Genomic DNA, 57,671 nt, shown 5'->3' with positions numbered 1-57,671 from the left:
ATTTTTAAATGGGTACGAGAATGATCGTAACGAAACTAGGTATTTTGAGGCAGCGAAGGATATCTTTCAATTTATCTTAGAGAATGTTCATGACAAAAGAACAGGTTCTGAGTGGTTTTGGGAAGTTGATAAAGATGGGAATCCATATAGTAAAAAGCCAATCGTGGAACCATGGAAATGTCCATACCATAATGGTAGAATGTGCTTTGAAATCTTAAGAAGAGATTGTGTAGGATAACGTTGTAATTTAATTCAGAACAGCCTTGAATTGTTGAAGTAATCTGTGTTAGTATAGTATGGTAAAAAAGGTGCTATATGTTAAGCGAAAGATTACTATCCTACAAGCGGTAGAAACCTTACGCTATCATTACGCACTTGCTTTGTAAGATAGGAAGTTTGAAAGAAAATTATAAATTTTCTTTCGAACGGATATTTGTGCCTGCGTCGTCCTCGGCACAAATATCAGCCTACTGAGAAGAATGATTTCAAGTGTGAAGAGAAACCAACTGAATGCAACGTATTTAACCAGCAGGTTTGTGTCTGCGCTACAAACTTGTTATTGCAAAAAAACATGCGCAGGTATGGAGTAAAGTGTGAAGAGAATTTCTAAGGTGTCAAAAAACGTTACCTAAGAAACTCTAAAACTTCACACAGAAGTTTGCGCTGCGCAAAACTTGAGCTATTAGCTGCTCCTAAAAGATAGTCGCAGCATGGAGGCTAACTATGAATTATTTGGATACCTACCGCTTTTGGTGTGAAGATGCGTACTTTGATGAGAAAACAAAAGCTGAATTAAAAAATTTAGAGGGTAACGATATTGAAATTAAAGATCGTTTCTATAAGAGTTTAGAATTTGGTACTGGAGGCTTACGTGGTATTATTGGAGCCGGTACAAATCGTATGAATTTATATACTGTTCGTAAAGCGACACAGGGACTTGCTAATTTTATTAAGAAAGAGCATGGAGAAGATCGTGGTGTAGCAATTGCATACGATTCCAGAAATATGTCCATAGAATTTAGTGAAGAAGTAGCACTTTGCTTATGTGCAAATGGAATCAAAGCATATCGTTTTGAATCCCTACGTCCGACTCCAGAGCTATCCTTTGCTCTTCGTACGTTAAACTGTATCTCTGGTATTGTTATTACAGCAAGTCATAATCCGCCAGAATACAATGGTTACAAGGTTTACTGGGAAGATGGCGCTCAGATTACTTATCCAAAAGATGAGCAAATCATCAATGAAGTAAATAATGTTACAGATTTTAATACAGTGAAAACAATGAATAAAGAGGATGCAATCGCTGCAGGCCTTTATCACATAATAGGAAAAGAAATTGATGATTTATATATCGCAGAGCTAAAAAAGCAAGTAATTCATCCAGATGTGATTAAGAAAGTCGGAGGAGACTTAAAAATTGTCTATACTCCACTTCATGGTACGGGAAATATACCAGCACGCCGTGTTCTTAGTGAGCTAGGATTTGAGAATGTTTATGTAGTACCAGAGCAAGAACTTCCAGACGGTAACTTTAGTACCGTTGGCTATCCAAATCCAGAAGATCCAAAGGCATTTAAACTTGCTTTAGATTTAGCTAAAAAAGTGGATGCTGATTTAGTATTAGCAACGGACCCTGACGCGGATCGTCTTGGAGTTTACGCAAAGGATTCCAAATCAGGAGATTATATTTCCTTTACTGGTAATATGTCTGGAATGTTAATCTGTGAGTACTTATTAAGTCAAAGGAAAGAGAAAGGCACAATAGCGAAAGATGGTGCTCTCATAAAAACAATCGTTTCCACTAATATGGCTGATAAAGTGGCACAGGAATACAATATTCAGCTAATCGAAGTACTTACTGGATTTAAATATATTGGAGAGCAGATTAAGCTCTTTGAAGAAACAGGCAAAGGAACGTATGAGTTTGGTTTTGAAGAAAGCTATGGTTGTCTTATTGGAACTCATGCAAGAGATAAGGATGCAATTGTAGCTGTTATGGCACTTTGTGAAGCAGCAGCTTACTATAGCACAAAGGGACTTACTCTTTGGGATCAGATGTTAAATATCTATAAGAAATATGGTTACTTCCGTGAAGGTCTTGAGACAATGACCTTAAAGGGTGTGGAAGGTGCAGAAAAGATAAAGGAGATGATGGATGGCTTCCGTCAAAACCCACCAAAACAACTTGGAAATTATAGAGTAGTATCTTTCCGCGATTATGAAACGGATAAAGCAATCAACCTTGATACCAATGAAGTTTCAAAGACTGGTTTACCTAAGTCAAATGTATTATATTTCGAATTAGATAATGATGCTTGGGTTTGTGTTCGTCCTTCTGGAACAGAGCCAAAAATCAAATTCTACATTGGTGTAAAAGGCACTAGTACTGAGGATGCAAACGAACAATTAAAATCCTTAACAGATGCTTTAATGAAGTTAGCTTAATTTACAAGATTATAAAGTACAAGATTATAAAGTGTAAGACTAGAAAGTGTAAGAGTATAGAGTGCTTACGGTATATTACGTTATTGTTTCATTAATGACAACAGGGCAAAACTAATATTTTACTAAATCTATCCGATATAACTCATATGAAAGGAGGGAATGTATATGACGATATCCACAAATTACTATAACTATTCATCATCGTTGTTTTCTTCAACATCACAAGGTTCTTCTAACGGAAGTAACAATATCCTTGGCCAGTATATGAGTATTAAGAATGGAAGTTATAAGAAGTTACTTTCTGCGTATTATAAAAAGATGGACGCCGAAGAGGCAGGATCTTCAAGTACTACAGGTGCAACTTCTGAAAAATCCAAAATGCTAGCTACAAAAAAGGATGCTGACTCCTTAAAAGAAGCAACAGATAAACTTCTTAATACCGGTAAAAACTCCATTTGGGAGCAGGTTGAAAAAGAAGTTAAGGATGAGAAAACAGGCCAAATGGTTAAGGTAAAGGACTACGATTACGATCGTATTGCAAAAGCAATGAATGAGTTTGCTTCGTCCTATAATTCTGTTTTGGAATCTGCTAGCAAACAAAACGACCTTTCTGTGCTTAAGACTACTGCTTATATGACTGGTATTACAAAGTCAAACAAGGTAGCTTTAGGTAAAATGGGTATAACAGTCGGAGCTGATAATAAACTAACAGTTGATGAAAGTAAGTTAAAAGCAGCTGATATAAGCAGCTTAAAATCTTACTTTACTGGGAGCAGCTCCTTCGCAGGCCGTATTCAAGGAAAAGCTTTTGACATTGGTAAGTCTGCTATGAATGCTGTAAATTCTCTTAAAACTTACAACAAAGGTGGAAATATCAATCAGTCAGGTGATCTTGGAAACTGGTTTGATATGGTTTGCTAGTGTATCTTCGTAACAAGTAACGAGAAAACTCGTAACACATAACGAGAAAACTCATAACACGTAACGAGAAAATAAGCAGGGGTAATTGGTACTTATAGAAATGTAAAGTCTATAAGATATCAATTACCCCTGTTTTTGGGAATGCACTTTGTTATTGTTCTATATTTTTCTTCCAATCCGGTAGCAAACCATCTGTAACGGCATGGAATAGTCTAACCCTAGCGCCTGGATGTTCTTGATTTAACTGTTTCACGAGATTTTTAGCATACTCCCTCTTGGTATAGCCATCAATTGGGCAAGGATTCTTTAAGACTGGTAGATTAAAAGCTTTTTGAAATCCAATCACATCTGCTTCATCTACATAAATTAATGGTCGAATTAAAGTAATATCCATACGATCAAGATAAGTAATTGGCGAGAATGTATAATAACGCCCTTCAAATAATAGTGACATTAATGTCGTTTCAATTACGTCATCCTTATGATGAGCATAAGCAGATTTATTGCACCCAAGCTCTTTTGCCTTATCATTAAAAGCACCTTTTCTCATCTTTGCACAAAGAGAGCAAGGGTTGGATTCTTTTCTTGTTTCAAAGATAATTGGAGCAATATCAGTATTCACAACGGTATAATTCACATCAAGTTCTTTGCATAAAGCTGCTATTTTAGTCGTGTCAAAAGGTTCAAAACCTAGGCTTACTGTAATCGCTTCTAAGGTAAACTTCTTTGGGTAAAACCTTCTAAGGCCCGCAAGTGCATATAATAAGGTAAGACTGTCTTTTCCACCAGAGATACCGATTGCTATTTTATCTCCATCCTCAATCATCTGATAGTCGTCAATCGCTTTTCTTGTATAACTATATAATTGCTGTAATTTCAACTCTTTCCGTCCCTTCTATATCAAAATAATCATGCGTCCCATTATAACATAAACAAAGATTGGATGGTAGTTTTTTTCTTGAACTAAACTCATATAAAATTTTAGAAAAGCTATTTAACCTCATCAGGGAAGTTCTCCGCTTCTTTAAGCGGGGGTATGGACTTGTCTGTTTTAAAATGCCACGTAGAGCAAGTAGCGTAAGCGGAAAACTTGCCTGTAGGCAAGTGGGAATATCCGCTTCGAATAGAGCAAGAAATGAAAATAGCACCGCAAGTACGCGGAATGAGTTTTTTTATTTCATTGCTATAATAAGAGATAACATATAGATATTTACTAATAAAAACCATTCAGTAACCTTATTTCAGGTTAGGTAAATGGTTAGTAATGGGAGGAATTATGAATCAGCAAGAAATCGTAAGAATCTGGGAAGAAGATGTTGTGATTCCAACTTATTTGGTTGGAGAACCTGATAAAAATCCTATGTTTCTAGAAAAGAGAGTTTATCAGGGGAGCACTGGTAAAGTATATCCTTTACCGGTGATTGAAAAGATTCATGATGAATTGGTCGATAAAACATATCGAGCAGTGTATCTTGAAAATGAGTATCTAAAAATTATGATACTACCGGAACTTGGAGGAAGAATTCAACGTGCTTATGATAAAACAAATCAGTATGATTTTGTATATTATAATGAGGTGATTAAGCCTGCTTTAGTTGGTTTAACTGGGCCTTGGATCTCCGGTGGAATTGAGTTTAATTGGCCTCAGCATCATCGCCCGACTACATTTTCCCCAGTACAGTACACACTTGAGGAAAATCATGATGGCAGCAAAACCTTGATTGTTAGCGAAACCGATACGATGTATGGAACCAAAAATATAGCACGATTTACTTTACATCAAGGGAAGGCCTATATTGAGATAAAAGGACAGTTATACAACAGAACCTCCATACCGCAGACATTTTTATGGTGGGCAAATCCGGCGGTTGCGGTGAATGAGCATACTTATTCCGTATTTCCTCCGGACGTACATGCTGTTTATGACCATGGAAAGCGAGATGTTTCTACATTTCCGATTGCAACAGGCACATATTATAAGATGGATTATTCAAAAGGTGTTGATATTTCCCGGTATAAGAATATCCCTGTACCTACCTCTTATATGGCATATCAATCGAACTATGACTTTGTAGGCGGATATGACGAGGAGAAAAAAGCAGGATTGCTGCATATTGCAGATCATCACATATCACCTGGGAAAAAACAATGGACTTGGGGATGCGGTGACTTTGGTAAAGCATGGGATAAAAATCTTACGGATGAAAATGGACCATATATCGAGTTAATGACAGGAGTATATACGGAAAACCAACCAGATTTTACTTGGCTAAAACCAATGGAAGAGAAAGAATTTACACAGTATTTCCTTCCATATAAAGAAGTTGGCATGGTAAAATCAGCGCAGATTTGTGGGGCTTTGGGAGTAGAGTATACAGATGACTCTCAACATACAGAGATTACTTGTACTCTTTATATGACTTCAGAATATGAAAATCTTAGCTTAAGGGTATATGAAAATAATTCTCTAATTTGTGAAAGAGCAATTCAAAAACTATCGCCCCTCATAACTTATAAGGAGACTTTTCCGGTTGAATTAGGCTCTAAATTGGATGAGACTAAGAAGGAAAGTACTAATTATCTTAAAAACTTATATGTGCAGTTGCTAAATAATAAGGGAGAAGTACTGCTTAGTTATGCACCTGAGCAAGGGGAAGAAGAAATTCCAGAGCCTGCAAAGCCTGTATTAGAGCCGGAAAAAGTAGAGGACTTAGAAGAGTTATTCATGATTGGTATGCATTTAGAGCAGTATCGACATGCTACTTATGAACCAGAAGCCTATTATTTAGAAGGTTTGAGGAGATCACCAAAAGATATTCGATTGAATACTGCTTATGGAACGTTATTATTTAGGCGAGGACTATGGAGTGAGGCAAAGAATTATTTTACAACCGCAATCGATCAATTAATGAAATATAACAAAAATCCATATGATTCCGAAGCTTTATACTTAAAAGGTATCTGTTGCTTTTATGAGGAATCTTACGAAGAAGCTTATGCATTATTTAGAAAAGCAGCATGGAGTAAAGAACAACAGGAAAACAGTCTCTATTATGCTTCTGCTATTTTAACAAGAGAAGGAGAATATAAGAAAGCATTAGAGTTAGTGGAACAGGCTTTAATCTTCAATTCACACAATCATAAGGCTAGAGGACTAAAAGCTACTTTATTACGCTATTTGGGAAATTATACTCTGGCAAAGGAATACATTGCGGACACGTTAGAGATAGATCCTTTTGAGTATCGAAGTTTGTTTGAATTATATTTGATTGATAAAGAGTGTAATAATACAATAGATGACAATACACGAAAGGGCTCAAATGAGGTACTAGATGATTTCTTAAGAAAGATTTCCTTCGTACCTAATCTATATTTAGAATTAGCTTATGATTATGCAGAAACAGGATGCAATGTGGAGGCACTTAATGTCTTATCCTATTATCATTTGGATCATCCTATGATACTATATTCTTCTGCCTATTTTTCTTATCAACTACAGGATATTGCTAAGATGAACGAGTATCTTTTAAGAGCAGCGACTTGTTCTTCGGATTATTGCTTTCCAAATAAGCTATATGAGAAAAAAATACTCACCTTTGTTACAAATCAAAATCCAACGGATGCTATGGCATGGTACTATCTTGGGATTTTATGGTATGATAAAAAACAATATGATCAAGCAAAAGACTGTTATGAGAAGTCCATTGAACTAGATGGTACATTTCCAACGGTATATCGTAATCTTGCTCTATATTATTTTAACAAAGCACATAATGGTGACAGAGCAAAAGCTTTGATGGAGAAGGCATTTGCTTGTGATAATTCAGATGCCAGAATATTACTGGAGCTAGATCAGCTATATAAGAAATTAAATGTTGACTTTCAGCATAGACTTAGGCTGTTAGAGAATTATCTTGAGTTAGCCGAGAAAAGAGATGACCTCTACATCGAATATATTACCTTACTTAATCTTGCAGGAAGATACGAGGAAGCTTACAACTGTCTTATGGAACATCGTTTTCATCCATGGGAAGGCGGAGAAGGGAAAGTTACAGAACAATATGTATTTTCCTTGTTGCAAATGGCTAAGAGAACCTTGTATAATGAGAAGGCAACAGTAGAAGAATTTAAAAGTGCTGTTATCTTACTACAAAAGGCAAAGGTTTACCCTGAAAATCTTGGAGAGGGAAAACTTATGCAAGCTACCGATAATCACATTGATTATTATCTTGGGTGCCTTTATGAGCGAATTGGTGATAAAGAGAACGCAAAGCAATGCTATCAAAAAGCTGCTATCGGTAAGTTTGAGCTTGGAACTGCAATGTATTATAATGATCAGCCGGCAGACCGCTATCTTTTTTATGGTCTTGCAAAACAAAAGTTAGGTGACACTAGTGAGGCGAATCAGATATTTAATCAGCTCTGTGATTTTGGTTTATCTCATTCTGAAGATGAGGTGAAAATTGATTATTTTGCAGTTTCGTTACCTGATTTTCTAATCTTTGATGATGACTTAACTAAAAGAAATCAAATCCATAGCATTTATTTGAGCGCATTAGGAGCAGTCGGATTAAAAGACTATGATACAGCAAGAAAACTTTATCGTAATATTCTTGAAAAAGAATGTGCACACCAAGGAGTTCATCTTTATCATGACTTATTTTATTCTATTGGTAATATAAATGATTGATGAAAATGTAAAAGAAAGACTATGATTTATTAAAGAGTATAGGGAAATAATAGGAGGACAATTATGAAGGCAATGGAATCCGGAATAAAACGAAATTCTGAACTATTTTTTACAACGCCAAGTAATTTAGCTAAAAATACCTTCTTTTATGTAACTTGTACCGGACATTTTTATTATGAACCAACCTATCAGCTTTCCAGAGATACTTATAACAGTTACTTAATTATGTATATAAAACGTGGGAAAGCCAAGATTTCATATCAGCAGAAGCAATATATAGCAAAAGAAGGAGATATCGTTTACATAAACTGTTATTATCCTCATGCTTATGAAGTTGTGGAAGAACTTGAGACGATATGGTTTCATTATGATGGAATTGCGGCTTCAGCATATGATAGGGCATTGCTTGAGAACAGCAATGGAATATTTTGTTTAGAGGACTCATTTCCTTGCATTACTTATATAGAGAAGATTTATCGTGCATATCAAAAATTAACAGAAACAAACGAAGCTGTAATAACCACTTACATTACGATGGTGCTATCTGAATTGCTTCGACAGGGCAGCAGAGAAAGCTCAGAAAACTCAAATAGGGTTTCCAAAATAGCTATGAGATACATTCAAGATCATCTAACCAAAGATCTTAGTATCAAAACTCTTGCAAAGCAGGTAGCTTTAAGTGAATATTATTTTGCTAGAACGTTTAAAAAAGAATGTGGTTATTCTCCGCATGAATATATTGTGAAAACACGAATAACAAAGGCGAAAGAATTGCTTAAAAGCAGTCCTTACGCTCAGAAAGAAATTGCACGAATATGCGGTTTTTCTAATGAATCCTGTTTTGTTACATCATTTAAGAAAAATACAGGTATGACACCTGGTGTGTTTCGTGATACTATCGTTTAATCAAAAATCCGGTACTGGTTTTCGCAGTACCGGATTTTTATCGTACCAGACATATTAGGGATAAAATTCCGATGATATGACAAAAGTTTTGAAAATTTATGACACAATTATAACAAAATTACTATGTATTCTATTATTGCAGACCAAAGAAGAATGTAATTTGGCTCAAAAATGAAATACAGTAGGTGAATTATGAGAAAAAAAGTAAAAAACTATAAGAAAATGTGCGTATTGTTAATTGTTAGTTTATTAATAAGTTCTGCCCCTGTCGATCAGGCACAAGCAGCAAGCGGACTTAAAATTTACAATTATACAACAAGCTCCTCGATGACAATAACTGACGAGACCATCTCTTACGTATATAACGGGAAATCCATTCCACTAGGGAATAACCCAGGAATCCTATCAAGCAATGGAGTAGCCCTAGGGCCATATGTTAAAGTCTTCCGTGATACACTAGGGCTTAAGACGCTTTATAATAAGGAGAAAAAAACAGTTACAATTAGAGATGACAAGACTACCCTCGTGTTAACTTTAGGTAGTAAGACTGCAATAGTGAATGGAAAATCCGTGACCATGAATGCAGCACCAATCTCCATTAAGTATTCCAAGGCAAATGAAACTGCCATATTAGTTCCAACAAGATTTGTTGCAGAGACCTTCGGTTATTCCTATAACTGGGATAGCTCAAGCTCCACGGTTACCATTACGAAGCCTTTAAATTTGACTTATGATAATCAGACTGTTGGTTATACTGGGATTCAAGGAAGTGTAAAATTTGATGGCAAAAGCGTAAATGTTTCTAACCTTCCTAGTATCTTAATTGCAAACACCGCTATGGCTCAGGCATACAAAGTATTTGCAAAGAGCATGGGTGTAACTTACAAGTATTCCGAAAGCAAAGGAACTGTTTCCTTTACCAAAGGTGATATTAATTTATTAATGGAATTAGGTAGCAATCTCGCTTACTTAAATGACGAGTTGGTAGATTGTGGTGTAGCACCAAAGCTTGTATTTAATGAAGATAATGGCGAAGTAGCAGTATTAGTACCGGCACAATTCGTATCAAAAGCTCTAGGCTACGATTATAACTGGAATTCAGCTACGAAAACATCTGAAATCACAACGACAAAAAAGGTCGGTAAAGAGCCAAACATAACGTTACCTCCGGTTTCACCAAGCATTCCAGGGGATGGTGACTATAATGAGTTAGAATATTTTAATTGGACTACAAAAGAAAGTTACAAAGCTGTATTAGAAGAAGCAAAAAATGCAATGAATTCTGAAAATTCTATTGATACTGGTAATGTAAATAGTTCTCAATTTTTAAAACTTGATACGGACCAATTAACGAAGAATAAAGAAAAATACCAGCTAAGTTTTAATCAGACATTTTCTAATGTAACTGCCTCAAAAGTAAACGATGAATTAACATTAACTTTCAACAATATGATTGCTACAGACAGTATAGTTACCTTCGGAAATGAATTAGCCAAGGAAGCAAGAGTAATCTATGATGCGGTGAAGAATCAAACAGATGTTATCTTCACATTATCATATGCTTCGGTAAATTATGCTATGACATCAGAGAATGATGGAAAGGGCTTATCTTTATCTCTTTATTCAAATTATTTAACACAAATAAGTGCAGGTAGGGATGAAAGCGGTTTGGAGTATTTATCAATTACCGGACTAAAAGAAATTAAGCCAATTGTTACAGAAGATGAAGACAGTATCTATGTGTCTATACCGAATGCGATAAATACAATAGGTGATTATAATTTTACTAATCAGGAAGATAAAACTTCTATGGTATATGTGTCATTAAATTCTACATCACCAAACAACTCGTTTTTGATTATAGAAAAACCGTCACCAGATGTAACTTACGAAATCCATCAAGATGGCTCTACTTATACTTTAAACTTTGAGCAAGAAGAGGAAATTCCAGTAATTAATAATACACCACTTAATATTCAATTACCAAGCGGAATTCGTTTATCGGATATTTCTTCTGAGGACAACTACCATAAAAAGCAGATTTCTATATTTATAAAAGGTGATCATCGTGCTTTCTTTGAGCAAAACCCTATTGCAAATACGTATGAAAATGTTTCGAACATAAAAGTTTCTTATTCCTCCAGTAAAGGTACTGAATTACTTATTAATACAAAAGTGATACAAGGATTTCAATATACTATAGTAGATGGTAAGCTACAAGTTACGATTGATCGGCCTAATGCAATCTATGATAAAATTATCATTCTTGATGCAGGACATGGTGGGAGAGATCCTGGTGCGATGAAAGGTACGACAAAAGAGAAAGAAATTAACTTTAAGGTACTAAATGAATATGCAAAAGAATATTTTACAAACTCAGGTATTAAGGTTTATTACACAAGAGTTGATGATACATTAATCGCACTTGCTGACCGAGCTGCATTTGCAAAACAGGTCGATGCAGATTTCTTTATCAGTTTACACTGTAACTCAGCAACTACCTCAGCTGCTCGTGGTACCAGTGTATATTATAGTAGTATAAATAAATCAAAAACATCGAGTGGATTAACAAGTAGTATCTTAGCAAATACCTTGGTTAACAATCTATCCAAATCATTAGGAACAAAGAATCTTGGAATCATTGATAAGGGCTTTGTTGTTGTTCGTGATAACTCTGTACCTGCTGTTTTAATTGAGTTAGCATTTTTAACAAATCCAGATGATCTATCCTTATTAACAAGTTCTACCTCTCAAAAGAAAGCTGCAAAAACAATCTATGATACTGTAGCTAGCTTATTTGAAGCTTATCCTACGAATCGATAATAAAAAATAGTAAGATAAAAAGCCCCAAAATAGAAACTAGCCATATGCTAGAAGAAAGAAAGGTTGAATACAATGTTTAAGAGAAAATGGAAATTTATCTTAGCCTGGATGTTATTGTTTGTATTTGCTATAAATCAAGCTGTGCCAGCTATGGCAGCAACGGAAGAAGTTACTGAGCCTACGATAAAAGCAACATATCGTGTGCTAAATCAAAAAGCAACGGTAACATATGAAGTCAAAAGTGAAGCAAAGTTAAAATCCGTTACTTACTTACAAGGTCTTGTTACCTTAGAAAATAGTATTCGGTGGTCAGTATCCGGAAAAAAATTATCGGAAAGCGGTTCTTTTGATGTAAAAAAATCTGGTTACTATACGTTGCGTGCAGAGGATGTCAATGGAGGTGTAACATTGCAGAACATTTATGTTGATATGGAATTTAAGGCAGTTTGGATTTCCTATCTTGAGTTTAAGAGTACAGGATATACCAAAGATGAATTTGAAGCTCAAATTGATGAAATGTTTGATAATGTTGTTGATATGGGGATGAATGCTGTTATTGTTCATGTTCGCCCATTTGGAGATGCTATGTATGATTCCAGTTATTTTCCTTGGTCTAAATACATTAGTGGTACGCAAGGAAAAGATCCTGGGTTTGACCCATTAGAGTATATGGTGGAAGCAGCCCATGACAGAGGACTTCAATTTCATGCATGGTTAAATCCATACCGTGTTACAACAAAAAATACGGATGTAAAAACTTTGGCAGCGAATAACCCTGCAAGAAAGTGGCTAACAGATAAGAAAACAGCAAATGACCGTAATGTATTGTCCTTTGATGGAAATCTGTACTACAATCCTGCAGTAACTGAGGTACGTACACTAATTCGTAATGGAGTACTTGAAATCGTTCAAAATTATGATGTAGATGGAATTCATTTTGATGATTATTTTTATCCAACTTTAGGTTCGAATTATGAAAAGATATTTGACGCACCAGAATATAAGACATATGTTGCATCTTGTAAAGCACATGGTGAAAAAATTCTTCCAATTGATGAGTGGAGAAGACAGAATGTTAACTTATTAGTAAAAGGTATTTACTCTGAAATTAAGAACGAAAACCCAGATGTTGTATTTGGAATCAGCCCAGGAGGATTTCTTGATACCCTACGTATGAAAGATCGTTATTATGTTGATGTTGACCGTTGGTTATCTGAACCAGGTTATGTAGATTATATCTGCCCTCAGCTGTATTGGAGTTTTGAACATAAGCAATATCCATTCGATGGAATTCTAAATCGTTGGTTAGAACTTCGTAAAAATACAGACGTAAATGTTTATGTTGGTATACCTGTTTATAAATCAGCTTCCAATGATGAACCTGATTTTAAGAAAAACGCAAACATATTAGCGGATATGATTAAAACTTGCCGTGACACTAAATTAGTTGATGGTTATATGTTCTTCCGTTATGATAATTTCTATAGTAACACAGCACAAAAAGCAGTAAATAATTTATTGAAGGTTCTTAACAAATAACTGTTCTATTCATAAAAAAAGTAGTAGCTAATACATTGGCTACTACTTTTTTGCTTTTTGCGGATTTTGGGCTGGGTTCCTTAGAATTCGCCTATATTGGGTGCAGAACTATGTTTTGATTCTGCAAAATTTCTTTTATTATTGGATAGCGTATTTTAGTAAAACAACTTCATGAATTAGTTTATCCTCTCGAATAGTAATGATGAATATGCAAACAATAGTAAGAACAAATTTACCAGCATGGAGGGTTTTATGACAACAATAGCGATTATATCAGATACTCATGGCATATTACGTCCAGAAGTATGTGAACATCTAAAACAAGTAGATTATATACTTCATGCTGGTGATATTCATACGAAAGAAATTTATGATGAGTTATTAACCTATGCACCGTTATTTGTAGTTCGAGGTAATAATGATAAGGAGTGGGCTGAGTTTTTGCCATCTGCTTTAACAATCGCAGTAGACAACATTACCTTTTATCTAATTCATAACAAAAGAGAGATAAAACAACTACCACCAGAGGTTAACATTGTTGTTTACGGTCATTCCCATAAATACTCCTTAGAGAAAAAAGAAGAAATTCTATGGTTAAATCCAGGTAGCTGCGGTCGTAAGAGATTTCATCATGATGTAACGATGGCAATTCTTACGGTAGAAGATGACCGATATCGAATTTATAAAATAAATTTCAATACAGCATTTAGTAAACATATAAGTAATATTTAACTATACCAAGAATGATATTTAACCTCATCAGGGAAGTCCTCCGATTCTTCTTCTTTATCATTAACAACTTAAGCATCAATCTTACATTTTGATTCTATGTGTGATAAAATATAATTACGATTTATTACTTTATTTAGTACAAAGGAGAGTAAAGAGATGAATACTACAATGTCATACACAGAAATCATAGAAAATGCAAAGAAGAACATAGGTCCATATTGTAAAGCGTGTCCTGAATGTAATGGAAGAGCATGCAGAAATCAAATACCTGGACCAGGTGCAAAAGGGATTGGTGACACAGCCATAAGAAATTATGATAAATGGAAAGAAATTCGTTTGAACATGGATACGCTTGTAGCAGCATCCCATATAGATACGAAAAGGACTATTTATGGAAAAGAATTTGCTTATCCATTCTTTGCTGGTCCTGTAGGTGCTATTAACCTCCATTATGGGGATTCCTACAATGATCTTACTTATAATGAAGTATTGGTAAAGGCTTGTGCAGATGCTGGAATCGCAGCTTTTACAGGAGATGGTGTTAATCCTGAGGTTATGAAGGCTGCTACAGACTGTATCAAATTAGTAGATGGTTTAGGGATACCTACCGTAAAGCCATGGAACATAGATACTATAAAGGAAAAATCTCAACTTATTAAGAATAGTAATGCATTTGCTGTTGCCATGGATGTGGATGCTGCCGGATTACCATTCTTAAAAAATATGCAACCGCCAGCAGGAAGAAAATCAGTCGAAGAGCTACGAGAGATAATTCAGGAGATAAATCTACCATTTATTGTGAAAGGCGTTATGACTGTAAAAGGTGCTGAAAAAGCTTTAGAAGCTGGAGCCTCAGGCATTCTTGTGTCAAATCATGGCGGACGAGTACTTGACCAATGTCCATCTACTGCTGAAGTTCTAGAAGAAATAGCGAAAGAGTTTAAAGGAAAGATGACAATATTCGTAGATGGAGGTATTCGTTCTGGAGCTGATTTATTCAAGTCTTTGGCTCTTGGTGCAGACGCGGCTATAATCGCAAGACCATTTGTTACTGCTGTATTTGGTGGTGGCTATGATGGCGTAAGATCCTATATTCAAAAAATTGGTGCTGAACTCATTGATGCTATGGAAATGTGTGGAGTTACATCCTTAGATGAGATAACACAGGAATGTATTTGGAAAAAATAAAGTTAAGTTTCTATAAACAATCAGTACAAATAAGAGAATTTTGGTAAGATGACTTGATACCCAGTATTTAAATCAAATATGGATTGATTATTTTTTCTGTATTTCCATATTTTATTTTAAACTGGGTTTCTTGTATTCTGGATTTCTTGATTTAATTGTTGTTTTATAGTAAAATATAGTAAGGTTCGGAAATAAATTCCTTGCCAAATAAACGGGAAAGGGTGAATTCGATGAAGAAAACAATAGTAATCACAAAGAAAACTACAGGAGGGATTACTATACTATAACCCTCCCTGATTATTTATGAGGAATTTATCTTGGATATTATTATCAGAGAAACGAAAAAAGAAGATTTATTAAATATTATGGAGTTGTGGAATAGTGGAGAAGTAATGCATTATGTTGGTTTTCCTAATGGATTAGGTATTAAGCTAGAGGATTTAGAACGCTGGCTTAGCAGAGTAAATCAACATGAGCTCCGTAAGCACTATAGTATCTATACAGATGAGTTAGGATACTGTGGTGAAACCTTTTATGATATTGATACGCTACATGATCTTGCAACTCTAGATATTAAGCTACTACCAAAAGCACAGGGAAAAGGTATCGCAAGCTATGCGTTATCATTTGCCATAACTCAGGTTTTTGAGCAAAATTTGGCTACTAGGGCATATGTTGATCCAAACCCGGAGAATAAGAAAGCTTGGAAGCTGTATGATAAATTGGATTTTATCCGTAAACCAAGACCTGATTTTTTAGAGCCATATGAAATATATTTAGAGATAACAAAAGAAGTATGGGGTAAAAAAGAAGTACAGAAAGAAACAGAATAAATGAAACAGAATAATAAGTAATATAGATTAATAAGAAGTTTGTAATTGAAATAGAATTCATAAGAAATTCGTTCCTTCATAGAGAGAGTACGAAAGCACTCGTTACTTTCGTACTCTCTCTATTGCTGCATAAGCAGAGCCAGGCAGCTTTGTCATGGCAGCGTTAGCCATTCATCTAGTCATTGACGAAGGCGGTAATACTATTTACCCTCTACATATTTTTCCTGAACAAAACCGAGTTCATTTCCGTCAGGGTCAATAATAGTAAATTTTCGGTTACCATATGGCATTGTTTCAATCGGTTGAAGAATAGTTACTTTGTCTTTTAAACTTTTCCATAGTTCATCAACATTATCAACTAAAAAGTTAAATCTTGCACTAGAATTTCCCCGTTCACTTACCATGATTGCAAACGTAGCACCCTCGCCGCACTCAAAATCTGCATATGCCCATCTTTCGTTAATGTCCGCCCCTGTACATTCAAATCCAAGCATACTTTCATACCATTCTATAGCTTTATGTAAATCGGAAACATTTGCTCTTACATGAGTTAATCTTGTCTTCATAATAGGCCCTACCTTTCTTTTATTTAAACTGAATTCATAATGTATTGATTTTTTTAGGATATTATACCATAATATACCACGTGTTTCTACACGGCGCATAGACGTTATATAGTATCAAAATACTTAAGCACTTCACCATGTAATGTTACACTATTTTATCGCCACGTCAGGAGGAATCTACTAACACCACTATATAATGTGATGCCGAAATGGGTACTCTTTCGAACAAAAGCGAGAGGGTTAAACTATTAATATGTAAAATTGCACAATTAAAATATGAAAAACACATAGATAATAATGCATGTTGACATATGTGAAAGAGGAGTATATGATAAAAGTAAATTCAATTCAATTTGATTTCATATAATATAGCAGCAATAGGAAGCTGCTATATATCGTTTCATCAATGAATATACCCAAAATATCTGAAATACAGATTGATACATAGAAATGGCATGGAATAGAACTAAAAATTACTATAAAGATTAAATCTAAACTTAGTACTATATAGACTAACCGAAAACTAAGGAGGATGTTATGTATACCATAGTAGTAGCTGATGATGAAGAAGAATTACGGAGTGCTATCATTCGTAAAATGGACTGGAATAGCATCGGATTTCAAGTAGTGGGTGAGGCGAGTAATGGAATTGAAGCCTTAGAGATGGTAGAAAAAGAAGAGCCTGACTTGTTATTAACGGATATTCGCATGCCGTTTTTATCAGGAATAGAACTAGCAAGACAAGTAAGAGAAATAAGACCTACGACACAAATTGCATTTTTAAGTGGTTATGATGATTTTTCTTACGCACAACAAGCGATACAATACAATGTAATTAGTTATCTGCTAAAACCAATCAGTATGTCGGATTTAACACAGAAGTTATTAGAAATTAAGGATAAGCTGGATCATTTATTTGAGGAATTTCATATTCTTAGTAAAGTTCTAAAAGACAGTCAAAGTTTTGTTGTTCCGTTGCTTCTCGATGAATGTTGGGAGCGGGATAATCAGGCCAGAGAAGAATTGTTATTGGAGCAAGCAGTTGCATGTGAACTAATACAAAATAGTAAAACATCATATTATTATACTGTTATGGCTGTGAAAATACGTGATCACTCAGGTGAGAACCGAACCGATATGGAATTGGTTCATTCCATTGACATCATTTTAAAAAAGTATATAAAACACAATAGCTTTTATACCGAGGGAAGGGTAATTAGCTTATTAATTGGTACGAAATCGACCTTCGATAAATATCTCCATATTATTGTCGGTGAAATCATGCAAAGTATAGAGAGAATCCTTGGCATGTATTGTGATATCGGAATCAGTAGAATGGTGGAACGGCTAGGATACTGTCATGAGGCATATCGAGAGGCAATGAATGCTTTAAGTTATAGTTTATTAGGCAAAAGCAATGTGCATTACATATCGGATGAGGAACGTGCCGATTTTGATTTATCCAAGGTCCCGGATATTGTTATGGAAATCGAAAATTTACTTCGTGGTGGAAGCAAAAAAGAGTTAGCGGGTTATTTAGATAGTATGTTCTATAGTTTTCTTAACATAAAAAATTATCAAATTAAGATGAAGTTAGTCTTAATTCAGGTGTTTGCTTCAGTTTGTAAAACAGTATACGCTGTTACGGACAGTGATGATAGAAAAGAAGCTTGGGATGATACTTTAGTAGACCAGATGAATTTCTTTGAAGGTACCTTTCAAGAAACGAAAGAGAGATTCATGGAGTTATGCCAAAAGGCAAGAGAACTTGTAAGTTCGGGAAGAAAAAAGAGCAGTGAAATATTATGTGACCAGGTTTTATATATTATCGAAAAAGAATATGCGAATCCTGAGATGTCTTTGGTTAGTGTTAGTAATCAAATCAATGTGAGTCCAAATTACTTGAGTGCATTAATGAAAAAGCAGACAGGACAGAGTTTTGTAGATTTACTTACCAAAAAGCGATTAGAAACTGCCAAGGAGCTACTATTGTACACTCCAATGAAAATTCGAGAAATAACGGAAAAGTGCGGGTACAATGACCAGCATTATTTTAGTTATTGTTTTAAAAAATTCTATGGTTTATCACCCAATGTACTTCGTCAACAAAACGCAGAGGCCGGGGAAATAGTTTAGCTTTGGGGGGAGATACGTGAGAAAAAAGAAAATATCGTTATCCGCTATTATCGTAAGTTTGGTGGTAAGTTTTGTCGCTTTTATATTAATTTGTGCACTCCTATTATTCTTTAAAATTTATTTATCCAGTATGGAACAAAATGCAATTACCAGTAGTGAGCAAGCTGTTGTACAAGTATCCAATACCGTAGGTAATTATTCAGATGATATGAAGGGTATTATGGATATCATTAAAGATAGCTATAATCTAAGCAAGGATGAGCGGGAAGATACACTCAACACATTAATGAAAGTGCGTACTGACTTGGTTGCAGTCTATGTATATGATGAAAATCAAAACATGATAAGCAGTTATACTGGTGAGTATCAATTAAAAAAAGAATATTTAAAAAATCTATCGTATGTGGAGAAGGAAAATTATAAGACCGGGGAGATTTACATATCAGAACCACATGTAGAAAGTCTTTTGGAGAATTATTACCCTTGGGTAGTAACGATTTTAGAGGAAATTGAAAATGAAGACGGTAGTAAGAGCAGAGTAGTATTTGACATTAGTTTCTCAAAGATTGCAAATTATGTGGATGATGTCGGAATTGGACAACATGGTTATTGTTTTATTATAGGTACGAAGGGTGAAATAATTTACCATCCGCAGCAACAACTTATCTTCTCTGGGTTAAAGGAAGAGAAAACAGAGGATATTGCAGATCAATTGGATGGCTCTTATCAGGATTCTAATGTGATCTATACCATTAAGTCACTAAATAATAGTGATTGGCGAATTGTTGGTGTAAGCTATATCAATGAATTGATTGCCAGTGAAGTAATCAGTGTAGTTAAAACACTGATTATTATGCTATTTTTAATTATGATTGTTGCTATGATTAGCAGTTATGTGATGTCAAAAGTAATATCGAAACCGATTCAAAAATTGATGAAAGCAATGGAAGATTTTGAACAAGATGCAGCTGGGTACTCCTTTCAATCGGTGGGAGGTACGACAGAAATTCAAGCTCTATCGCAATCGTTTGATCATATGGTTGTGCGAATTCAGGAATTAATGACTAAGGTACGTCAGGAAGAAATAACGCTTAGAAAAACAGAGTTAAAAGCATTACAGGCACAAATTAATCCGCATTTTCTTTATAATACATTAGATGCCATAGGCTGGTTATGTGAAGAAGAACGAAGCCAAGATGCTGTGGAAATGGTCAATGCACTGGCTAAGTTGTTTCGTATTAGTATCAGTAAAGGCCATGAATTAATTACCATAGAAAAAGAAGTTGAACATGCCAAGAGTTATTTAAAGATTGAAAACTTTCGTTACAAAAATCAATTTGTTTACGAATTTATCGTGGAGGAGGAATGTCTCCCGTATTATTGTAATAAAATTACCCTTCAGCCAATTATAGAGAATGCAATCTATCATGGGCTTAATAGAATGGTGGATGATGGTCATATCGGCATACATATCTATGATGAGGAAGAAGATATCGTAATGGAAGTAATTGATAATGGAGTTGGTATGACGCCTGAACAGATCCATAGTATTTTGTATAAAGAGCCTGGGGATAAGACGGGCATAGGAATTAAGAATGTAAATGATAGAATTAAAATCTATTTTGGAGAAAAGTATGGAATTCTGATAGAAAGCGAATTAGATGAAGGAACTTGCGTCAAAATACGTATGCCTAAGATAGAGAGGGAAAATTATGAGTACATTTAAAAAAATAGTTATATGGATTCTAACGGGAGTCATGTTACTAACCCTTGTAGGCTGTAGCAATAAAGATAATAAGAAGCATTACGTCGCGATGATTACGAAATCTACAAAAAGTGCTTTTTGGCAGTCTGTATTTGCTGGAGCAAGTGCTGCAGCTACGGAATATAATCTATCCATTAGCTACGATGGTCCTGAATTAGAAGAAGATTATGAATATCAGAATAATTTAATCTATCAAGCAATTGAGGATGGGGCAGAAGCCATTATATTCTCTGCAGTGGATTATAACGCAAATGCCAAAGCGATTGAAGATGCTTCTAAAAAAGGTTTGAAGGTAATCATCATTGATAGTGACGTAAACAGCAATCAAGTAAGCTGCCGTATTGGAACCGATAATTACGCAGCTGGTTGTATGGCAGGAGAGGCAGCCCTTGCAAGTAATGAGGAGAAAATCCATATAGGAATTGTTAACTATGATATCAATTCTGCTAATGGACAGCAAAGAGAAGATGGCTTTCGAGATACAGTAAGTAAGGATAGCAGAGTGAAAGATATTGTTACGATTAATGTAGTATCTACTACAGAAGATGCTAGAAAAGGGACAAAACAACTCTTAGAAGAACATCCAGAGATTAATGTGATAGCTACCTTTAATGAATGGACTAGTTTGGGGGTTGGTTGGGCAATTCGTGATTTAAACCTCGCGGATGAAACAACGGTAGTAGCATTTGATTCTAATGTGGTATCCGTGGGGATGTTGGAAACAGGGGAAGTAGATGCATTGATTGTACAAAATCCTTATGCTATGGGATATCTTGGAGTTGAGAAAGTCGCAGAATTAATTCGTGGGCAAAATATTGAAAAAGGTACGATCGATACTTCAACAACTTTAATTACAAGGGATAATATGTATGATGCAGAATATCAGAAGATATTATTTTCATTTCATTAAGAGAGTGATTAAGCAATTAAGGTATTATAATCAAACAGCCCACTACGCGTCCAAGGATTCTTCTTTGGCCGAACGCTTAAGAGAATTTGAAAAAAACCAGAAGTAACATTAATATAAATTCGAATTTAGGAGGTACTATATAATGAAAGCCATAAAAAATATGTTATTAGGAATAGCCATTATTTTGGCTGTAATTATTTTTCATCTGTTTATCGAAGCTGGGCTTTGGACGGATTTTATCGCTGTTATAGGAATTATATTGGTTTTAGCAGGCTATAACTCTAAAGATGAGTAAGATGGTAAGTTCAATTTGTGGACGTTGGAAGATTTGAATTTGTAGTGATTAGAAAATTTTGAATGGTGAAGAAACATGATGCAATTATCTGATAGATTTACAGATAGGAAGTTGTTATAGTATATATGTCATAGAGGACGAGGAGATTTATATATGGAGAGGATAGCATTGGTTTATGATGTAGATGTAAACTATGTTTTGATTGGACATACACATCTTCCTTTATATGCTGTTCATTGGAATTGTAAGCCCATACTAAATCCAGGTTCTATTGGCTGTGGTAAAGATGGTATAGCTAGATTTGCTATTATAGAATTAGATGACGGACTTGTTAATGTTACATATAAACAACTAGAATATGATAAAGAAAAATTAATTCGCGATTACAGGAAGAATTCTGTGCCATATGGCGAAAAATTTATCTCCATGTTTTACTAGGTATTATTTTACTCAAATTCCAAGTTGTCGAAGAATTGACTGATTCGTTATCTCTCTATTGTGAAACAAATGGAGGTTAAGGAATGAGCTAATTCTTGAGATAATTGACAGTGAACGATATCAGAAAATTACGGCTTAGCTGATTCAACTCATTTTCGTATCGGTAGTCTTTACTTTTCGTTTAAAAACAGCTATAATATAGGCAACAGGAAACATAAGTATAAAAACTTATGCTAACCCAAGTTGAGATAAAAAATGATTATCCGTTACTTTGGAGGTTCGGGATAATCATTTTTTATTGTGCATTTTTATTAATACAACAATAAATGTGAGTAACGCTATGATGAGCATACCGAAACTTATCATTAAAGATAAGGCATCCGAAATAGTTATCATAAGGTTCACTTCCTTTCTATGTAATATAGTGAAAGAAGTTTCACCTCCTCCCATATAAGTATAGAAGGGCAAGCACTCGAGATTATCCTACGTTCCTGTTACCATGAGGATAGTGTAGCATAAAACATGGAAAAAGTCGAGAAAAACGAACACACGTTTGCAAATAGAGTCAAATATTTTAAGCAAAGTCGCTCTTGTCAAACTTATTTCATTTCATTGATATAATAAGGATTAATAGAAAACAACATAAAGTGAAAGTAATTGACCAGTATATAAGTTTTCTTAATGATATTTTATAAAAACCTCTACATAAAAAGTTTTTATTTGCTTTGTTCAAATGATACACCTGTTAATATGCACAAAATACAGTGACTAAACTATATTTAATTGTGCAATATAATAAAATATTGTACCCTTTGTGTAAGATATTGTATATATTTTTTAACCTACCTTCCATATAATAATTATTGTAACTAACAAAACTACTCAGTTTTGTACAACAATTATGATTGGGAGGTATTTTTATGAAAAAGTTTTGGTCACTCATGCTAGTAGTAGTTATGGTGTTTAGCCTTTCTGCTTGTGGAGGAAGCAAAGGCACATCAGGTAAAGGATCTTCTTTAAATGTAGGTGTATTTTACTATACATATATTTCAAGTGTTCGTACTGCACTTGATAAATCACTAACAGATGCAGGTATCAAATATCAGAATTATGATGGAAATAGCAATCAGACTACTCAGAATGAGCAGATTGATACCGCAATTAGTCAGGGAACAAATTTATTGATTGTAAATATTGTAACATCTGGTTCTATGGATGCATCTAATTCAATCGTAGAGAAAGCAAAGGCTGCTAAAATTCCAGTGATTTTCTTTAACCGTGCAGTAGAATCTGATGAAGATGAAGGCAAAGTGTTAGGAAGCTATGATAAATGCGCATTCGTTGGAACAGATGCACCGGAAGCTGGACATATGCAAGGACAAATGGCAGGCGATTATGTAGTAAAGAACTTTGATGCTATTGACTTAAACGGTGATGGCAAAATCAGTTATGCAATGTTCATGGGTCAGTTAGGTAACGTAGAAGCAATTTTCCGTACTCAGTTTGGTGTAGAAGATGCGGATAAAGTAATCACAGCAGCTGGAAAGCCTGCATTACAATACTTTGATTCATCAAACTCTGATAAATATCAGGTTGACAAAGATGGTACTTGGTCTGCATCAGCAGCAAATGACTATATGACAACAAACCTTGCTCAATACAGTGAAGCTACAAATAATATGATCGAGTTAGTTATCTGTAACAACGATGGTATGGCAGAAGGCGTTATCTCCGCACTTAATGATAAAGGATATAACTTAGGGACTGCTGATTGTAAGACTATTCCAGTATTCGGTGTAGATGCAACAGATGCAGCAAAACAGTTAATCGCAGATGGTAAGATGACTGGTACGATTAAACAGGATGCTGTAGGTATGGCAGATGGAATCGCTTATCTTGCTAAGAATATTCAGAATGGAAAAGATTTAATGGCTGATACAAGTAACTTTAACATTTCTCCTAAAGTAAGCAACAAAATTTACATCCCATATGCTGCTTATATCGGTGAATAATAAAATCTACGTGAGAAGTAGCTGCTGCTTAGGCGGCAGCTGCTTTTTGCAGAGTAAGTAAGGAGGATGCCAATGGAACATAATGTGCTATTACAGATGACAGATATATGCAAAGAATTTCCTGGCGTAAAGGCACTGGACCAAGTATCTCTCACCGTTAAAAGTGGAACCGTACACGCACTCATGGGGGAAAACGGTGCTGGTAAATCTACTCTGATGAAATGCTTATTTGGAATGTACAATAAAGATTCTGGTTCCATTAAACTGGATGGAAAAGAAGTAAATTTTAAGAGTTCAAAGGAAGCATTGGAACATGGTGTAGCGATGGTGCATCAGGAATTAAATCAAGCCCTTAAGCGTAGCGTTATGGATAATCTCTGGCTTGGCAGATATCCAAAAACTGCTGGACTTATAGTAAATGAAGAGAAGATGCTAAAGGAGACCAATGAAATATTTAAAGAGCTTGGAATCGATGTAAATCCTAAGAAAATCATGAGTACAATGCCGGTTTCCCAAAGACAGATGGTAGAAATCGCAAAAGCAGTTTCTTACAAGAGTAAGATTATTGTATTTGATGAACCAACATCATCGTTAACGGAGCAGGAGGTAGAACATTTATTTGAGATTATCAATATGCTACGAAACAGAGGTTGTGGCATCATCTATATCTCTCATAAGATGGCAGAAATTCTAAGGATTGCGGATGAAGTAACTGTTATGAGAGATGGTACCTGGGTTGCTACAGAACCAGCAAGTACACTGACAACAGAGAACATTATTAAACTTATGGTAGGTCGTGAACTTAAGAATCAGTTTCCACCAAAGACAAACACTCCAGGCAAAGTGGCATTGGAAGTTGAAAATCTCACAGCAAGATATTCTTTGCTAAATGATGTATCATTTCAGGCAAGAAAAGGTGAAATTGTAGGATTAGCTGGATTAGATGGAAGTGGAAGAACGGAAACGTTAGAGAATATATTTGGTATCGCTACAAGAAAAAGCGGCGTAATTAAAATAGATGGAAGAGAAGTTAGTAATAAAAATGCAAGAGAATCTATTAAAAATGGGTTTGCTTTGTTAACGGAAGAAAGAAGAGCTACTGGTATCTTTGGAATATTAAATATTCGTGAAAATACGGCTATCTCAAGTCTTAAGAAGCATAGAAAAGTTTGGTTTTATTTAAGTAATAAATCGATGGAAAAGGATACGAAATGGTCTGTAGATTCCATGAGAATTAAAACACCTTCTCAGCTTACGAAGATTCGTTCCTTATCTGGTGGTAATCAACAGAAAGTTATCTTAGGCAGATGGCTTTTAACAGAGCCAGAAGTATTAATGCTTGACGAACCGACGAGAGGTATTGATGTTGGCGCAAAATATGAGATTTACCAGTTAATCATTGACCTAGCAAATAAGGGAAAAGTAGTTTTGATGGTGTCCTCTGAGATGCCGGAGTTACTTGGGGTTTGTGACAGAATTCTTGTTATGAGTGGTGGTCAGTTAGCTGGAGAAGTAGATGCAAGAAATACAACACAAGAAGAAATCATGGCGCTTGCTGCAAAATATGTTTAGAGGAGGTTCAAGCTTATGAATCCTATACAACGTTCCATCGGAAATATTAAACAAAATTATTCAGATTATAAAAACTTAGAACGTATTGAAAAAATAAACTACTGGAAGGAAGCACTATTAAATAATGCATTATACATATTGTTAATTATTGCAATTATTTATACTTACATTAAGAATAGTAACTTCCTTTCCGCACCATCCATTGTAAATATCATCAGCCTTTCCGCCGCAAATATACCAATTGCTTGCGGTATTGCTGGATGTATTGTACTGACAGGTACTGACCTTTCGGCAGGGCGTGTGGTTGGTCTTACCGCATGTATTTCAGCTTCCCTGTTACAAGCGGTAACTTATGCAACAAAAATGTTTCCAAACTTACCAGTGCTTCCTATACCACTAGTTATACTAATTGTTATGATTGTTGGTGGGCTTGTCGGTTGGGTTAACGGATTTTTTGTTGCTAAATTTAAGCTTCATCCATTCATTGTAACCTTGGCAACACAGCTAATCGTATATGGTCTCTTATTAATGTACATTATGATTAATGGTAACAATGGGCAGCCTTTATCTGGTTTGGACAAAAGTTTTACGGACTTCGTAAAAGGAAATTATATATCGATAGGAAGCGTTGCGATACCAAATTATGTATGGTTTGCTTGTGTTGTAGTTATCGTTATGTGGTTTATATGGAATAAGACCACATTTGGTAAGAATATGTTTGCAGTAGGATCAAATCCAGAAGCTGCAAATGTATCAGGTGTTAATGTCGTGAAGACTACGATACTAGTTCATACATTAGCAGGTGTTATGTATGGTATTACTGGATTTATTGAATCAGCACGTATCGGTTCCAATACCGCAAATACTGGTTTAAACTATGAGTGTGATGCGATTGCAGCTTGTGTTATCGGTGGTGTATCCTTCGTTGGCGGTACCGGTAAAATAAGTGGAGTTGTCATGGGTGTATTCTTATTACGAATCATCTTCGTGGCATTAAATTTCTTATCAATTAATATGAACATGCAATATGTCATTAAAGGTTTAATCATCTTAGTCGCATGTGCGATTGATATGAGAAAGTATTTGGTACGTAAATAAAGATGTAAGAATTGTTTGATAGATTTCTTGGTAGTAGAAGTATGTTAGATCCGTTTTAGATAGCAGATGATAAAAATAATAAAGTAATTAAGGCGTTAAATATATAAATTAATTAAAATCCTAAATATATAAATTAATTAAAACGCTAAATATATATAGTTATTAAATCGATTGAGCATAAATCAATATAGCTTTAAAATTTATATAGTCTATAAAATTGAACAGCTTTAAGTCATTATAGTTAAAAAAGGATATTTAAAACTGTAATTATATCAAGATATCGGTAACAACCTCTTTCACCTAGCAACAGGATACTTATCTATGATGAGCATCCTGTTGCGCAATTTAAAAGGGAGAAAAGCAAGAATATGGGAAAACATAAAGAAGATAGACATCAAGAAGAAAATTATCAAGAAGAAAATCAAATTCCTGAAGCAGTTACGCCAGAAGTGGCACGCAAAAAATGGTTTGGAAGAGGAATCTATGGTAGCAAGGATGTACCAATCCGTCTATTAGATGGCCTGATTGCGACATTTATCATAGCAATTGTTGCTATGGTTTTTTACTTTACTATGAATGGTGGGTATACGGTTACGTTTCATACTTTTGGCGGAAGTGAAGTAGCTTCACAGAAACATCGTTATGGCGAATTGGCAGCAGAGCCTTATGTTCCAATTAAACCGGGCTATCAGTTTGAGTACTGGTATCAAGAGGAAGAACCCAATATGATATGGAACTTTTCTGTGAATAAGATTGGTGGCGACTTAACACTTTATGCACATTGGGTACCAGCAAAGATCCTAGTAAAGTTTGATTTGAATGGCGGTACAACTACAGAAGGTATGGAGGTACTGGAACCAAAGGAAGTAGTGTTTAATGAAACTTATGGTGAATTACCAACTCCAGTCAAAGAAAGAGCAACCTTTTCAGGCTGGGAGTATAGTGGAGCCATAATTACAGCGGATTCTACTGTCTGGATGACAGGAGAGCATGTACTAAAGGCGGTATGGAATGAATAAGAAGTGTGAAATAAAAGCATTTCACACTTCATCTGAAATGATTACTTAAGATAAATTCTTCTTTCTATACTTCGTTGGAGAGCAGCCTTTTATTTTGGCAAATACTTTGGAATAATAGTTAGAATCGTTAAATCCAACAAAGTTTGCTATCTCAATAATAGAATACTGAGGATCAGCTAGATAATTTAAGCTTTTCTCAACTCTGTATTGTAAGACAAATTCAAATAAAGAAACTTTCATGTATCGTTTAAAAAGTCTACAACATTCACTTTTACATAGATGGATGTGTTCCGCAATATCTTCCAGGGTTAATTTCATAGTGTAATTATTATCCACATAAGAAAGTATACTGCGAATCCTATCATAATTCCGTTTATCATAAGCTGTCATTGTAGGAGCTGAGTTATTATGTAAACATAATATTTTCCAAAACTGCTGAAGTCTCATTAGGATGTCTAATTCATAAGAGGCTTCCTTGTTCTGTCCAATCGCAATAATTTCCTTTAGGATCGCAATAATATCGTTATTCCATACTTTTGAAAAATCAAAATGAATTGCTGGTAATGAAAAGTTTTGAATGATAGGTTCTACGTACTTACGATAAACTATGCTATTCTCATATCCATAGATTAGTTTTGGATCAAACGTGATGGAGATATACTCGCAATCTCTATTTTCAAATTTAGTACCTGTGTGGAAGGAACTTACATTACCAAACAAAGCTTCTCCCTCATGAAGATGATAAGGATGATCATTCACCGTATAAATCATCTCGCCTTTTACTATTAATGTGAGCTCGATTTCAGGATGCCAATGCCATAAAAAGGATCCTGACTCATACTTTGATAATCGTTCATAGCTAATCAAAAATGGAAAATGATCATTGCCATGTTCTTTCATTTCTCTATGAAATTTGTTCGTAATAATCTGCATAAGAACCCTTCCTTTGTTATTCCCTTTGTTGTTCCAACAATCAATATATTACTGATTACGCAAAATATAATAGCATATACTTAGGTAAATCTCAATATATTACTTTTTTATCGTATTTTCTTTAAGGATTTTTCATTTAAAAATATTATAATGATTTCAAGGTAATAAATAAAATATTTATCCGTAAGCAAACCTCGAAATGAAGTGGTAAATTGGCGCAAAATAAGGTAAGATAAAATTATAAATCTACGACGTTTTGTATAATAAGCGTCAGAGCGACAATTTAAAACTTGAAAGGTGGCAAAGGGTGTGTTACTCAAATTGAAACGAATTATGGAAATAGTTATATGTTCTGCTGTTGGTGTCTACTTAGGAAGAATTATTTGGATTTGGATAGATTACCGAAATAATCCGGGCATATATGCCTTATATTCAGCACCATGGTACACACAAATTATTATTAGTTCAGTTATATCAGGTTTGATTATATTTATTGAATTGATTTTATATCTATTTATTCGTTATAAAATTAAAAAAGATAAAAAACTTAAGTAAAGGAGATTTTGAGTATGAGACTTCCTAGTTTAGAAATACTGAATAAAGTCTATGGAGAAAGCGAGGCTAGCTTAAAGCGTTACGAGGATTTATTACAACAGTTTAAGGAACATTTTAATAGCGAACAGATGGAATTCTTCTCCGCTCCAGGAAGAACTGAAATCGTTGGTAATCATACGGATCATAACGGCGGGAAAATTTTAGCTGCAAGTATTACATTGGATACTATAGGTGCCGCTTATCCAAATAATTCAGATATCATATCAATTTTTAGTGAAGGTTATGAAGATGAGATTCGATTGGATTTATCAAAGATAGATGAGGTTCCTATCAATCAAGGTACACTTTCCTTGATCGCAGGTATGATGAAAGCAACAGCAAATGCAGGTTTTAAGGCTGCAGGTTTTAACGCATACATATCGACCAGTGTAATTAGTGCCGCTGGAGTAAGTTCATCAGCTTCCTTTGAGATGTTGATTTGTTCTATTATAAACTACTACTTTAATGACAGTAAAATGAGCTATATTGACTATGCAAAGATTGGTCAATACGCAGAAAACAAGTATTGGAGCAAAGCATCTGGCTTAATGGATCAAATGGCATGTGCAGTTGGCGGAACGATTTCCTTAGATTTTTCAAATGATGTGAAGTATGAAAAAGTGGACTTCTCATTTTCAAAGATAGGATATGACTTAATCATTGTAAATACAGGAAAAGGTCATGCAGATCTAAGCCATGAATATTCTGAGATTCCTATGGAAATGAAAGCAGTAGCTAATAAGCTAGGTGGTACTCTGCTTTGTGATAGCAACTTACAAAACTTTTTGGAGCAATTTACGGAATTAGAAGAAAGCCTTGAAAATGATAGAGCATTACTTCGTTCCATGCATTTTTATGAAGAGAACCGTAGAGTAGAGGAAGCGATACAAGCGGTAGCAGATCATAACGAGAAGCATCTCTTAAAGATTATTGAGGAATCTGGTAACTCTTCATGGAAGTGGCTGCAAAATTGCTATGTTGCAACAGATAACAAAGATCAAAAAATCAATTTAGCACTTGCCTTAACAGAAATTTTCATAAAGAAAATAGGAGATGGCAGTTGCCGTATTCATGGTGGTGGATTTGCAGGTGTTATTATGAGCATTATTCCAAAAGCAGAAACTTCTAATTATATAGAATATATGTCTAAGTTCATTGATGAGAAAAGTATTTATCCAATGAATATCAGGGAATATGGAGCTATCCATTTAGGATAAATATGAACTTGTTATATAATAAATATATCAAATATAGATATATCAAATATAAATAAATCAAATATAAATATATTAGAGGGTAAAAGTGCTTGCTGCTTTCACCCTCTTGATTAATTCACTAGCAGTGGTAGAGTGTCATCTCGTCAATGGCTGTGTAGCCGTCTATCTTGTCATTGACGAAGGCTGCTTGTTCTGCTATCCCCGGTTCGGAAGTGCGACGTAATATGTATCATTTACTGATTGTTCGTATATTTCCACCAAGTTTCATTTTGGATAGGGTAAAAACCAATACTATAATAAAACTGCTGTGATGAAAGTACAAGTGCATATTTTGCACCAAGTTTACCACAGCGTCTTACACCCTCAAGCACCGCTGCTTTTCCTAATCCCATTTTGCGATATTCTGGTAAAGTGAAAACGGGTTCCACATACGCATATTCGCTACCAGGTATACACCACATTCCACAATGTGAAGCATAATCACCATTAGGGGCTACAACCATTATCCGCAAGCTTCTATCAAAATATGGAGCATCAAAACCTTCTCTTTTTTTCATGCTTTGAATTTCAATCTCATTGCGTTCACGCTGATTATCAAACCCTTTCCATATTGCTGCATAGTACTTATCAACATCGAATTCTTCATCTTCAAAACTGATAATTCTATATCCATCAGGTAAAGTAAAATTAATATTTGCTGTATCAATTCGTGCAACAGAGGTCTTTTCATTTGTAGCACAAAACCCTTTATTTAGAGCGGACTGCTGATATCCTAAATCGCCGTCTGGTAAAGATATTTTAATTTTTCCATTGTTGCTAAGGTTATTCACAGCATAATCAATTAATTGATGTTTCAAGTACTCATACTTTTCGTCTAGACAAAAATAAGCTTCACCTATATTGCTCTCGTATGTTATCAATCCGACGATATTATCATTATCTTCAAATACTCCGATTTTTGATAAGTTGATCATACTCATATATGGTCCAAACTGCCACACCCATCTCGCCCACAAATAATGAGGCGTAATTACCTTATTTTGATTTATGCGTATTAAAAAATCACACACATTTCTAAAATCAACAGAATATCCTGCTTCGTCATTATAATTTCTTATTCTTATAGCCATAATCATTCTCCATTCAAATAAATAAAACTGCATTATTGTATATATGATTTAATGTAGCATATTTTTAACTGATTTTCCACTTAATTCCGGTGGTGCTAATAGATGATCATTTTACATAGAATTGAGAGTGTTTAGGAGATTTCTCAAACAGAATTTTTTCGGAAGTGGGGTCACATCAAATAAACATCATATTTGTTTGCCAGAAAGATAATCCGATTTTTTTGTTCCTTGTATAAGACACGCCTAAAGGATTATGAATGCGAGGCATAAGGTAGAAAAACTTTATATCTCTGGTACGGAAAAGTTCTTGTATCAAATGTTTATCCATAATACAATGTAATTAGAGAGCAGGATGGGTTGCTGTTTCACAGCAAGATAGATACTGTCTGCAATTTTAGAAAAAAGGATGACTATTATGAGAAATTCTACAAAAGCCTATTTAGCTATTACACTTCAATCACTAATTATAGGTTTTTCGTTCTTTTTCGTTAAGGTTGCTTTGAACAGTACAGATACAATAGGATTATTGGCACATAGATTTACAGTGACCGCTATATCCGTTTTGTTATATAAGCTATTTAAACCCAATAGCATAAGTGTTAGTTTTTCAGATTGGAAAAAGGTAGCTCCCTTTAGCCTTGCTTATCCAGTTGTTTTCTTTTTGTTCCAAACTCTTGGTCTGACAATGATATCTTCTTCGGAAGCGGGGATTGTATATGCAATTTCTCCTATTTTGACATTCATTGTTGCAAGAATTGTGTTAAAAGAACGTGCCAATAGGCCGCAAACTGTTTTCATGATTTTATCTGTGTTAGGTGTTATTTTTATCAACACAATGAAGGGATTTAACATAGGAAATTACAGTTATCTTGGATTCCTATTTATTTTAATGTCTGTTGTGTCATTTTCGATTTACAATGTATTTATTAAAAAGCTATCTAAAAGCTATTCTGCAATGACGATTGTATATGTTGTAAGTATTTGTGGTTGTGTTATTTTCAATTTAGTTTCAGTCATTCAACATTTGGTGACGGGCAGCCTTGAAACATATTTTAAACCATTTACAAATTTATCGTTTGTTTTGTCAATCTTATATCTGGGTGTTATTGCTTCTTTCATCTCTAGTATTCTTTCCACGTATGCGCTGGGAAAATTAGAAGCAACAACGGTAGGTTTGTTTAATAATGTATCAACGGTTGTTAGCATTTTGGTTGGAATTGTGTGTTTACACGAGCAATTATACTATTATCATTATATAGGAATTATTGCGATTTTGGTTGGAACAATCGGATTCAATTTATTAAAATCGCCACCTTACCATGATGGTGGGATATAACATAAAAATTCTGTCCACAAAAATAATTATATTTCAAGAAAAGAAATATCACTATAATATATACTTTTAGAAAAAAGTATATTAAAATTAATTATTAGAGGAGTTGATCTTAATTGGAGAATTATGATTCATTAGAATTAATAAAACAATCAATAGATAGCAATAATATGGTTTTGATTTATTTTGGAAATAAAACCTGCGGAGTATGTACTGATTTGAAACCGAAAGTAGAAAAAATGTTAGAGGAGTACCCTAAGATTAAAAGCATTTATGTAGATGTAGAAAAATCACACAATATAGCAGTGTCCTATAACTTTTTTACCATACCTGCTATTCTTGTATTTGTTGAAGGGAAAGTGACAATTAGAGAGGCTAGATATATAAGCGTACGGGATTTAAGTAATAAGATCGAAAGGTATTATAATCTATTAAATAAATAAACAATTAGAACGAAAGGGAGCACTGTATCTACGCGATGGTAAAACGGTGCTTCCTATGTTTGTAGCTATTGGATTTATATAAAGCTTTAGAACACTTAAGTCTACTGAAGAAACATGAAATTGATATTACTCTATGACTGTGTTTGTCTTCTTAAGTGCCTGCTTAAGTCCATAAGCTAATCTTTCAGGATTATCTACAGCCCAAAAATGGAGGAAAAACAATCGGGGTGATTCATAAAGCATATGATTGTGGATTGCTGTAACTGTAATACCATATTGTTTTAGTGTCTGGACGACCGGATTCACCTCATTGGCAGTTAGGACAAAGTCCCCTGTAGTAGCAGCTTTTTGACCTTCAAACTGAAAATTAATTGCATGAGAAATCCCCATACTCGGTGGTATTATTACCCCAAACTCTTTTATATTGTCTGCTCGAGGAAATGAAAACTGGATTACCTTACCGACACGGTTACCTTTCTTTCCCATTATTTCTTCAACTGTGCTCCAATACTCCTGTGGTAAGGTCTGGTTTGCTGTATGACCTGTAAGGGGAGTTTGGGTTACAGAAAAAACATTTATTAAGCCTTGTGCTAATTTTACTGCATCTCCAATACCTGAGATGTGTAAATACATAATCCGGGGTAATTCATAAAGCAGGTGATTGTGTAAAGCAGTGATTTCAAAACCATTTGCAATTAGCTGTGAAATAACCGGATCAATTTCACTCTCTAGAAGGACAAGGTCACCCATAACCATACTGTGATTACCTATCTGGTGAAAAGCCATCCAAGAAGTAAGTGCAAGCTCTGGCTCTATAGAAATTGGCCCTATATTTACTTTCAAGTCATAGCGTGGAAATGTGAACTTTAAAACACCATCCTGCATTGAGCCCTTTTTTTCAAGAATTTTCTCAACGGCTTCTTGATCTATGGTTTTTGGATCTTGATTTGCATATCCAATGGCTGGTGTGTGGTTAGTTCCTACTAATGGATTATGAGGAGCTACTCTATTTATTTGTTGAAATTTTCTTTCTACGGGGATAATCAATTTTTGTCCGGCATAAATGAGATATGGAGAAAAAATGTTATTCATTTGGGCCAATTTCGGTAAAGTTGTTCCAAACAGCTGAGCTATATACGGTAGCGTATCACCAAATTGTACTGTATATAAAGTTGACATTTTCTTACCTCCAGGAAAGCTTTAGGATAATTACCTCATTCATTGTATGATAAACTGATTTAAATGGTTACTTGAATGTAAATAGCTTTACAGCAATATCACTGACCTCAAGTTTACCGTAGGTAAGCATTCTGGTTTTGTCAAAGGTATTGGTATCTACCTTACCAATCTTTTCTAAAGTTTCGCCCGGTAGCTTTTCATGTTAAAGCACTTTCCGAATTCAGGTTAAATTAACATATGTCATGAGATGCACAGGTTGCCGGATTAAGCAGAGCCATGTGCTATATTTTTTTGGTTTTTTAACTGTTCTGTAATGGAAAAGTAAATATGTTTGAAAAAAGATATGAAACAGTGTAATATGGAATATATTACCTTACAAAAAAATTGGTTTTAGAAACGCTAAGCTAACATTATCAAGACAATACGAAATACAAATTATTTATTAAGAGATGATGTCTAACAGGATTTTGTTGAAGGAATTATGATAACCATAAAGTGAGCTGAAGTAAATTTATATAAAAAGAGAGGATAAGACTATGGTATATGAAATTATACATTTACCAAAAGAAAAATGGAAGGGAACTATAATTCCAATAAAGTATAAAACAGATAAATATTATGATGTTGTAGTAAATAAAACAGAGAAAGGATTTACCATTGAGATAGAAAAGAAAGACTTTACAGAACCAGTCACTCATACAACGAAAGAATATAATTTCCTAGATAAATTATATGAAGATCATTGGGAGAATTCTTATGCGTGGGGAGTGTTAGTTCATGATGAATTAGTTGCTGCAATGGAGACTGACCAAGAAATATGGTCTAATCGTCTAAGAATTACAGAACTATGGGTAGACGAAAAATACCAAAAGCAAGGGATAGGTCATGCGTTAATTGAAATTGCAAAAGAACAAGCAAGGAGAGAGCGTCGTCGAGCTATTATACTGGAAACACAATCTTGTAATGTTAATGCAGTCGACTTTTATCAGCATGAAGGCTTTCGCTTAATTGGTATGGATACTTGTTGCTACAGGAATAACGATTTGCAAAGAAAAGAAGTAAGGTTAGAATTTGGATGGTTTCCAGTAGAAAAGAAAAGATTAACTCATGAAGATATAGAAATTAGAATGGAAACAAAGGATGATTGGTACAATGTAGAGTTAATGACGCAGCATGCGTTTTGGAATAAACATCATCTTGGATGTGACGAACATTACCTAGTACATAAATTACGACAAGATAAAGACTATCTTCCAGAACTAAGCAGAATAGCAGTAAAGGATGGAGTTGTAATAGGATGTATTATGTATTCAAAGGCGCGCGTTGTTGATAGTGCAGATACACATGAAATTATAACCTTTGGACCTCTGTGTGTAGAGCCTAGATGGCAAGGATCTGGAGTAGGTGAGCTGTTATTAAGAGAAACAATGAACTTAGCTGCTAATAAAGGGTATAAGGGCATTGTAATTTTTGGTGAGCCGGATTATTATCCTAGAATAGGATTTAAAACATGTGACAACTTTCACATTACAACGGCTGATGGTAAAAACTTTGATGCATTTATGGGAATTGAATTAGTAGAGGATGGTATGAAAAACATAAAAGGAAAATTCTACGAATCAAAAGTCTTTGAAAATCTTCCAAGGGAAGAAGTAGAAGAATATAATAAAAATTTTCCACAACTACAGAAATTAAGATTTCCAGGACAATGGGATTAATTATAAAAGAAAGGCTTAAGCGAAAATGGCGATAATAACATCGATTCAGGAAACGATTAATGCATTAAATGCTATATTTGAGAAGCATAAAAATGATAGAATTTGTGTACTGGGAACCACCTGTTGTGGCAAATCAACACTGCAGGAACAAATACCAGGAACGATTGATATGGATGAGGCATTGTGGCCGCAATTGACTAAGGACGAGGAAGCATATATCTGTAAGAAACCGTGGACGAGTGAAATTGGGAGTTTTACAAGTAAACTTGTAAAAGAAAGAGTGTCAGTTAAGGCAGGGCAACCAATATTTTCATTGATAATTTTGGACTGTGAAGTGATAGTATATCTAGATATAAGCGATGAGTTGCTGGCTGAGCATTGCAAAAAAAGGGGAAGTGCCTTTCAGGATGCTAAAAATGTTAAAGATGCTATTGAAAATGGATGGAACAGTCAGCGAAAAAATAATGATAAGGTATTTTACTATTTGAACGTTACAGAATGATGTATGTGGCTCCACAGAAGCTTAAACAAGGAGGGTGACCATATTGTAGCTCTCAATAAAATGGAGGAAATTTTGGTTAATATTAATTTAGGAAATGTTGAGTTTCAGCTAAAAGAGAATCACGATTTTTCATGGCTCAATTCATTAGGTAAAGTTTTTTGCGTGTTTTCGCAAAATGATTCCGGAAATATTAGTTTCGGTGTTGATGACGGGAAAGAGAAATTTTTTGTTAAAGTGGCAGGACTAAAAACAATCGAATCAGTCCGAACACCAGAAGAAGCCATTGCTTCGCTAAAAGAAGCGATGCCCATATACGAAGATATAAAACATCCAAACTTAATTGAACTTGTTAAGCACTATTCTCTTGATAACATTTATATAGCTATATTCAAATGGGTAGATGGTGATTGTTTGTTTGATTATTGGAATTTCGAGAAATATCATGATAATTCTCAAATAGTACCACCTGCAAAACGATTCAAACAGTTGCCGCTTGAAAAAAGAATCAAGTCCGTGGGAGTGCTGTTTTCTTTTTTATCGGCTGTTTCGAAAAGCAACTATGTTGCCGTAGATTTTTATGACGGAAGCATAATATACGATTTTTCAACCGAAACCACAACAATATGTGATATTGACTTTTTCAGGAAAAAGCCGGCGATTAATGATATGGGAGAAGATTTCTGGGGAACTAAGAGATTGAAAGCACCAGAAGAATATGTTAATGGTGCCGTGATTGACGAAGTAACAAATGTTTATACGCTTGGAGCATTAATATTTAGTTTCTTCGGCAATTTCACAGATGCCGACATAAGGCTAAGGTACAAGAATAATACTTTCTTACCTTGCACGTTTGAGAATTGGGAATTAAGCAAGTCGTGTTATGACAGCGTGTTGAAAGCCGTTTCCATTGATAGAACTGCCAGATATGCTTCAATAAATGAATTCTTTATAGCTTGGAACAATGCGTTGAGTGCAAAATGAGAACAATAGGCACTGATAATTGCAATTTGTATGGTAGAGGTATTTCTATGTTTATTAGTCACTATCAATTGATGTAAAAATATCAAAAGAAGGAATTTGGAATACCTATTATTATAAAATTACAATCAGTGGAAAGGAATCTAATATGGTATCATTAAAAGAAGTAAATGAAAATAATTTTAGAACAATCGTAGGAATGAAATTAAATGAGGAACAGAGTAAATACGTAGCCAAAAATGTGTATTCATTAGCACAAGCATGGCTTTATCCTGAAGTTGCAAAACCGTATGCTATATATAATGATGAAGAAGTAGTTGGGTTTATGATGCTAGATTGGGATGAAAAAGAACGTGAATGTAGTATATGGCGATTTATGATAGCAACTGATCAACAGGGTAAGGGGTATGGTAGAAAAGCTTTGGAGTATGCTCTTAATATAATCAAAGAAGCTGGAAAGTTTGACTATGTGTTTCTAGATTATGTTCCCGGTAATGTTGTAGGAAAACATTTATACGAAAGCATGGGTTTTATAGAAACCGGAGAAATCGATGAAGGTGAAGTTGTTATGAAGTTCGATCTAAATAAATGAGACAAGTGACTAGATAACTCCAAAAAGAGTATATCTATTTTAATGAGCATGGATACATAATCATGGTGGTTTCGTCGAAGACACAATCACAAGGAAAATAAAATAGAAGTTTGAATTGTTATGTAGAACATGGAAAAGTGAAAATTAATAATTAACGTGTGAGAGGTTTTTATGAATAAACTATTTATAATTGAAGGAATACCAGGTTCGGGAAAAACAACATTTGCAAGAATGTTGGGAGAGAGATTAACAGAGATGAATCAAGAGGTTCATCTGTATGTGGAAGGGGATTTACACCCTGCTGATATGGCTTGGTGTGCTTGTTTGACACAGGAAGAATATGATACTGTATGCAATCAATACCCAGAACACAGGGAAGATTTTGAGAGAAGTAAAACGATATGGAAAGACTATGCCATATTAGCTTATATAAAGGTACCAAGTATAAGTGGAGAACTGTTTTCTTATTTTGAATCGAAGGAACTTTACGATGGTCGCGTAAATATGGAGCTTTTTAGTGGAATCCATCAGAGTCGTTGGGAAAAATTCGGTAAAGAGGCAACTGGCATTCAAATTTTTGAGTGTGCCTTATTACAAAATGCTGTCAATGAGTTGTTACTATTTCGGGGAGCAGAGGAAGAAGCCATAACCAATTACATTATTAAGCTCTCAGAAGCTGTTAAAAACCTCAATCCTGTTATTCTGTATCTTGATGTGGACGTAAATACAGCAATTGAAAGAGCAGCGAGGGAACGTGTAGATGACGAGGGAAATCGAGTTTGGGAAAATCGTGTTGCCGAATATATCGAAAATTCTCCCTATGGAAAGAAAAGTGGATTAAAAGGCATTGAGGGGATGTACCAATATTTTAGAGAACGAAAACAGTTGGAGAGAAGAATTTTAGAAAAGCTACCAGTGGTAAATTATACTATCCCTATACTGGTAGAACATCAGTCAGACATCACAAATGAGTTTATCTTAAAAATTTGTAATGAGGTAACAGGTATTACACAAGAGTTTTAACATTTTGGTGAAAGTCAAATGGGATGGATTGTATTAAAGGAAAATTTTGATATTGATCAGGTTAATGTGCAAGAAGAAGTACAGGCTGTAAAATACATAAGTTATAATGAATTTAAAAATATCGTAATGAATCAGAATAAATCATTTTGGCAACATAGAACCGGATATAAAATGTTACTTATTGCATTGGATGAATTTTGCAATTCACTCAGTAGTAAGTAGCAATATTATCTAAGTTGATGTTCCTGAATGTATTCATACGCCTAGTTTTATTAAAAGGATAATTCAAAATGGAGAGTTTATGAAAAAGACTATTGTTTTTGTATTAACGGTACTTATATTAATCTCAGGATCCGCAACACAAAGTTATGCGTTGTCAGATGCGCAATCTGCGGCAATACAAGCGTTGCTGGATGATGCCTGTCGTATATCAGGTGTACCGGGAATGTCAATCTCAATACTTGCTGATGATGAAGTGTTCTACTTTTCTTCCGGGTATGCAGACCGTGAAAAGGGGTTGTCTGCAAGTGAAAATACACTATATGAGTTGGCCTCGGTCAGTAAAGCTTTTACCGGCATGGGTATTCTGCTGTTGGAAGAGCAAGGACTGCTTTCAATGAATGACACTGTTCAGAAATATTTACCTTGGTTTACGTTAAAGTATCAAGGGAAACCTGTTGATATGCAAAGCCTTACACTCAATAACTTTCTTCACCATACCAGCGGCTTAACAAATAGTAGGCATACTCAAAATATTCCACAAGGCAATACGCCGGATTTGCTGCAAAAGACTGTGGAAATGCTGGTAGATGCTGAATTAGCATTCCCTCCCGGTGAGCAGTATAACTATGGAACTGTTAATTATGACGTATTGGGTTTGGTTATTGAGATTGTGTCGGGACAAAGCTATGAAGACTTTATGAGGGAACAGGTATTTCAGCCGTTAGATCTTCACCAGACGTATGTTTATAAAGAAGATGCTAGGGCCACCGGGCTGTTAGCACAGGGCTACCGTTCTTCTTTTTTTATGACAACTCCATATAACGCGCCGGATTATGCCGGGAATAAACCCGCAGGCTACATCATTTCTTGTACAAAAGATATGGCGCGTTGGATGGGCATACAGATGGGGATTGTGCAGGACGTACCCGAAATATTCCATAGGGTTATCGAAAAATCACATCAGGGTGATATGTCTGTTCCGGCTGTCAACGAAATGTATTATGCGGCGGGCTGGTCGGTAAACGCCGACCAAACAATCATAGAGCACTCAGGGGGCAATCCCAATTTCAGAACCGAAGTGGCCATACTGCCAAATGAACGAACAGCCGTCTGCTTGCTGACCAACGGCGCAAATACCAATATCAGCCTGGTACTAAAAGTTAAAGATATATTAGACGGCAATCTAACGCAGTCATATGAAATCAGTGGCACACAGCTTTTGGACATCATTTTGTCGTCTACCACAATTGTTCTTTGCCTATTGGCCGTTCTGTTCTTTCTCTTAGGATTACGCAGAAGGAAGACGAATGAACGGCAGCCAATGACAAAAAAGATAAAAATCGTAACAGTTATTTTGCTAATCGCTACGATTCTGTGTATAATGTGCTGTGCCTTCCCAATATTCTTAGGATATGATTGGTCAGCGATACTTATTTGGCAAACATATAGTGTTCTTACAGCTTTGATTTCGGCGGCATTATTAACAGCAAGCATTACATGGTTTGTATACACTCACCGATATAATGCCTCGCTCCGAAAATAAGCATAATGTTAAGCAATTAATTCAATTTAGTTTTACAGCCATAGGTTCGATTTTGATATGACCTATGGCTGTTGTTGTATAAATATACGTTGCCTGATATTAAGATGACAAAGCTGTGTCTACAGTTTGAGCACTCAGTTTTTTTCAGCTATAATTTTTCCCTTAACTTCACCTTATCCCTAGCACTTCGCCTTCTCTCATCCTCTATAGCAGCATAGTGCTTCTTCGTGGTATTAACATCACGATGGCCTAAGACATCAGCAACCAGATAAATATCCCCTGTTTCTTGATAAAGCGAAGTACCATAAGTACTTCTTAGCTTATGTGGTGTGATTTTCTTAAGGGTTGTTACTGTTTGTGCATATTTCTTTACTAAAACTTCAACATTTCGAACACTGATACGGCTTCTTCTTGAAGAAAGAAAGAGTGCATTTTCATGACCGTCAACTGCGATAATTTGGTCTCGTTCTTCCATATAGGATAGGAGTGCTTCACGAACTTCTTCTCCAAAGTACACATAAGATTCAGAACCACCTTTTCTAACTACTTTAATGCGATCATTATCAAAGTCAACATCTGTTAAATCAAGGCCAACACACTCAGATACTCGGATACCAGTTCCTAAAAGTAAGGTAATTAAAGCTAGGTCACGGACTTTATTCTTTTCATGAAATACTTTTTGAGTGTCTGTTAGTTTACTTCCTGTCTCAACAACATCTAATAATTCAGCTACTTCATTGGTTTCAAGACGAACGATAGCTTTTTCATGAATTTTTGGCATATTAACTTGAAGTACCGGATTCTCATCTATGATTTTATTCTTATGATAATAACTATACATAGTACGTAAGGTTGAGAGTTTGCGTTTTATTGCACGATCATTGTTGATAAACTCTTTTCCATCAGCGTTTTTATAATATTTTAGATGTTCTAAGTATTCTTCAATATCCGTCGATTTTAATAAAGTTAAAATATCTCGTGGGATCTCTTTGATAGGTTTATCTTGAAAGCTAGGATTCTGTGATTGTAAGAATTCTAAAAAGGTTTGTAAATCAATGGCATAGGCTATTCTGGTTCTAGGTTCTGTAGATTGTTCTATTCCTCGGAAAAAATCTTTTAACCAAGGGGGGAGTTGTGTTAAAAGTTCCCTTAATTTTATGATATTTTCTTTTGCTTTTTTCTGATGATAGGTTTCATTTTCCATTATGTATCCCCCTCAATTCTATGATTTCGTTTAAATTAGACAACCTTATTCATATAAAAAATTATCAATATTAAACTTTTTGTGTCCAAAAGTATATACTAACTCCAGTGTATCGACCTGCTTTAGGATAAAGATTTTTAATATTATATTTTTTCAACATGATAAAAACAAATACAGTAGTTCAATTGACAAGAGCGTATTTTAGTACTAACATAACTATATCACATTTCATGTTTCGATTCAAATTAATGGGGTTAAGTATTACGTTTCATCACAATCATATAACACACTTTTGTCATAAAATAACAATAAGATATATGAAGTATCAACAAAAATAAAATATATAAAGTGAGGGGCTTTTATGTTTAATGATCCATTTGGGGTTCCTAGAATGGTGGGAGGATTCTTTTCGTTATTTTATATTGTATTTTTTTTAATTCTAGGTTTGATTGTTTTCGTAATTATTTATAATATCAAAAATTGGCATAAAAACAACAATTCACCAAGGTTAACTGTAGAAGCAAGTGTGGTTACAAAACGAATGAGTACATCACATCATGACCATCATCATGCAGATAACACTGTCCATACTAGTTATTCCAATTATTATTTTGCTACGTTTCAATTTGACAGTGGAGATCGTATGGAGCTAGGAGTGAGTGGCGAACAATATGGTTTGTTGGTGGAAGGAGATGTAGGTAAATTAACTTTTCAAGGGACCAGATTTCTTTCTTTTGACCGTTTTAGATAGTACAAATATAAGCATGAAAAAGAAGTATATAATCTAGTTGTGTCTTTAATCACAATCATTACAATAGTTCACGTTACGAAAATTATTTAAGAATACTAAATAATGAGTTAGCAATTACATTTCTTATTTAAAAGAATGCCATTAAAATCCAGTAGCAACCGCTACTGGATTTTTTTATACTAATTAGCATAGAATCCGATGCAAAAGCCTGTATTTATATACGTTTTATACAAAATTGTATGCCTCAAATCAAAAATGTCTGTAGAAATACTTAGCTATTTTTCATAAGATTGAACCATACAAAAGAGAAAATAATAGAACAATTAATGAAAAGTATAGGAGGAGGGTTTTTAATGAAGAAATTAAAAATGAAAAAAGTAGTTGCTTTATTACTAATCACCATGATGATCATGGGCGTTATGGGATGTAGTAAGTCAGAAAGTACTGGTTCGGAAAAGGTAAAGGATTCCACAAGTATTTTGACGGAACCTGGTACATATCCGATTGTGAAAGAACCAATCGAAATGACAATCTTTTGCTTGGCAATGCCGAACGTTGAGAATTTTGTAACCAATGATTTTACAAAATTCATGGAAGAGAAGACCGGCATTAAGATGAAATTTGAAACTGGTTCAAGAGATGATTGGGAAACAAAATTAAATCTTTCGTTAAGTACGAACGATTATCCCGATATCATCATGTATGTAAGTCCTAATATAGCCAAATACGGGGTAAAAGAAGGCATCTTAATTCAGCTGGATAACTATATTAATGAGAAAAATACACCGAATTACTTGGCTGCAATGGGGCAGTATCTCGGTGCTACAAGAGAAACGGATGGACATTTTTATTCGCTTGCTGGTCTGAATGAATGTTATCACTGCCAATATGCGAAGAAGATGTGGGTGAATACATACTGGTTAGAAAAGATGGGTGTTGATGTACCAACAACTACGGATGAATTTTATGATGTATGTAAGAAATTCCTAGAAATTAACCCGAATGGTATTGCGATTGGTGGAGCAAACAGTGGATGGCATGTGCGTTTTGAAGAGTTTTTAGTAAACTCCTTTACCTTTGAACCTGGTAAAACACAGCCTTACCGCGATGAGACTGCCGTAACGAAAGACGGAAAGGTCATTACAATCGCAAATACGGAAGGGTATAAGAAAGCATTAGAATATATGAACAGCCTATATGAACTAGGTGCAATTTATGATGGTAACTTTACACAGAATGGAGAACAATTAAGAACATTAGCTAATCAGGAAGGGGAACCAATCCTCTTTATTCCAACAGGAACAATATCTGATATGTTTGATGCAACAGGAAATAACGAAGCATACAGACACTATCAAGCAATGTCTCCACTTGCAGGTCCAGATGGTACTAGAAATGCAACTTACATGAAGTATTCTGGAGTAGAAGAAGGTTCATTTATGATTACGGATAAATGTAAATATCCAGAAGCTGCTTTAAGATGGGCTGATTTCTTCTTTACCTATCAAGGTTCTTTATCTGCACAGTTTGGTGCAGAGGAAGGAAAAGACTGGATGATGAATCCAGATGGTAAGGTTGGTCTAAATGGTGAACCAGCGCTTTATGAAATCTTAAATCCTTATTCAGCAGAAACTCAAAATCACGACTGGCAGGATGTTAATATTGCATACCGTCCAGCAATCTTCCGTTTAGGTCAGGCAACGGATGCGAATGTAGATGTTGGTACAGCAGAAGGGCTTGAGAAACTTTTATTTGATGCAACCAAGGAAAAGATGGAGCCATTTGCACAAAAAGGTGATTTGGATATCTTACCAACGTTAAAATTAACGGATGAAGAATCTACGAAGATTCAGACAATTGGTGTGGAAGTTCAGAACTATATTGAAGAGAATAAAGTTGCTTTCATTACTGGAAGTAAATCATTTGAAAAAGACTGGGATTCCTATGTGAAAGGATTTGATAATATCGGTTTACCTACTTTGCTAGAAGTATATCAAACAGCATATGATAGACAGATGGGTAAGTAAAAGAATGATATAAGAATCAAGGGGGCTGTTACATAAGGGTTAGCAGCCCCCCATTTCTAAGGGAGGTTGTCTTTTGAGAGCGACGATGAGTAGAGAAAAAAAGCATAAAATGAAAAACTCAAACTGGCAATTTTGGGTGATTATAGCAATCCCTTTGATATATGCGATTGTATTTGCTTATATTCCAATGGGAGGAGTTATACTGGCATTTAAGGATTATAGTATTAAAAAAGGTATTTTGGGAAGCGATTGGGTAGGCTTACGGTATTTTAAGCAGTTTTTGCTTTCCCCATCCAGTTCTAAAGTGATTTGGAATACCTTAGTACTTGGATTTTACAGTTTAATTGCTAGTTTTCCAATTCCGATTTTATTGGCGGTGGGATTAAATGAAATCAAAGCAGTAAAATTTAAAAAGACGGTTCAGATGGTTACTTATGCACCTTATTTCATATCAACTGTCGTTATGGTTGGTATGTTAATGCAAATGGCAGATTTGCGTATTGGTATTATTAATAAGTTGTTAGGCTTATTTGGTGTAGGCCCAGTCAACTTTTTTGGAGACGTGAATATATTTAGAGGTTTATATGTTTGGAGTGGTGTCTGGCAGGTTACCGGATATTCTGCAATCATTTACATAGCAGCGCTTTCCGGAGTTAGCCCTGAATTAAAAGAGGCTGCAATCGTGGATGGAGCGAGCAGAATGAAGAGAATATGGCATGTAGATTTGCCGGCAATCCGTCCGACAATAGTAACGATGCTAATATTTGCTTGTGGTAATATGATTAACATTGGATTTGATAAAGTTTACCTTATGCAAAACAGTATGAACATAGCGAGATCAGAGGTTATTGCAACATTTGTTTATAAGGTTGGTCTAGTCAACGCTGATTATGGTTTCTCCACAGCAGCAGGACTGTTTCAGTCCTTAGTTAGTTTTCTTATGTTAATTACGGTGAATAAGCTTTCTAAAGTAATTACAGAAACTAGTCTGTGGTAAAGGGGGGAGCATATGAAAACAGAAAAGAAGAAATTTTCAAAGGCTCCAATCGGAGATAAGATATTTATTGTAGTTATCTATATATTATTAACCCTAGCCATGTTAATTGTCTTATTACCACTAATCTATATTGTTAGTGCATCATTTTCAGACTCACAGGCAGTCATTGCAAATGAGGTATGGCTATGGCCAGTAAGGCCAACGTTACGTGGCTATGAAGCGGTATTTAAGAATAAAAACATCATGACAGGATTCTCAAATTCTTTCTTTTACATGATTGTAGGAACTGCAGTCAATATTTTGATGACAATCCTTTGTGCGTTTCCGTTGTCTAGGAAAGAGTTTACTGCTAGGAATAAAGTAGCTATGATATTTATATTTACCATGTATTTTAGTGGAGGCTTAATTCCTTCTTATATGTTAGTGAATCGTTTGGGACTTGTAAATACAAGATGGGCGCTTATCATACCATCGGCGATGTCGACTTATTTTATGATTATCTGTCGAACGTATTTTATTAACTCTATTCCAGATGAGCTTTATGAGGCAGGTCAAATCGATGGATGTACTCCATTTAAGTACTTATTACGTGTGGTAATTCCTCTTTCAAAGCCAATTATTGCGGTATTAACATTATATTATGGCGTGGGAAAATGGAATTCTTACTTTGATGCTATGATTTATTTGAAGGATCAGGCTCTGGTACCTTTACAGATTGTTTTACGTGACATCTTAATATTAAATAAGATTGATTATACGATGATTAGTGACGCCTCAGCTTTAGCTGCCCAGCGTGGTCTGACGGATTTATTAAAGTATTCTACAATTGTAGTTGCCTCAGTTCCGGTGTTATGTATTTACCCATTTGTGCAGAAGCACTTTGTAAAAGGGGTTATGATTGGAGCTGTGAAAGGATGATTTAAAGGATTGAAAGTTCTGAAAGGCTTGAAAGGTTTGATGGCTTGCAAGGATTGAAAGATTTGAAAGTATTGAAAGGTTTGGTTAAAGGTTTATGATAAATCTTTCACTCAGCAAGTTTGTGTCTGTGCTGCAACCACAAACTTATGTTGTACAAAAAACGGAAAAGAGGGAAAAACATGTATCAGTTTAATAGAGATGATTATAACAAGAGAATGGAATGGTATCAGGACGCTAGATTTGGAATGTTTATTCATTGGGGCTTATACTCAATTCCAGCACGAGGAGAGTGGATTCGAAGTACGGAAGAGATGTCAATTGAGGAATATCAGAAGTATTTTGACGAATTTGATGCAAGAGATTATGATCCTAAAAAATGGGCAAAGCTTGCGAAAGATGCAGGAATGAAATATGTTGTCCTTACAGCAAAACATCATGATGGATTCTGTTTGTTTGACAGTAAATATACAGAATATAAAGCAACAAATACAAAAGCAGGAAGAGATCTTGTGAAGGAATATGTGGATGCGGTACGTGCAGAAGGCTTAAAAGTTGGACTCTATTTTACATTACTAGATTGGTATCATGAAGACTATCCGCATTACGGCGACCGAATTCATCCAATGAGAAATGATAAGAATTGTGGTAATGAGAATCGTGATTTTAGCCGTTACGTTGAGTATTTTCATAAACAAGTAGAAGAGATTTGCACGAATTATGGAAAACTGGACGTTCTGTGGTTTGATTTCTCCTATGATGATATGCGAGGGGAAAAATGGGGTGCAACAAAACTCATGAATATGGTTAGAACTCTTCAACCACAAGTAATTATTGATAATCGTCTTGAAGCAAGTGGGGAAGGCAAAGGGTCCTTAGCGGAAGGTAACCCAACTCCATATCATGGTGACTTTGTAAGTCCAGAGCAAATTATTCCGCCAGAAGGCATAAAAGATGTGAACGGTAATCCATTGGTATGGGAAGCATGTATTACCATGAACAACAACTGGGGATACCATGGAACAGATAAGTTCTTTAAACCAGCACCTATGTTGATTAAGAAACTTGTAGAATGTGTGTCAAAAGGTGGTAACATGCTACTTAATGTAGGACCTGATGTCTATGGAAATATCCCAGAAGAATCCGTAGAAATCCTATCTCAGATTGGTAAATGGATGAAACGTAACCATGATAGCATCTATGGATGCGGCATTGCAAATGTACCAAAACCAGATTATGGACGTGTCACTAGAAAGGGAAACAAATATTATTTCCATATGTTTGAAAATACCATCGGACCGGTACCTTTGATGGGATTAGAGAAAAATAAAGTGAAGAAAATCAGAGCATTAGCTTCAGGATATGAGATTCCAATCTCAACTAGCTGGGTACATAGTGATTATCCTGATATCGTATTTGCGAATTTAGGACCGAATCCTCTTTTACCAGACAATATCGACTATGTTTTAGAAGTAGAAATGGAAGACTAATAGCCTATGAGATTAAAAACTTTCTTATTCTTTTGTTTGCTATTTGTATGTATGATTCCAAGGGGAGTGGAAGCGAAAGAGGTTGTTATGATATATTTTTTTCATGACAACCCTTGCGAATCATGCCATGAAGAAGAGTATTTTATCGATATCGTGAAACAGCAATTACTACCTCATAAAGAGGAGTATCCCTATGAGTTTCAGATTTACAGTACGATGCAGACACAAGGAAGAGAAAAATATCTCTCCATACTAGAGGAGTTTTCCTTAGGTAAGACTAAAGTTTCCTGTCCGGTGATGATGATAGGAGATCAGTTGGTTTCGGGTTATGAGGAGATAGAAACAGAAATTTTTAATCTTGTGAAAGATAAGTATTTGTCATTGGAAGATGGGTTAGGTGACAATACTAGCTACGGTGGTAGTAATAGCTCTGATGAAATCGATGGTAACAACTACAGTGGCAGTAATAACTTTGATAAGGCTGATGGTAATAAATATAAGGACAAAATTATCGAAGGTAACAATTACAATAACAGCGACAGTACTTCTGATATAGGAAACTCTATAGAAGAAATGTTACCAAATGAGGATTCCTATATACTTTTCACCACCTTTTCCTGTACGCAGTGTGAGAAGGTAAAAAATGAAATTCAGAAAAATAAGTTTTCTATTTCCATTCAAGAAGTAAATATCATAGAAGAAGGAAATACTGATATCCTGCTTGAGTATTTCAGAGTATATCAAGTACCAAGTGAAGAACAACAAGTACCGATTTTATTTTACAATGGAGCCTATGCATCAGGGGCGGCAGATATTATTGACCTATTTGATAAAGAGCAGTGGTGGGAACTAGGACAGTGTGGAAAATCAGGTAGTTCCTCAGAATTAATGAAAAACAAAGTAAATTATAAACAGGACAGAAAGGGAAATCCTTGGTTAGAATTAGGTAGGGTGGTAGGAACTGGTGTGATCAATGGACTAAACCCATGTGCACTCTCTATGTTTTTCTTACTACTGTCCATTCTTCTGGGGATGAATCTAGGAATTTTTAAGAATGGCCTCATCTATTTAACAGGGAAAGTAATCGCCTATTTTGTGATGGGGATTGGACTATTTTCGATATTTGAAATCGCAGATGCGACCTTTTATAGCTTGTTTGGAATCCTGAAGTGGATTCTATGTATCTTTGCTGTATTGCTTTCATTACTGAACTTTCTTGACTTATACCATACGATAAGAGGTGAGTATGGGAAGATACGTTTACAACTGCCAAAAGTCCTTCGTCAATGGAATCAGACAAAGATTGCAAGTATCAATCGTCATTTGTATCAAAAGATTGGGGTTGTTATCCTTCTATTAGGCTTTCTAATTTCTTTAGGTGAATTTTTCTGTACTGGTCAAATCTATGCGGCTACTTTATTATCACTATTAAAGTCAAGTAGTGAAAGTGCGTGGATTCGATTTGAAATATTTAGTTATGCGATTGCTTTATGTATACCATCCCTCCTGCTTCTGATTATGATTGCAAAAGGGAAAAGTGTAATTGCTACTTCAGATATAGTTCTTCACTACATGCCTTATATAAAACTAATCAATGGCATTCTCTTTTTATTCTTTGCTGTTGTATTCTTTTTAATATAGCGTGTTATTCAAGGCTTAATTCTATGATGGCAGCAGGAGGAAACGAAGTATAGCTACAAAAAAGTGCCAATTGTTCACTTTGTAAAGTACCGTTTGAAGTAGTAACTTCACAACTTAACAGCTCATGTTCCATCTCTGTGAGTAAACGATAACGGACAGCACCTCGATGGATAAAGCATGGAGTCGGGTCATTATAAAATAAGATACTTTTATTGATGATGACTTGATCTGGAATGGGTAATTCTAAAAAGGGACCATCATAGAAAGTTTCTTTTTCTGTAAATATTTTAATACATTTTATGCTATTAGTTGTTTTTTTCTTCATATCGCTCCTCTTTCTTACGTTTGTGTGCAATTCACTTAAAGACTTCTTAAGATGATACGTTATTTGCGTTTGGTTGTCTTCTGTACTTTGCTGTTTTCAACATTTTATTGTATGTAACCTTTGTCCTTATTCATGAAAAGGAAAAGTTTGTGAAGCGCATTTTTTTATGTTTTAATGGGAGTTTTCTAGAAGTATAAGCTTTTTTATAGTATAATATGAGTAATAATAAAAGGCAACGAAAGAATGAGAGAAAACTTATGAGTAAATATATTACAGGAAAAGTGAATCATCTATCGATGAATTTATTGGTATCATATTTATCTATTTTAATAGCTCCATTTATTGCAATTATCTTGATTTATTTTGCATCTACAGATTTATTATTAAAAGTGCAGAAGGAAAAGATGAATACGACGTTAAATACGACAGCGCTTGAAATTACGCGTGGATACATAGAAGCAGGAAACCTAGCAACTTACATAAGTAATATGAAAGAACTTAAAACTCTTAGTACAAAAGTAAAAAATAAGAAAGCGCAATATTATGACATGTATATGTTTAGTTCAGCGCTGCCTGATTATTCAGCGATTAATGCTGTAATAGGGGATGTTTATATCTTTTTTAAAGACGGATCATGGATCATGAAGAATAAATCCGTTGTCCCAGCGGATAATCGGGCATATGAATCCTTGGGAAGTTTTAACGAGGTTACTTATGAAGAGTTAGCGCTCCAATTTAGTGATACCTTTTATAATAAGACTTTTTTAGAATTTGATGAAGGAAAATATAATAATAAAATGGTAGTTGCGCAGTCATTCCCATACGGAAGTTTTGGAGAAGTAGAAGGAACGATTGTAATAGCAATCAATGAAGAACTCATTCACGAGAAATTAAAAACCAACTTTATGCAGGAGGAAGGGATTGCCTTAGTCATGAATCGTGACGGCTTAGTACGTAAAGCGATGTACGGTGCAAATACGAATTTAGACATAAAAGACATTCCGCTTCCTAAGTTAATTGCTAAAGAGGACGGTATTATCAAAATTAAAGGTGAAAAGTACATACTGTCAAAAGTGAAAGAGTCCATCTTTACCTATGTTGTTTTAATACCGAAGAGTATCGTATTCGGACAAGTTGGGTTTATGAAATACTTAATCATCGCACTTTGTGTGGTTTCTATCTTTGCTGGTTTTCTTACCTGTATTGCATTATGGAGAAAACGACGCAGTGTAGTTGTAGCATTTGGCGAATATCAAGGTAAATTTGGAAAGGCAGCAGGGGATGGCAAAACCGGGATGAGTTTCTGGGAGGGGATTCCGTTTATTCTAGAAAGCGCTGCCAATCTTCAAACAACGATTCTTCTGCAACGAAATTTTATGAAAACAGCGGTAATTCGTAAAATCATCCTTGGTGGCTATCTGACAGAGGAGGAGATTCGTCAGGACATGAAAACTGCAGATATCTACTTATCTGGTAAGTGCTATTATGCCGCAGTTATTATGTTAAATCATAGTGTAATGAATGTGGAGTATGGCAACTGGAATGAAATCAGCTTATCCATGATTAATTTTGTTAGAAATCAGATTTCTATTCCGCATCAGTTCTGTAACATCGATTATTATACGTTTGCAATCATCTTTCCAATCGATGGCGACAATATGCTACCAGTGATTCGTGATGTTTTAGCTGAAGTAGAAATTAATCTATCGAATGAAAAGCATTTGGAAACTTATATTGGTATTGGAAAGGAAGTAAGCACTACCTTAGAGATTGCAAAGTCCTTTGAAGATGCACTGGAAGTTTGTGAATATATAAGATTCCATGATATCCGTATGCCTCTTAGTAAAGAAGAAATGCCCAAAAATACGGAGACTTTCTTCTTTCCAGTAGAAACTGAATTACACTTGGTAAAGACCATTAAGCAAGGAAATCAGGAAGAATTAAAAGATTTATTTCAAATGATTCAGTATGAGAATTTTACCTATCGTAATTTGTCTTTGATTATGATTAATTACTTGATGGAATTAGTAAGAGGTACGGTAATTCGAGCACTCAGGGAAGAAGAATGTGACTACCAGAAGGTAATAGACGGTATCACAGAAGCTAATAATTTAGAGGATATTTATTACGTTCTAATAGAAGTGCTTCCTTGTATCAAGAATAGACAAAAACAAAAAGAGACAAAGGAAGCGGAAGAAAAGAAGGAAAAGATAAGGGCATTGGTGGAAGAAATGTATACCAATGCAGAGTTAAATCTTGCGTCATTTGCTGAAAGTTATGGTATGGCAGAAAATAAATTATATAAGGAGTTTAAAATTCTGTTCGGAGTTAGTTTCAGCGAATATTTAGAAAATGAAAGAATTAAAAAGGCTTGCGAATTGTTACGACAAAATATAACAATTAAAGATGTGGCAGAGATGGTAGGATACAGCAGTGATTTTTCCTTCCGAAGAGCCTTCAAAAGGGTGATGGGATTGCCACCAAGTTATTATGCAGATGGTATGTCAGAACAATAGAATATAAGGAGACATCAAGTTTTCAGTATAATTAAAGGAGACACTATGTTTTCAGCACAATTAGAAGAGTATGCAAATAAAAAGTTTGAAGAGAGAAAAGCAGTGTATGCGCCAATACTTCCCAAACTGATGGAAAAGCTAACACAGTGTGGGAGAGAGGAAAGAATTCTATTAGAATTTCTCTATGGTACTATGCCAGCTAGAGATGCAGGAGAATACGATTTTAAGATCTTTCTAAGTTATGTTACCCATGCAATCTGGTTACGGGAACATATGGAATGGACGAGGCAGTTACCAGAGGATTATTTTATCCATTATGTATTCTATCCTCGGGTGAATTCAGAGTATATTACAGAATGCAGGAAGTTCTTTTATGAACAGCTAAAAGATAGAGTCAAAGAGAAAAGCATGACGGAGACGGTTTTAGAAATCAATTACTGGTGTGCGGAGAATGCAACTTATGAAGCATCGGATAGCAGAACGATTTCTCCGATAACGGTATATTATTCTGGAAAAGGAAGGTGTGGAGAAGAGTCTACCTTTGCAGTAACAGCGTTTCGTAGTGTAGGTATTGCTGCAAGACAGGTCTATACGCCTAGATGGGCTCACTGTGATGATAATCATGCCTGGGTTGAGGTGTTCGTCGATGGTACATGGTGCTTTCTTGGAGCTTGTGAACCAGAAGAAGTATTGAATAAAGGCTGGTTTTTAAATGCTTCCAGCAGAGCATTGTTAGTGCATAGCCGTACTTTTTCTGACTATCGCAGTGAATCAATGGAAGAACATATAGGAAAAGAGGATTTATTGTCCTATTATAATAGTACATCTACGTATGCTAAGACACGTTGTTTTAAGATATTCGTTAAAGATAAGGATCTGGCACCGGTAAATGGTGCTAGGGTATCTTTTGAGATACTAAATTATGCAGAATTTGCGTCTGTGACAGAACTTTATACGAATGAAGAAGGAAGTGTGAGTATTACAATAGGTTTAGGTGATATTCATATCAGAGCGTTCAAGGATGGATTCTTTACTGAAGGAATGGGGCATGTGGGGACACTAGAGGAGATAACCCTCATCTTAAATAAAAATCTTTATCAGAAAGACTGGGTAACAGATACGTGGGAGACTTATGAAGTGGAGGCTCCAAAAGATAGTATCAGGTACCAGTTTAATCTGACAAGGGAGCAGCAAACTACCAATCGAAACAGACTAAGAGAAGCTAAGGTACTTCGGGAAAATCGAATTGAGAGTTATTATGATGAAGCTTTGGCTGAAAAAGTACCAGAAGCAAAGGAAATCTTACATTTTGCTAAGGGTAACTTTATGGAGCTTTACCGGTTCTTAAGCGTAGATGATAATCCGGATCGATTAGCTTTATTAAAAACGCTGAAGATAAAAGATTATAAAGATGTTTCCGCCAGTGTGTTAGAAGACCATCTAAAAGCAAGGAAAAGAGGATATAAGTATCTATTTGAATATAAAGATAGCATTGTAAATGAAGATAGTATAGTAAATGAAGATAGTATTTCAAATGAAAATAGCATAGTAAATGAAGATAACATAGTAAATGAAGATAGCATAGCAATTGAAGATAGCTTTGCATATGAATATGGTTTTGCTATGGAATACATCGCTTGTCCGCGAATCTATTTCGAAGAATTAACTGCTTATCGTAGCTATATCAATTCTTATTTTGATGAGGATACAAAGCATAAATTCATAATTGACCCAAACTGTATTTGGGTTTATATTAAAGAGATAATTAAATATCAAAAAGAATTTGACTATCAGACGATTACTGCAACGCCAATTGGCTGTTTAAAATTGCAACAAGGAAATGCTTTAAGTCAGAAAATATTATTTGTTGCGATCTGTCGAACACTTGGAATTCCAGCTCGTTTGAATAAGGTTACCATGGAACCTGAATTTTTTGATGGAAAGGTTTTTTGTGTACCGCTTAATCAAAGCAAAGATAAATCCATAGAGACAAATGAGTACGAAAAGATATCTCATGATTTGATTCTACATGAACTAGGAAGAGGGAATCTGATTCTTCATGTGGAGGAGAAAGAGAAGTGGACTTATGGTCAAAACTTTACCCTTGGAAAATTACAGGAAGGGGAGTACCTTACCTTGGATTATGAGGGTTTAAAATTCCCGGATAAGGAGTTATCACTTCTTTTAGAAGCGGGAATTTATAGGTTAATTGTGACGACTCGAATGCCGAATGGAAATCAACATGTGGCAGTTCGGACATTTGAGATTCAGTCAGACGAAGAAAAACGAATTCAGATGAATCTAAGAGAGAATCAATTAGAAGATTTGCTCGTAGAAAATGAAATTGCGGACTTTGAAATTTCAGACGGTCAGAAGGAATATTGGTTGTCTGGACTAATGAATCAGAAGAACGGTATTTTAGCTTTTCTTGATGAAGGAAAAGAGCCAACAGAGCATGTATTAAATGAAATGTTAGAAAAAGAAACAGAATTACAGAAGTTTCATGGTAACATTTTATTTATAGTAAAGGATCAGGAAGCTCTAACGAATGATACGCTGAAAAAGGTATTGGAAAAAATACCAAATATTCAGGTTTATTTTGACTCTGAGTTAGAACATGCTGAGCCAGTAGCAAGAAGAATGTATGTAGACCCTGAAAAATTACCATTATTAGTTACGCTAAATCAAGGGTGTACCGGAGTATATAGTTGTGCCGGTTATAATGTGGGCAGTGTAGCTCTGATACTAAAGATATTAGATAAGATAAATAAGTAATTGAATTTTTACACATTTGCCTGTGCTAAAAGTTACCAAGGGTAGAAAGGTATGGTTTTGGATGAAAGAGCAAAAAACAGGCATGGTAATACTGCTAAACGTGATAGGTATTTTTTTATATACTGTGGGAATGAGGTCCTTTGCAGCACCGGCGAAAATTGCACCAGGAGGGGCTAGTGGTATTGCTATCTTGGTAAACTATGTAACGGGCTTTCCAATTGGTGTGTTTTGTACATTATTTAGCCTGCCACTATTAGCAATTGTTTGGAAAAAGAAGATATTTAAACCTGTATTTGTATGGAAAGCGGTATGTAGTATCTTACTACTTTCCCTCATGACTGATTTGTTAGAGCCAATTTTACCTCATTATCAGGGGAATCCTTTATTAGCCGCTTTATTTGCAGGAGCATTTCTGGGGGTTGGGCAAGGAATGGTTTATCTTGGAACCTCAGACACAGGAGGTATTACACTGATCGGGTTAATTTTGCAAAGAAAGTTCCCTCAGTTGCATGTTGGGACAGTTTCTTCAGGTATTAACTGCATAATTGTATTGGCATCTGGTATTGTATATCGTAATATAGAGAGCATTCTTTATGCAATTGTTACCGTCTATGTTGCCGGATTATTCATGAACAAGTTAATAAGTAGTGCAAATGCGAAAGGGCTAATCATCGTAATGAGTGAGTGTACCGATCGTATCCGATGTATCTTCTTAGAAGAAAAGGAAGGGATTACAATCCTTAAAGGGGAAGGTGGCTATACAAGTGAAACCCAGCGTGTCATTATGGGAGCCGCTGATAAAGCAGATTGTGCGAGAATACAAAGAAGGATTCAGCGTGAAGATCCAAAAGCGCTGATTATTGTATCTGAAGCAAGTAACGTTTCAGGCAAACGCTTTGGTCAAATGATATAGAATTTATAACGAAGGAAGGCGTGTTCTAACTATGATAGTATTAAAAGATATTATGAATCAAACAAATACAGTGGAGTTTATCTTGGAGGGTCAGATACAAGAGAAGCAACATCCGATTCCGTTAAAGAATTTTTTAAAAGGGACTTTTCTTGAAAGTTTTTATCTACCACAGGAGAGTAGCGCAGTATTATACATCGGTTGTGGGAAAGAAAAAGAGCTTACTTTACTAGGAGTAAAAGAAATCTTTGCCCAAATAGCGAAACAGTGTAAAGAATATTATATAACAACATGTAGTATTGATTTTTCTTATTTCCTAGAGAAATTTGGAGAGAAGGCTATCATTCAGGCTGTGTTAGGCTTATCCCTTGGTAATTACTCTTATCGTTATTTAAAGAATGAAGATTCTTTTGAATGCCAATATGAAATTGGTGGATTATCAAATGCCGATAGTGCACAGGAATATCTAAGAGAAGCTTTAGATTTGGCAAAAGGCATACAGTTTGCAAGAGATATGGTGAATACACCTGGTAATCATTTGCGACCAATGGATTTTAATAGAACAATCAAAGAATATGTAGAAGATATCCCTGTGGAAGTAGAGACCCTTGTTTATGGTCAATTAAAGGCTATGGGAATGGAAGGGTTATTTGGAATTGGAGGAAGCAGTGAATATCCGCCTTGCCTTATGATTTTGCGTTATCAGGGAAATCCAAAAGATTCAGAAATTTATGGACTGATTGGAAAGGGTGTAACTTGTGATACTGGCGGCTATTGTCTAAAGAGTGCAAAAAGTATGGCTGGTATCAAAGGAGATATGGCAGG

General features: G+C 35.1%; 47 protein-coding genes (1 of these 47 cut by a window edge). 39 read left to right on the top strand and 8 right to left on the bottom strand.

The window, feature by feature from the left end:
* The 3 genes from RTP52_RS11740 to RTP52_RS11730 all read left to right on the top strand — a co-directional run.
* Positions 1–238, top strand: partial view of an AGE family epimerase/isomerase gene (locus RTP52_RS11740; RefSeq protein ID WP_312371494.1) — the 3' end only. Its footprint begins 950 nt before the window's first position; 238 of the gene's 1,188 nt are visible here — the last part of the coding sequence; its start codon lies beyond the left edge, outside the window; it ends in the stop codon at positions 236–238.
* A 485-nt stretch (positions 239–723) separates the two neighbouring features.
* Entirely contained in the window at positions 724–2,445 is a 1,722-nt protein-coding gene (locus RTP52_RS11735) for a phospho-sugar mutase (RefSeq protein WP_312105873.1), read from the top strand.
* 165 nt (positions 2,446–2,610) lie between these two features.
* Entirely contained in the window at positions 2,611–3,366 is a 756-nt protein-coding gene (locus RTP52_RS11730) for a hypothetical protein (protein ID WP_312105874.1), read from the top strand.
* Between the two features lie 151 nt (positions 3,367–3,517).
* Here the strand turns inward: RTP52_RS11730 and RTP52_RS11725 are convergent, their stop codons facing one another.
* Positions 3,518–4,246 carry a tRNA 2-thiocytidine biosynthesis TtcA family protein gene (locus tag RTP52_RS11725; RefSeq protein ID WP_312371490.1) on the bottom strand — a complete coding sequence of 243 codons (729 nt, stop codon included), beginning with the start codon at positions 4,244–4,246 and terminating at the stop codon, positions 3,518–3,520.
* Positions 4,247–4,642: 396 nt separating this feature from the next.
* Between RTP52_RS11725 and RTP52_RS11720 the strand changes: the two genes are divergently transcribed.
* The 7 genes from RTP52_RS11720 (at position 4,643) to RTP52_RS11690 (ending at position 16,077) form a co-directional block, all read left to right on the top strand.
* Positions 4,643–8,056: a DUF5107 domain-containing protein gene (locus RTP52_RS11720; protein ID WP_312371488.1), complete on the top strand. Its 3,414-nt coding sequence runs from the start codon at positions 4,643–4,645 to the stop codon at positions 8,054–8,056.
* A 63-nt stretch (positions 8,057–8,119) separates the two neighbouring features.
* The gene (locus RTP52_RS11715) at positions 8,120–8,962 is read left to right on the top strand and encodes an AraC family transcriptional regulator (protein ID WP_312107311.1); all 843 of its coding nucleotides are present in this window, start codon (positions 8,120–8,122) and stop codon (positions 8,960–8,962) included.
* A 192-nt stretch (positions 8,963–9,154) separates the two neighbouring features.
* Positions 9,155–11,785, top strand: coding sequence for an N-acetylmuramoyl-L-alanine amidase (locus tag RTP52_RS11710; RefSeq protein ID WP_312371486.1), 2,631 nt, complete (start codon positions 9,155–9,157; stop codon positions 11,783–11,785).
* Between the two features lie 72 nt (positions 11,786–11,857).
* Positions 11,858–13,324 carry a glycoside hydrolase family 10 protein gene (locus tag RTP52_RS11705; protein ID WP_312371483.1) on the top strand — a complete coding sequence of 489 codons (1,467 nt, stop codon included), beginning with the start codon at positions 11,858–11,860 and terminating at the stop codon, positions 13,322–13,324.
* 252 nt (positions 13,325–13,576) lie between these two features.
* Positions 13,577–14,056 carry a metallophosphoesterase family protein gene (locus RTP52_RS11700; RefSeq protein WP_312107415.1) on the top strand — a complete coding sequence of 160 codons (480 nt, stop codon included), beginning with the start codon at positions 13,577–13,579 and terminating at the stop codon, positions 14,054–14,056.
* Positions 14,057–14,224: 168 nt separating this feature from the next.
* On the top strand, positions 14,225–15,244 hold the full coding sequence (locus tag RTP52_RS11695) for an alpha-hydroxy-acid oxidizing protein (protein ID WP_312371526.1): 1,020 nt from the start codon (positions 14,225–14,227) through the stop codon (positions 15,242–15,244).
* Between the two features lie 317 nt (positions 15,245–15,561).
* Positions 15,562–16,077: a GNAT family N-acetyltransferase gene (locus tag RTP52_RS11690; RefSeq protein WP_312371481.1), complete on the top strand. Its 516-nt coding sequence runs from the start codon at positions 15,562–15,564 to the stop codon at positions 16,075–16,077.
* 200 nt (positions 16,078–16,277) lie between these two features.
* On the opposite strand, the gene RTP52_RS11685 is transcribed toward RTP52_RS11690, so the two are convergent.
* Positions 16,278–16,643: a VOC family protein gene (locus RTP52_RS11685; protein ID WP_312104177.1), complete on the bottom strand. Its 366-nt coding sequence runs from the start codon at positions 16,641–16,643 to the stop codon at positions 16,278–16,280.
* A gap of 537 nt (positions 16,644–17,180) precedes the next feature.
* Between RTP52_RS11685 and RTP52_RS11680 the strand changes: the two genes are divergently transcribed.
* The 5 genes from RTP52_RS11680 to RTP52_RS11660 all read left to right on the top strand — a co-directional run bounded on the left by RTP52_RS11680 (position 17,181) and on the right by RTP52_RS11660 (position 22,187).
* The gene (locus RTP52_RS11680) at positions 17,181–18,779 is read left to right on the top strand and encodes a response regulator (protein ID WP_312371478.1); all 1,599 of its coding nucleotides are present in this window, start codon (positions 17,181–17,183) and stop codon (positions 18,777–18,779) included.
* A gap of 16 nt (positions 18,780–18,795) precedes the next feature.
* The gene (locus tag RTP52_RS11675; RefSeq protein ID WP_312371476.1) at positions 18,796–20,505 is read left to right on the top strand and encodes a cache domain-containing sensor histidine kinase; all 1,710 of its coding nucleotides are present in this window, start codon (positions 18,796–18,798) and stop codon (positions 20,503–20,505) included.
* Complete coding sequence (locus tag RTP52_RS11670) at positions 20,492–21,454, top strand: substrate-binding domain-containing protein (protein WP_312371474.1); 963 nt, start codon at positions 20,492–20,494, stop codon at positions 21,452–21,454. The genes RTP52_RS11675 and RTP52_RS11670 overlap by 14 nt, the downstream gene beginning before the upstream one ends.
* Before the next feature lie 142 nt (positions 21,455–21,596).
* Positions 21,597–21,749, top strand: a complete 153-nt coding sequence (locus RTP52_RS11665; RefSeq protein WP_312104166.1) for a hypothetical protein — start codon at positions 21,597–21,599, stop codon at positions 21,747–21,749.
* A 153-nt stretch (positions 21,750–21,902) separates the two neighbouring features.
* Entirely contained in the window at positions 21,903–22,187 is a 285-nt protein-coding gene (locus RTP52_RS11660; RefSeq protein ID WP_312104164.1) for a metallophosphoesterase family protein, read from the top strand.
* Between the two features lie 288 nt (positions 22,188–22,475).
* Here RTP52_RS11660 and RTP52_RS20555 read toward each other — a convergent pair whose 3' ends face one another.
* Positions 22,476–22,583, bottom strand: a complete 108-nt coding sequence (locus RTP52_RS20555; protein ID WP_081428537.1) for a putative holin-like toxin — start codon at positions 22,581–22,583, stop codon at positions 22,476–22,478.
* A 524-nt stretch (positions 22,584–23,107) separates the two neighbouring features.
* Here RTP52_RS20555 and RTP52_RS11655 point away from each other — a divergent pair.
* From RTP52_RS11655 to RTP52_RS11640, 4 genes are all read left to right on the top strand, one after another.
* Positions 23,108–24,199, top strand: a complete 1,092-nt coding sequence (locus tag RTP52_RS11655) for a galactose ABC transporter substrate-binding protein (RefSeq protein WP_312371471.1) — start codon at positions 23,108–23,110, stop codon at positions 24,197–24,199.
* 72 nt (positions 24,200–24,271) lie between these two features.
* On the top strand, positions 24,272–25,771 hold the full coding sequence (locus RTP52_RS11650) for a sugar ABC transporter ATP-binding protein (protein ID WP_312104159.1): 1,500 nt from the start codon (positions 24,272–24,274) through the stop codon (positions 25,769–25,771).
* A 15-nt stretch (positions 25,772–25,786) separates the two neighbouring features.
* The gene (locus tag RTP52_RS11645) at positions 25,787–26,869 is read left to right on the top strand and encodes a galactose/methyl galactoside ABC transporter permease MglC (RefSeq protein ID WP_312104157.1); all 1,083 of its coding nucleotides are present in this window, start codon (positions 25,787–25,789) and stop codon (positions 26,867–26,869) included.
* A 368-nt stretch (positions 26,870–27,237) separates the two neighbouring features.
* Positions 27,238–27,888, top strand: coding sequence for an InlB B-repeat-containing protein (locus RTP52_RS11640; RefSeq protein WP_312371468.1), 651 nt, complete (start codon positions 27,238–27,240; stop codon positions 27,886–27,888).
* 45 nt (positions 27,889–27,933) lie between these two features.
* Here the strand turns inward: RTP52_RS11640 and RTP52_RS11635 are convergent, their stop codons facing one another.
* Complete coding sequence (locus tag RTP52_RS11635; protein ID WP_312371466.1) at positions 27,934–28,821, bottom strand: AraC family transcriptional regulator; 888 nt, start codon at positions 28,819–28,821, stop codon at positions 27,934–27,936.
* A gap of 569 nt (positions 28,822–29,390) precedes the next feature.
* On the opposite strand from RTP52_RS11635, the gene RTP52_RS11630 reads away from it, so the two are divergent.
* Positions 29,391–30,632, top strand: a complete 1,242-nt coding sequence (locus tag RTP52_RS11630) for a galactokinase (RefSeq protein ID WP_312371463.1) — start codon at positions 29,391–29,393, stop codon at positions 30,630–30,632.
* A 233-nt stretch (positions 30,633–30,865) separates the two neighbouring features.
* Here the strand turns inward: RTP52_RS11630 and RTP52_RS11625 are convergent, their stop codons facing one another.
* Positions 30,866–31,762, bottom strand: coding sequence for a GNAT family N-acetyltransferase (locus RTP52_RS11625; protein WP_312371461.1), 897 nt, complete (start codon positions 31,760–31,762; stop codon positions 30,866–30,868).
* 415 nt (positions 31,763–32,177) lie between these two features.
* Here RTP52_RS11625 and RTP52_RS11620 point away from each other — a divergent pair, with 415 nt between their 5' ends.
* Both RTP52_RS11620 and RTP52_RS11615 read left to right on the top strand, forming a co-directional pair.
* A complete protein-coding gene (locus RTP52_RS11620) occupies positions 32,178–33,098 on the top strand; it encodes a DMT family transporter (protein WP_312371460.1) in 921 nt (306 codons plus the stop codon).
* A gap of 113 nt (positions 33,099–33,211) precedes the next feature.
* Entirely contained in the window at positions 33,212–33,538 is a 327-nt protein-coding gene (locus tag RTP52_RS11615) for a thioredoxin family protein (RefSeq protein WP_312371458.1), read from the top strand.
* Between the two features lie 126 nt (positions 33,539–33,664).
* Here RTP52_RS11615 and RTP52_RS11610 read toward each other — a convergent pair whose 3' ends face one another.
* Positions 33,665–34,717 (bottom strand): DUF1259 domain-containing protein, encoded by a 1,053-nt coding sequence (locus tag RTP52_RS11610; protein WP_312371455.1) that lies wholly within the window; start codon positions 34,715–34,717, stop codon positions 33,665–33,667.
* A 536-nt stretch (positions 34,718–35,253) separates the two neighbouring features.
* On the opposite strand from RTP52_RS11610, the gene RTP52_RS11605 reads away from it, so the two are divergent.
* The 7 genes from RTP52_RS11605 (at position 35,254) to RTP52_RS11575 (ending at position 41,295) form a co-directional block, all read left to right on the top strand.
* Positions 35,254–36,435: a GNAT family N-acetyltransferase gene (locus RTP52_RS11605; RefSeq protein WP_312371452.1), complete on the top strand. Its 1,182-nt coding sequence runs from the start codon at positions 35,254–35,256 to the stop codon at positions 36,433–36,435.
* Between the two features lie 25 nt (positions 36,436–36,460).
* The gene (locus RTP52_RS11600; RefSeq protein ID WP_312371450.1) at positions 36,461–36,937 is read left to right on the top strand and encodes a hypothetical protein; all 477 of its coding nucleotides are present in this window, start codon (positions 36,461–36,463) and stop codon (positions 36,935–36,937) included.
* A gap of 72 nt (positions 36,938–37,009) precedes the next feature.
* Entirely contained in the window at positions 37,010–37,918 is a 909-nt protein-coding gene (locus tag RTP52_RS11595) for a hypothetical protein (protein WP_312371448.1), read from the top strand.
* Between the two features lie 145 nt (positions 37,919–38,063).
* On the top strand, positions 38,064–38,507 hold the full coding sequence (locus tag RTP52_RS11590) for a GNAT family N-acetyltransferase (RefSeq protein ID WP_312371446.1): 444 nt from the start codon (positions 38,064–38,066) through the stop codon (positions 38,505–38,507).
* Between the two features lie 171 nt (positions 38,508–38,678).
* Positions 38,679–39,530, top strand: a complete 852-nt coding sequence (locus RTP52_RS11585; RefSeq protein ID WP_312371443.1) for a thymidylate kinase — start codon at positions 38,679–38,681, stop codon at positions 39,528–39,530.
* A gap of 18 nt (positions 39,531–39,548) precedes the next feature.
* The gene (locus RTP52_RS11580; protein WP_312371441.1) at positions 39,549–39,752 is read left to right on the top strand and encodes a hypothetical protein; all 204 of its coding nucleotides are present in this window, start codon (positions 39,549–39,551) and stop codon (positions 39,750–39,752) included.
* A gap of 79 nt (positions 39,753–39,831) precedes the next feature.
* Positions 39,832–41,295, top strand: coding sequence for a serine hydrolase domain-containing protein (locus RTP52_RS11575; RefSeq protein ID WP_312371439.1), 1,464 nt, complete (start codon positions 39,832–39,834; stop codon positions 41,293–41,295).
* Between the two features lie 148 nt (positions 41,296–41,443).
* Here RTP52_RS11575 and RTP52_RS11570 read toward each other — a convergent pair whose 3' ends face one another.
* Entirely contained in the window at positions 41,444–42,499 is a 1,056-nt protein-coding gene (locus RTP52_RS11570; RefSeq protein WP_312371437.1) for a tyrosine-type recombinase/integrase, read from the bottom strand.
* Positions 42,500–42,860: 361 nt separating this feature from the next.
* Here RTP52_RS11570 and RTP52_RS11565 point away from each other — a divergent pair, with 361 nt between their 5' ends.
* The 6 genes from RTP52_RS11565 (at position 42,861) to RTP52_RS11540 (ending at position 50,320) form a co-directional block, all read left to right on the top strand.
* A complete protein-coding gene (locus RTP52_RS11565; RefSeq protein WP_312107368.1) occupies positions 42,861–43,250 on the top strand; it encodes a DUF2500 domain-containing protein in 390 nt (129 codons plus the stop codon).
* A 353-nt stretch (positions 43,251–43,603) separates the two neighbouring features.
* Positions 43,604–45,277, top strand: coding sequence for an ABC transporter substrate-binding protein (locus tag RTP52_RS11560; RefSeq protein ID WP_312105853.1), 1,674 nt, complete (start codon positions 43,604–43,606; stop codon positions 45,275–45,277).
* Positions 45,278–45,350: 73 nt separating this feature from the next.
* Positions 45,351–46,274 (top strand): ABC transporter permease, encoded by a 924-nt coding sequence (locus tag RTP52_RS11555; RefSeq protein ID WP_312371435.1) that lies wholly within the window; start codon positions 45,351–45,353, stop codon positions 46,272–46,274.
* A gap of 12 nt (positions 46,275–46,286) precedes the next feature.
* A complete protein-coding gene (locus RTP52_RS11550; protein WP_312371433.1) occupies positions 46,287–47,192 on the top strand; it encodes a carbohydrate ABC transporter permease in 906 nt (301 codons plus the stop codon).
* A gap of 146 nt (positions 47,193–47,338) precedes the next feature.
* Positions 47,339–48,679, top strand: coding sequence for an alpha-L-fucosidase (locus tag RTP52_RS11545; RefSeq protein WP_312371431.1), 1,341 nt, complete (start codon positions 47,339–47,341; stop codon positions 48,677–48,679).
* A 6-nt stretch (positions 48,680–48,685) separates the two neighbouring features.
* Complete coding sequence (locus RTP52_RS11540) at positions 48,686–50,320, top strand: hypothetical protein (RefSeq protein ID WP_312371428.1); 1,635 nt, start codon at positions 48,686–48,688, stop codon at positions 50,318–50,320.
* Positions 50,321–50,324: 4 nt separating this feature from the next.
* On the opposite strand, the gene RTP52_RS11535 is transcribed toward RTP52_RS11540, so the two are convergent.
* Positions 50,325–50,645 (bottom strand): hypothetical protein, encoded by a 321-nt coding sequence (locus RTP52_RS11535; RefSeq protein ID WP_312105861.1) that lies wholly within the window; start codon positions 50,643–50,645, stop codon positions 50,325–50,327.
* 257 nt (positions 50,646–50,902) lie between these two features.
* Here RTP52_RS11535 and RTP52_RS11530 point away from each other — a divergent pair, with 257 nt between their 5' ends.
* From RTP52_RS11530 to RTP52_RS11515, 4 genes are all read left to right on the top strand, one after another.
* Complete coding sequence (locus RTP52_RS11530; RefSeq protein WP_312371425.1) at positions 50,903–53,161, top strand: AraC family transcriptional regulator; 2,259 nt, start codon at positions 50,903–50,905, stop codon at positions 53,159–53,161.
* Positions 53,162–53,206: 45 nt separating this feature from the next.
* Positions 53,207–55,936, top strand: a complete 2,730-nt coding sequence (locus tag RTP52_RS11525; protein WP_312371423.1) for a transglutaminase-like domain-containing protein — start codon at positions 53,207–53,209, stop codon at positions 55,934–55,936.
* Positions 55,937–55,997: 61 nt separating this feature from the next.
* Positions 55,998–56,849, top strand: coding sequence for a YitT family protein (locus RTP52_RS11520; protein ID WP_312371421.1), 852 nt, complete (start codon positions 55,998–56,000; stop codon positions 56,847–56,849).
* 31 nt (positions 56,850–56,880) lie between these two features.
* Positions 56,881–57,671, top strand: a 791-nt coding sequence (locus tag RTP52_RS11515) for a M17 family peptidase N-terminal domain-containing protein (RefSeq protein WP_312371524.1), incomplete at its 3' end; no start/stop codon positions are given.

The organism is Lachnoclostridium sp., from assembly GCF_031997925.1.
Lineage (GTDB): Bacteria > Bacillota > Clostridia > Lachnospirales > Lachnospiraceae > Lachnoclostridium.
This window is presented reverse-complemented; position numbering and strand designations above follow the sequence as displayed.

What these genes read in the sequence shown, in the direction of transcription:
- RTP52_RS11520 (WP_312371421.1), top strand. Translation starts at nt 55,998, where the DNA reads ATGAAAGAGCAAAAAACAGGCATGGTAATACTGCTAAACGTGATAGGT.
- RTP52_RS11685 (WP_312104177.1), bottom strand. Translation starts at nt 16,643, where the DNA reads ATGAAGACAAGATTAACTCATGTAAGAGCAAATGTTTCCGATTTACAT.
- RTP52_RS11660 (WP_312104164.1), top strand. Translation starts at nt 21,903, where the DNA reads ATGGAGAGGATAGCATTGGTTTATGATGTAGATGTAAACTATGTTTTG.
- RTP52_RS11655 (WP_312371471.1), top strand. Translation starts at nt 23,108, where the DNA reads ATGAAAAAGTTTTGGTCACTCATGCTAGTAGTAGTTATGGTGTTTAGC.
- RTP52_RS11625 (WP_312371461.1), bottom strand. Translation starts at nt 31,762, where the DNA reads ATGGCTATAAGAATAAGAAATTATAATGACGAAGCAGGATATTCTGTT.
- RTP52_RS11720 (WP_312371488.1), top strand. Translation starts at nt 4,643, where the DNA reads ATGAATCAGCAAGAAATCGTAAGAATCTGGGAAGAAGATGTTGTGATT.
- RTP52_RS11700 (WP_312107415.1), top strand. Translation starts at nt 13,577, where the DNA reads ATGACAACAATAGCGATTATATCAGATACTCATGGCATATTACGTCCA.
- RTP52_RS11670 (WP_312371474.1), top strand. Translation starts at nt 20,492, where the DNA reads ATGAGTACATTTAAAAAAATAGTTATATGGATTCTAACGGGAGTCATG.
- RTP52_RS11680 (WP_312371478.1), top strand. Translation starts at nt 17,181, where the DNA reads ATGTATACCATAGTAGTAGCTGATGATGAAGAAGAATTACGGAGTGCT.
- RTP52_RS11610 (WP_312371455.1), bottom strand. Translation starts at nt 34,717, where the DNA reads ATGTCAACTTTATATACAGTACAATTTGGTGATACGCTACCGTATATA.
- RTP52_RS11525 (WP_312371423.1), top strand. Translation starts at nt 53,207, where the DNA reads ATGTTTTCAGCACAATTAGAAGAGTATGCAAATAAAAAGTTTGAAGAG.
- RTP52_RS11735 (WP_312105873.1), top strand. Translation starts at nt 724, where the DNA reads ATGAATTATTTGGATACCTACCGCTTTTGGTGTGAAGATGCGTACTTT.
- RTP52_RS11530 (WP_312371425.1), top strand. Translation starts at nt 50,903, where the DNA reads ATGAGTAAATATATTACAGGAAAAGTGAATCATCTATCGATGAATTTA.
- RTP52_RS11695 (WP_312371526.1), top strand. Translation starts at nt 14,225, where the DNA reads ATGTCATACACAGAAATCATAGAAAATGCAAAGAAGAACATAGGTCCA.
- RTP52_RS11730 (WP_312105874.1), top strand. Translation starts at nt 2,611, where the DNA reads ATGACGATATCCACAAATTACTATAACTATTCATCATCGTTGTTTTCT.
- RTP52_RS11570 (WP_312371437.1), bottom strand. Translation starts at nt 42,499, where the DNA reads ATGGAAAATGAAACCTATCATCAGAAAAAAGCAAAAGAAAATATCATA.
- RTP52_RS11640 (WP_312371468.1), top strand. Translation starts at nt 27,238, where the DNA reads ATGGGAAAACATAAAGAAGATAGACATCAAGAAGAAAATTATCAAGAA.
- RTP52_RS11605 (WP_312371452.1), top strand. Translation starts at nt 35,254, where the DNA reads ATGGTATATGAAATTATACATTTACCAAAAGAAAAATGGAAGGGAACT.
- RTP52_RS11650 (WP_312104159.1), top strand. Translation starts at nt 24,272, where the DNA reads ATGGAACATAATGTGCTATTACAGATGACAGATATATGCAAAGAATTT.
- RTP52_RS11575 (WP_312371439.1), top strand. Translation starts at nt 39,832, where the DNA reads ATGAAAAAGACTATTGTTTTTGTATTAACGGTACTTATATTAATCTCA.
- RTP52_RS11705 (WP_312371483.1), top strand. Translation starts at nt 11,858, where the DNA reads ATGTTTAAGAGAAAATGGAAATTTATCTTAGCCTGGATGTTATTGTTT.
- RTP52_RS11585 (WP_312371443.1), top strand. Translation starts at nt 38,679, where the DNA reads ATGAATAAACTATTTATAATTGAAGGAATACCAGGTTCGGGAAAAACA.
- RTP52_RS11545 (WP_312371431.1), top strand. Translation starts at nt 47,339, where the DNA reads ATGTTGTACAAAAAACGGAAAAGAGGGAAAAACATGTATCAGTTTAAT.
- RTP52_RS11565 (WP_312107368.1), top strand. Translation starts at nt 42,861, where the DNA reads ATGTTTAATGATCCATTTGGGGTTCCTAGAATGGTGGGAGGATTCTTT.
- RTP52_RS20555 (WP_081428537.1), bottom strand. Translation starts at nt 22,583, where the DNA reads ATGATAACTATTTCGGATGCCTTATCTTTAATGATAAGTTTCGGTATG.
- RTP52_RS11665 (WP_312104166.1), top strand. Translation starts at nt 21,597, where the DNA reads ATGAAAGCCATAAAAAATATGTTATTAGGAATAGCCATTATTTTGGCT.
- RTP52_RS11635 (WP_312371466.1), bottom strand. Translation starts at nt 28,821, where the DNA reads ATGCAGATTATTACGAACAAATTTCATAGAGAAATGAAAGAACATGGC.
- RTP52_RS11600 (WP_312371450.1), top strand. Translation starts at nt 36,461, where the DNA reads ATGGCGATAATAACATCGATTCAGGAAACGATTAATGCATTAAATGCT.
- RTP52_RS11590 (WP_312371446.1), top strand. Translation starts at nt 38,064, where the DNA reads ATGGTATCATTAAAAGAAGTAAATGAAAATAATTTTAGAACAATCGTA.
- RTP52_RS11620 (WP_312371460.1), top strand. Translation starts at nt 32,178, where the DNA reads ATGAGAAATTCTACAAAAGCCTATTTAGCTATTACACTTCAATCACTA.
- RTP52_RS11550 (WP_312371433.1), top strand. Translation starts at nt 46,287, where the DNA reads ATGAAAACAGAAAAGAAGAAATTTTCAAAGGCTCCAATCGGAGATAAG.
- RTP52_RS11710 (WP_312371486.1), top strand. Translation starts at nt 9,155, where the DNA reads ATGAGAAAAAAAGTAAAAAACTATAAGAAAATGTGCGTATTGTTAATT.
- RTP52_RS11580 (WP_312371441.1), top strand. Translation starts at nt 39,549, where the DNA reads ATGGGATGGATTGTATTAAAGGAAAATTTTGATATTGATCAGGTTAAT.
- RTP52_RS11540 (WP_312371428.1), top strand. Translation starts at nt 48,686, where the DNA reads ATGAGATTAAAAACTTTCTTATTCTTTTGTTTGCTATTTGTATGTATG.
- RTP52_RS11715 (WP_312107311.1), top strand. Translation starts at nt 8,120, where the DNA reads ATGAAGGCAATGGAATCCGGAATAAAACGAAATTCTGAACTATTTTTT.
- RTP52_RS11535 (WP_312105861.1), bottom strand. Translation starts at nt 50,645, where the DNA reads ATGAAGAAAAAAACAACTAATAGCATAAAATGTATTAAAATATTTACA.
- RTP52_RS11560 (WP_312105853.1), top strand. Translation starts at nt 43,604, where the DNA reads ATGAAGAAATTAAAAATGAAAAAAGTAGTTGCTTTATTACTAATCACC.
- RTP52_RS11645 (WP_312104157.1), top strand. Translation starts at nt 25,787, where the DNA reads ATGAATCCTATACAACGTTCCATCGGAAATATTAAACAAAATTATTCA.
- RTP52_RS11630 (WP_312371463.1), top strand. Translation starts at nt 29,391, where the DNA reads ATGAGACTTCCTAGTTTAGAAATACTGAATAAAGTCTATGGAGAAAGC.